This is a genomic window from Microbacterium sp. NPDC055665 (assembly GCF_053618035.1).
In genome coordinates, this window is the sequence record NZ_JBSHGY010000004.1 from 226,818 (window position 1) to 282,601 (window position 55,784).

Below are 55,784 nucleotides of genomic sequence, written 5' to 3' on the forward strand. Positions count from 1 at the left end.
GGCTCCACCGGTCGGCCGAAGGGGTGCGTCCTCACGCACAGCAACTTCGTCGAGCTGTCCCGCAACTCCGCCAAAGCGCTCGACGCCGTCGTGCAGACGCCGGGCGCCTCGACGCTCCTCTTCATCACCACGGCGCACGTGTTCGCTCGGTTCATCTCGATCCTCGACATCCACGCCGGCGTCCGCACCGGGCATCAGCCCGACACGCGTCAGCTCCTGCCGGCTCTCGGGTCGTTCAAGCCGACCTTCCTCCTCGCCGTGCCCCGCGTGTTCGAGAAGGTCTACAACTCGGCCGAGCAGAAGGCCGAGGCCGGAGGCAAGGGCAAGATCTTCCGCGCCGCCGCCGACGTCGCCATCGAGCACTCGAAGCTGCTCGAGGCAGGCAAGAAGATCCCCTTCGGGATGAAGCTCAAGTTCGCCCTCTTCAACAAGCTCGTCTACAGCAAGCTCCGCGAGGCGATGGGCGGCAACGTGATGTACGCCGTCTCGGGCTCCGCTCCCCTGGGCTCCCGCCTCGGACACTTCTTCCACAGCCTCGGCGTGGTCATCCTCGAGGGATACGGTCTCACCGAGACGACCGCACCGGCGACGGTGAATCTGGCGGACAAGTCGAAGATCGGGACCGTCGGACCTGCTCTCCCCGGCGTCGGCGTCCGTCTCGCCGACGACGGCGAGATCGAGGTCCGCGGCATCAACGTGTTCAAGGAGTACTGGAACAACCCCGAGGCGACAGCCGAGGCCTTCAGCGAGGGCGGCTGGTTCCACACCGGCGACATCGGCAGCTTCGACTCCGAGGGCTTCCTGACGATCACCGGTCGGAAGAAGGAGATCATCGTCACGGCCGGCGGCAAGAACGTCGCTCCCGCAGCGCTCGAGGACCCGATCCGCGCCAACCCGATCATCGGACAGGTCGTCGTCGTGGGCGACCAGCGTCCCTTCATCTCGGCGCTCGTCACCCTCGACCCCGAGATGCTCCCGACCTGGCTCGCGAACAACGGCCTCGACGCCAAGATGTCGCTCGCGGATGCGTCGAAGAACACCGCTGTCCGCACCGAGGTGCAGCGCGCGGTGGACATCGCGAACGCCCATGTCTCGCGCGCCGAGTCGATCCGGAAGTTCACGATCCTCGACTCGGAGTGGACGGAGGCATCCGGTCACCTGACGCCGAAGCTCTCGATCAAGCGCAACATCATCATGAACGACTTCGCCGACGAGATCGCCGCGATCTACGACGAGCCCGTGGCGACGACCAACGTGGCGATCGGCGGCTGACGCTCGCCCCCAACCACCCCTTCATGTACGAACCGGCCCCCTGTGCGCGTGCGCAGGGGGCCGGTTCGTTTGCAAGAGGGTGGTTCGGCGGTCAGAACCAGGCGCTCTCGCGCACCTCGCGCATGGCGACCTTGCGTGTCTCCGGATCGAGGCGCGTCAGGAAGAGCTTGCCGTCGAGGTGATCGGTCTCGTGCTGCAACGCCTGGGCGAGCAGACCCTCCCCCTCGAGCACCACCGGTTCGCCGTCGAGGTCGATGCCCTCGACCCGCGCCCACGGGTAGCGCTGGGCGTCGTGCCAGAGGCCAGGCACCGAGAGGCATCCCTCCCCCGTCGGCTGCGGCTCGCCGCGCACCTCGGTGAGGACGGGGTTGAGCACGTATCCGATATCGCCGTCGATGTTGTAGCTGAAGGCACGGAGCGCGACACCGATCTGCGGCGCGGCGACGCCGGCACGCCCGGGGAGCTCGACGGTGTCGACGAGGTCGGCCACGAGGGCCCGCACACCGTCGTCGATCTCCTCGATGGGTGCGCAGACGCTGCGCAGAACCGGGTCGCCGAAGATACGGATCTCACGCACCGACATCAGGCGGCCTTCGCCCGCAGGCCCTCGACCAGCAGTGCCGCCAACTCTCGGGCGGCGATCCGGGTCTCCGGGAGCAGGTTCGCGAACACGATCGTCCCTCCGCCGGCGATCTGCGGGTCATAGGGAACGCGGACGACGCTTCGCGCGCGGGTGGCGAAATGCGCCTGCAGTTCATTCAGTCGCACCAGCGGGGTTCCCGGTGTCGACTGGTTGAGGACCACGATCGCATCGCGCGCCTGCTCCGCGTAGCCGTTGGTCTCGAGCCAGGTGAGGGTCTCGGAGGCCAGCCGCGCCTCGTCGACGCTGAGTCCCGAGACGATGACGATCTGATCGGCGAGATCGAGGGTGGCCGACATCACCGAGTGGACGATGCCGGTCCCGGTGTCCGTCAGGACCAGGGAGTAGTAGTGCGCGGCGACGTCGGCGACATCGCGATAGTCGCTGTCGCTGAAGGCTTCGGCGATGCGCGGGTCGGAGTCGGAGGCGAGCACGTCGAGTCGTGTCGCATCCCTCGCGACGATGGCCGAGATGTCGTGATATCCCTTGACGTCGTCGTGGATCCGGACCAGATCGCGCACGGACTTGCTGTGGTGCGGACGCACGATGCGCTCCGCCAGCGTGCCCCGATCGGGGTTGGCGTCGACGGCGATCACCCGATCCTCACGGGCGTCGGCCAGGGCCATGCCGAGCAGGGCGGTGATCGTCGTCTTGCCGACGCCGCCCTTGCGCGAAAGCACGGGGACGAACCGCGCGCCGCCGGCGAGCGGAGCGGCGATCCTCGCCGACAACGCCTTGCGCTCACGTGCACGACGGCCGTCGCCGATGTTGATGCGCCGCCCCGAGACGGCGTAGAGGAAGTGGCTCCACGCTCCCTCCGGCTCGGGCTTCGAGACCCGGTGGGGGTCGAGCAGCCGGTCTGCGGTCAGGAGGTCGGCCGATTCCCTCGAGGAGTCGCCCAGATCATCCAGGCGCTTGGATGTGAGCGTGACGTCGACTCGCGGCGCGGAGCGCACGGGCTGAGACGCGACGGACTTCTGGTCATCGGGAGTGGACACGGATCTGTTCTCCTTCTGGACGGACGCTCGCGCGGGCGTCGGTGCAGCGACCTTCGGTGCAGCGGGCGCCGATGCAGCAGGCGCCGATGCGATGTCGGCCTTCGCTCTGGCGAGGAAGCGCTCGGCGGTAGCCGCCTCTTCGGACCGATCGCCGACGTCGTCCGGCGTATCGACCTGCGCGGTGGCGTCGGGCTCTTCGATGATCACGGCATCGATGATGTTCTCGGACCGCGGATGGACGAGCGGAGGGGAAGACACCGGGGCGTCGTCGATCGCGGTGGCATGGACGCCCGACGGCTCGACGACCTCGACTTCGGGCTCCTCGACCTCGGGCTCGGGCTCCTCGACAACCGGCGCCGAGCGCACGAGATCTTCGGTCGCGGCCTTCTTCGGGGCCGGGATCGCGCCCGCTGCCTTCTCCTTCTTCGGCTTCTTCGCAGCGGTCGCGCGCTCCATCGGAGCAGCGGTCTTGTGCGGGGAGGACTCCCCCGGTGCCAACGGCTTGACGGTGGATGCGGGGTGCGCCTCGGACTGTGCGGCGACGGGTGGGTCGATCACGAGATCGCCGACGACCTCGCCCTCGATGACCCCGTCGTCGGTGAGGTCGTCGTCCTCGTCCTTGGGCAACGTCACACTCACCTGCGCGGTCCCGCCGAGGATGCCGATGCCGGCCGTGTCGAGCGATGCGGCCTCATCCAGCATCCCCAGCGGGTTCTCCTCGGGGTCAGCAGTGTTCTTCGGTGTCACGATCTCGCTCCCAGCCTGCGCGGGCCTCGGGATGCGCACACAGTGCGCAGGCCTCGCCCGCACAAGATTAGTGCGCGGGGCGGATCACGACCAAAAGATCTCCCGCGTCCACCTGCTGCGTCTCGGCGATCGCATGGCGTTCGATGATGCCGTCGACGGGTGCGGTGATGGCCGCTTCCATCTTCATCGCCTCGATCGACGCGACGGGCTCGCCGGCTCGAACGGTCGCTCCGACCTCGGCCTTCAGGGTGACGACGCCCGAGAACGGAGCCGCGACCTGCCCGGGGACAGAGGTGTCCGCCTTCTCCACCTCGTGCGCATCGACGGCGATCGCGCGATCTCGCACGAACACGGGGCGAAGCTGGCCGTTGAGCGTCGTCATGACGGTCCGCATGCCCTTGTCGTCCGCCTCACCGATGGCTTCGATGCCGACGTAGAGCTGCACTCCGCGATCGATCTCGATCATGTGCTCCTGCCCGGCGACCAACCCGTAGAGGTAGTCGCTGGTGTCGAGCACCGAGAGATCGCCGAACAGCTCACGACGCTCCGCGAATTCCGCGCTCGGTCCGGGGAACAGCAGGGTGTTCAATCGTGTCCGTCGCTCGGCGCTGGTGCCGGCGAGTGCCGCCTCGTCCTCCGACGTGATCTCCGTGAGGCCGAGTCGCACCGAGCGTCCGGCGAGAACTTTGGTACGGAAGGGCTCCGGCCACCCGCCGGGAAGATCACCGAGCTCACCCGCCATGAAGCCGACGACCGAATCCGGCACGTCGTACTTCTCCGGGTTCGCCTCGAAATCGGCAGGATCCGCCTTCACGGCGGCGAGGTGGAGCGCCAGGTCGCCGACCACCTTCGACGAAGGGGTCACCTTCGGCACGCGGCCAAGGATCCGGTCGGCGGCCGCGTACATGTCCTCGATGAGCTCGAAGTCGTCCGCCAGGCCCAGCGCCTTCGCCTGCTGACGCAGGTTCGAGAGCTGACCGCCGGGGATCTCGTGGTGGTAGACGCGTCCGGTCGGCCCCGGAAGCCCCGACTCGAACGGCGCGTACGTCCGACGGACCGCTTCCCAGTAGGGCTCGAGATCGGACACTCCATCGAGCGGGATTCCGCTGTCCCGCTCGGTGTGCGCGAGAGCGGCGACGAGCGAAGACAGGGACGGCTGGCTCGTGGTTCCGGACAGAGGTGCCGACGCCGCGTCCACCGCATCGACGCCCACGGCGCTGGCTGCGAGGAGCGTGGCCAGCTGACCGCCCGGGGTGTCGTGCGTGTGCAGGTGCACCGGGAGGTCGAACCGCTCCCGCAGCGCCGCGACGAGCTTCGCGGCGGCCGCCGGGCGCAGCAGACCCGCCATGTCCTTGATCGCGATGATGTGCGCGCCCGCCTCGACGATCTGGTCGGCGAGCTTCAGGTAGTAGTCGAGCGTGTAGAGGTCTTCGGCGGGGTCGAGCAGATCGCCGGTGTAGCACAGTGTCACCTCGGCGACGGCCGTGCCGGTCTTGCGGACGGCTTCGATCGCCGGCCGCATCTGCTCGACGTCGTTGAGCGCGTCGAAGATGCGGAAGATGTCGACGCCACTGGCGGCCGCCTCCGCGACGAACGCCTCGGTGACCGCTGTCGGGTACGGCGTGTAGCCGACCGTGTTGCGCCCGCGCAGGAGCATCTGGATCGCCACGTTCGGCAAAGCGGCACGTAGCTTGTCGAGGCGTTCCCACGGGTCCTCGCCGAGGAACCGCAGGGCGACGTCGTAGGTCGCACCACCCCAGGCCTCGACGGACAGCAGGCCGGGGGTCAGCCGCGCCAGGTAGGGGGCAGCGGCGACGAGGTCTTTCGTGCGGACCCGGGTCGCCAGGAGGGACTGGTGCGCATCGCGGAAAGTGGTGTCGGTGATCGCCAGGGCGGTCTGCTCGCGGAGGCTCCGGGCGAAGCCCTCCGGCCCGAGTTCGAGGAGCCGCTGACGAGAGCCTGCCGGCGGCTCCGCGGTCAGATCGACCGTCGGCAGCTTCGACGAGGGGTCGATCACACCCGGGTGGGCGCCGTGCGGCTTGTTGACGGTGACGTCGACCAGCCAGTTCAAGTACTTCGTCCCGCGGTCCTTCGAGACCCGACCGCGCAGAAGCTCGGGACGCTCATCGATGAACGAGGTGCTCACATCGCCCGCGATGAACGCGTCATCCTCCAGCAGAGCCTGCAGGAAGGGGATGTTGGTGGAGACACCGCGGATGCGGAACTCCGCCAGCGCACGACGTGCTCGGGCGACGGCTGCGGGGAAGTCGCGACCACGGCAGGTCAGCTTCGCCAGCATGGAGTCGAAGTGCGGGCTGATCTGCGCGCCCTGGTGGACGGTTCCGCCGTCGAGACGGATGCCTGCACCGCCGGGCGAACGGTAGGTCGTGATCTTCCCGGTGTCGGGGCGGAAGCCCTGCGTCGGGTCCTCGGTCGTGATCCGGCACTGCAGCGCCGCGCCCCGCAGATGCAGGTTCTCCTGCTGCAGGCCGAGGTCCGCGAGGGTCTGACCGGACGCGATGCGCATCTGGCTCTGCACGAGGTCGACGTCGGTGACCTCCTCGGTGACCGTGTGCTCCACCTGGATGCGCGGGTTCATCTCGATGAAGACGACCTCGCCCGTGCGCTCCCCCGCCGTCTCGAGCAGGAACTCCACCGTGCCGGCGTTCTCGTAGCCGATGGACCGTGCGAACGCGACCGCATATCCGTGCAGCGCGGTGCGGACGCTGTCGTCGAGGTTCGGCGCCGGAGCGATCTCCACGACCTTCTGGTGACGCCGCTGCACCGAGCAGTCGCGCTCGAACAGGTGCACGGTCTCGCCGGTCTTGTCCGCGAGAATCTGCACCTCGATGTGCCGGGGGCGCACGACCGCTTGCTCGAGGAACATCCGGGCATCGCCGAAGGCGCTGGCCGCCTCGCGCATGGCCTCGGCCAGCGCGGGGGCGAGATCGCCGAAGGATTCGACTCGGCGCATGCCGCGTCCGCCACCACCCGCGACCGCCTTGGCGAACAGCGGGAATCCGATGTCCTCGGCCTGGGCGACGAGAGCATCGACGTCATCGGAGGCCTCGGTGGAGCGGAGGACGGGTACACCGGCTTCGATCGCGTGACGCTTGGCCTCGACCTTGTTCCCCGCCATCTCCAACACGTTGGACGGAGGTCCGATGAAGACGATGCCGTTGGCTGCGGCCTTCTCGGCCAGCTCAGGGTTCTCCGAGAGGAACCCGTACCCGGGGTAGATCGCATCCGCACCCGACTCGAGAGCGACACGGATGATCTCGTCGACGTTCAGGTACGCGCGGACAGGATGTCCGCGTTCACCGATCTCGTAGGCCTCATCGGCCTTGAGCCGGTGCACCGAGCCGCGGTCCTCATGCGGGAAGACCGCGACGGTGCGCGCCCCCACTTCGACTGCCGCACGGAATGCGCGGATCGCGATCTCGCCGCGATTCGCCACAAGGATCTTCTGGAACATGCACACCTCTGAAAGCTCGATGCGCAGCGTTTTCGATGCGCATGGGGCGGGGCTGAGTGTTCCCTCAGCCTAGGGGAAGGTAACGTGGTGTCCGTGCACGTACTCAGCGTCAGCTCTCTCAAGGGAGGCGTCGGCAAGACGACCGTGACACTCGGGCTGGCCTCAGCGGCTTTCGCTCGAGGAGTCCGGACTCTCGTCGTCGACCTCGATCCGCAGTCCGACGTCTCCACCGGGATGGACATCCAGGTGGCCGGACGACTCAACATCGCCGACGTCCTGGCGAATCCGAAGGAGAAGGTGGTCCGTCAGGCGATCACCTCCAGCGGCTGGGCGAAGGTCCACCCCGGCACCATCGACGTGCTGATCGGAAGCCCCTCCGCTATCAACTTCGACGGACCGCACCCGAGCGTGCGCGACGTCTGGAAGCTCGAGGAAGCGCTCGCCTCCGTCGAGGCCGACTACGACCTCGTGCTCGTCGACTGCGCGCCGTCGCTGAACGCCCTCACCCGCACGGCCTGGGCCGCGAGTGATCGCGTCATGGTCGTCACAGAACCCGGGCTCTTCTCGGTCGCCGCAGCCGACCGTGCGCTTCGCGCGATCGAGGAGATCCGTCGCGGCCTCTCTCCCCGGCTGCAGCCGCTCGGCATCGTCGTGAACCGCGTGCGCCCGCAGTCCATCGAGCACCAGTTCCGCATCAAAGAGCTGCGCGACATGTTCGGCCCCCTCGTGCTCTCCCCGCAGCTCCCGGAGCGCACCTCCCTGCAGCAGGCGCAGGGTGCCGCCAAGCCGCTGCACATCTGGCCCGGTGATTCCGCACAGGAGCTCGCCGCCGACTTCGATTCGCTGCTCGATCGCATCATCCGCACCGGACGGATCGCCGTTCCCGAGAGCGGTCCGCAGAGCTGACACCCGCCACGCGCACAGCGAAACGGCCATCCTCATCGAGGACGGCCGTTTTCTGTATGACGGGACGTGCGATCTAGGCGGAGCGCTTGGTCCGGCGGGCCGAGAGTTCGTCGACCGGATCCGGAGCGGTCGCGTCGAACGCGACGAGCGTCGACTCCACCTCGCGGAGGACCTTGCCGACCGCGATGCCGAAGACGCCCTGGCCTCGGCTCACGAGGTCGATGACCTCATCGTTCGAGGTGCACAGATAGACCGAAGCGCCATCGCTCATGAGGGTCGTGCCGGCGAGATCGCGGATACCCGCGCGTCGCAGCTCTTCCACGGCGGTGCGGATCTGCTGCAGAGAGATGCCCGTGTCGAGAAGGCTCTTCACGAGCTTGAGCACGAGGATGTCGCGGAATCCGTACAGGCGCTGCGAACCGGAACCGCTCGCTCCGCGAACGGTGGGTTCCACCAGCTCGGTGCGCGCCCAGTAGTCCAGCTGACGGTAGGTGATGCCGGCGGCACGAGCGGCGACCGCACCGCGGTAGCCGACCTCGTCGTCCATGGCCGGAAGACCGTCCGTGAAGAGGAGTTCGGGTACGAACCGCGGGTCTGCTGCGAGCTCATCCGCATTCATCTGAAATCCTCCCTGGAACGGTTATCTTCCACGGTAGAGCAGTGCCTGGGCACCGGCAATCACATCCGCGGGACCGCGAAGGTGTGTCGCAACCAGTTCGTTACGAAAGCACGCGCGACAGCGCGTCCTTCACGAAGAGCGAGCGCACTTCGTCGATCCGCGCGGCCAATTCCGGCGCCAATTCACTGGCCTTGGCCCGCGACGGCGCATCCGTCCGACGCAGCAGTGCGGACATCGCCGATTCGATGAGCGCGACCTCGCGGTCTGCTCCCTGACGCAGCGAGCGCAGGTGCCGGGGCTCGATGCCGTGGCGGTCGAGGGCGACGAGACCACGCAGCAGCGTGACCGTCGCCTCCGGGTAGCTCTCCTGCGCGACGATGACGCCGGTGCTGATCGCGTCGTTGAGCAGCTGCGGACCCGCGCCGGCCGCAGCCAGCAGCTCATCGCGTCGATATCGGCGTGGCGCCGGCGCGATGGAGGGCGGCGGAGCGAGCGGAGCGGCCTCCCCGCCGGCATCGACCTCGTCGAGCTGCTCGCGGATCACGCTCAACGGAAGGTAGTGGTCGCGCTGAAGAGTGAGTCCGAGACGCAGTCGCTCGATGTCCGCCGCGGAGAACTTGCGGTAGCCGGATTCCGTACGAGAGGGGCTGACGATGCCCTGCACCTCGAGGAAGCGCAGTTTGCTGGAGGTGAGGTCGGGGAACTCCGGTGTGAGCCGAGCGAGGACCTGGCCGATGCTCAGCAAGCCCGCGGACGCGGAACGTTCGCGGGCGGGAGTAGCCGCCATCAGTCGTTCGCCGCCGCGCGATCGCGAGGGGAGGCGAAGAAGTTCAGGCGGAACTTGCCGACCCGCAGTTCGGAGCCGTCGACCAGCGGGCTGCGGTCGACGCGCTCCCCGTTGACGTACGTTCCGTTGAGCGAGCGTTGGTCGATGATCTCGAACGTCGACCCGGTGCGGGTGATCTCCGCGTGACGACGGGACACGGTGACGTCGTCGAAGAAGATGTCGGCCTCGGGGTGACGGCCGACCGTGGTCACGTCGGTGTCGAGGAGGTAGCGGGCACCGGCGAGAGCGCCGGAACGGACCAGCAGCAACGCCGATCCTGCGGGCAGGGCGCTGATCGCACTCTGCTCCACGTCGGTGAGTTCCACTCCGAACGGCACGAAAGACAGGTCGGAATCGTGCCCGAACGTCTGCGTCACGTCGTGTCTCTGCTCACCGGAACGGTGGATCGCGGCTTCTCCGGCCGGTCGGCTGTCGCTGTCAGTCACAGTGCCCTCCTTGGTTTTCCAGACTAACGGATGCCGAGGCGCTCGCGGGAGGCAGCTTGCGTACTCAGCCATCACATACCGCGGATTCATAGGGTGGACTCGTGAAGATCAAAGCTCTGCGCCATCCGGCCGCCCCGATCACCCTCGCCGTGACACTGCTCGCTGCGTTCCTCGTTCTCTTCTCCCCGGTCTCCGCCTCCGCGCACGACGCGCTCGTATCGTCGTCTCCGGCCGCCGATGAGTCGGTCGACACCGTGCCGGAAGAGCTGACGCTCACCTTCAGCGCGAAGCTCATCGACGGCGAGGGCGCGACCGAGGTCGTCGTCACCGCCCCCGACGGCTCCTCTGTCTCCGATGGCGCAGCGACGGTCGACGGCGCGATCGTGACGCAGCCGCTGCGGGGCTCGGGTCCCGCCGGCGACTATCACGTCATCTGGAAGGTCGTCTCCAGCGACGGCCACCCCACCTCCGGCGAGTACTCCTTCACCGTGACCGTCGGAGACGACGCGACACCGACCGAGGAACCCACTGCCGCCCCCACCACCGCGGCGCCGACGGCCGAGCAGACCGCAGCCCCCGAGGCGACCACGACCCCGGCAGCGGATTCCGACGACACCACGGACGGATCGCCGTGGGTCTGGGTGCTTGCGATCGTCGCTGTCCTGGTGGTCGCCGGCGTGGTCATCTGGATCGTCCTGAGCCGTCGCCGTGGCGGTTCCGCGTCCGGTTCCGACGCCCCGACGGAGCGATAGGCTTAAGGCATGCCACACTACGACGTCGTCATCCTTGGTGCAGGTCCTGGCGGATACGTCGCTGCGGTTCGCAGCGCGCAGCTCGGTCTCTCCACCGCCATCATCGAGGAGAAGTACTGGGGCGGTGTCTGCCTCAACGTCGGCTGCATCCCCTCCAAGGCTCTTCTGAAGAACGCGGAGCTCGCACACACGCTCAACCACAAGGCCGAGTTCTTCGGCATCTCGGGTGAGTTCACGATCGACTACGGCAAGGCGTTCGACCGCAGCCGTGTCGTGGCCGACGGTCGCGTCAAGGGCATCCACTTCCTGATGAAGAAAAACAAGGTGACCGAGTACGACGGTCGCGGCACCTTCACCGGTCCGAAGGCGATCTCGGTCGCCAAGGCCGACGGCACCACCGAAGAGGTCACCTTCGACAACGCGATCATCGCGACCGGCTCCAAGGTCCGCCTGCTCCCCGGAGTGCAGCTCAGCGACAACGTCGTGACCTACGAGGAGCAGATCCTCAGCCGTGAGCTCCCGAAGTCCATCGTCATCGTCGGCGCCGGTGCCATCGGCATGGAGTTCGCCTACGTGATGACGAACTACGGCGTCAAGGTCACCATCATCGAGTTCCTCGACCGCGCGCTCCCCAACGAAGACGCCGATGTGTCGAAGGAGATCACGAAGCAGTACAAGAACTACGGCGTCGATATCCTCACCTCCACCAAGGTCGAGTCGGTCGTCGACAACGGCTCGTCCGTGACCGTCTCCTACACCGGCAAGGACGGGCAGCAGTCGTCGATCGAGGCCGACAAGGTGCTCATGTCGGTCGGCTTCGCCCCGAACATCGAGGGCTTCGGACTCGAGGCGACCGGTGTCAAGCTGACCGAGCGCGGCGCGATCGACATCGATGACCACATGCGCACCAACGTCGAAGGCATCTACGCCATCGGCGACGTGACCGCCAAGCTGCAGCTCGCCCACGTGGCCGAGGCGCAGGGCGTGGTCGCGGCCGAGACCATCGGCGGCGCCGAGACGCAGACGCTGGGCGACTACCGGATGATGCCGCGCGCGACGTTCTGCTCGCCGCAGGTCGCCTCGTTCGGTCTCACCGAGCAGCAGGCCAAGGATGAGGGACGCGAGATCAAGGTCGCGACGTTCCCGTTCATGGCGAACGGCAAGGCGCACGGCCTGGGCGAGCCGGTCGGCTTCGTCAAGCTGATCGCCGACGCCGAGCACCTCGAGCTCATCGGCGCCCACATGATCGGCCCGGACGTGTCCGAGCTGCTGCCGGAGCTCACGCTGGCCCAGAAGTGGGACCTCACGGCGCTCGAACTGGCCCGCAACGTGCACACGCACCCGACGCTGTCGGAGGCGCTGCAGGAGGGCTTCCACGGCCTCGCAGGCCACATGATCAACTTCTGATCCACCCTCTCGAAGGCCCGGTCCCGCGCAATGCGGACCGGGCCTTCGTGCGTCAGCGGCACGAGCGTCAGAGGCCGTGCGTCAGAGGCCGTGCGTCAGAGTCCGCGCATCGTGAGGAGCCCGGCCGTCCAGCCCCGGACCGGCGGCGCGCCGAGCGCGCGCATCAGCAGCTCCCTGCCGCGGACCACGGGCATCGGCGCCAGAGCACCCATCGACATGTAGAACGCCGAGCGACGCTGTGCGCGCGAGGCGGAGCGCAGCACGTGCCACTCGAATCTCGCCAGCTCCGGCATCCGATGGGGCAGCGACCGCACGAGCTCGGACGCGAGACGTCGGGCGTCCACCCAGCCCAGGTTCATCCCCTGCCCGCCGATCGGACTGATCTCATGCGCGGCATCCCCGAGGAGCACGACCCGGCCCCTGGTCAGCCGTGTCGCTCGGTGCTGCGCGGCGACGAAGGAGGTCGGCTCCGCGTCGGGCGGGAGCTCGATGCCGAGCCCGGTGCGCGCCTCGATCGTCCTACGGAAGGCATCGGCGTGGTGCAGGTCCTCTCCCACGCCGTGGCGGACCACCCACCGCCTGCGTCCGCCGGGAAGCGGAAACGACTCGACGAGACCTGCGGGTTCGCAGTGCAGCACCGCACGGTCCCCCGCTCCGGGGTCGTCGATGTCGATCATCGAGTACGAGGCACGCCCGGCACGACGTCGCCACCCGACGTCGAGATCCCCGCGGAGACGGCTCCGCACGCCATCGGCGACGACCACCATCGACGCCGTGTACTCGCGGGGGCCTCCAGCGGTCTCCCCCGCCACCAGCACGGCATCCGCGTCCTGCCGGAGAGTCCGCACGGTGCATCCGGAGATCAACGCATCCGGCGAGAGTGCCTGCACGCGGGCTCGGAGCAGCGCGCTCGTCCGCGGCTGCGGGAGGATCAGGACGGGACGGTCCGGCGCGAAGGTCAGCGTCGCGAGTGTCCGTCGGCGGCTGCGTACCTCTCCACCGTCGAGCCGCAGCGCTTCGGACCGGACGTCCGTGCCGATGCCGACCGCATCGAGAGCATCCAGCCCCGGCCGATGGATGCCGATCGCTCTGGTCCGAGCGTCGGCATCCGTCTGCCGCTCGCAGACCACCACGCGCAACCCGTCCTGCAGCAGCAGACACGCCAGGAGCAGACCAACGGGGCCTGCTCCCACGATCAGCACGTCATGATCGGGCACTGCCTTCCTCCCACCGCAGCTCCAGTCGCGAGGGCAGTCCCCCGCGGACGGTCCACCCGGTCGGAGCGATCGCCGTCAGCTCGGCGGCCGTGTACGAGCGACGGATGCTGATGAGTCCGTCCTCGCGGATGAACGAATCGGCGAGGAGGGTGCGCGAGATCGGCCAGGTCGCGGCAGCGAACAGCACGTGAGCGGTCCGGCTCCGGGCGATGTCGTGGTGGGACACCAGCCCGTTCGGCGCGACGAGTCGCACCGAGTCGCTGAGCATCGTCTGAAGCTCGTCTGCGTCCAGGTGGTGCAGCACGTGGTTCGACAGCACGACGTCGTAGGTGTCGCCCGCGTCGACCAGCTCGGAGGTCAGCGCGCGTCGGTAGTGGATGCCGGCCCCGCGGTCGTGCGCCGAGGCCCATCGGATCGCGCGCTCGTCGGCGTCGAGAGCGGTGATCTCGGCGTCGAGCCCGTCGCGACGCAGCCGCCCGGCGAGCAGGCGGCAGAGGTCTCCCCCGCCGGCACCGACATCGAGGATGCGCAGTCGCCCCGACCGCTCCGCGCGCGGCCGGATGTCGCGACGATAGAGCGTGCCAGGACGGGAGACCAGCGCATTCACGAAGCCGAAACGTCCGTAGGTCCGTGCGAGCATCCGTGCATCGGCGTGCGGGTCGTCCATCAGCTCAGGGGTGTCGACGTCCCTGACCGCCAGGACTGGACTCATGAGGTCGAAGGGGCGACGACGGTGAACAGCGCGCTCTCGGCCGTCAACCCCGGGCCGAAGGCCATCGCGGCGACGCGTTCCCCCGCTGCAGCCTCTTCCTCCTCCAGGATGCGCTTGAGCACGAAGAGCACGGTCGCACTGGACATGTTGCCGTTCTCGCGCAGGACTTCGCGGGCGGGGTGCAGCTGCGCATCGCTGAGATGCATCCGCTCCTGCACTCGGTCCAGGATGCTGCGGCCGCCGGGGTGGATCGCCCAGTGCTCGACCTTCTCCCCCACCCGCCCCGCCTCGAAGGCCTCGGCCATCTCCGCATCAGCGGAGTACAGCGGCCGGAGGGCGCCGATGATGGTCTCCCCGATGATCTGCGGAACGGCGGTGGAGAGGATCATCTCGAAACCGCTGTCGCCGATCGTCCAGGCCATGTCCTTCTCGCCCTCCGGCGCGATGGCCGTGTGGAAGCGGTCCAACCGCAGGGCGGGTGAGGCCGACGCAAGGTCCCGGGCCGTGACGATGCCGGCCGCGGCGCCGTCGGCGAACAGGGAGGAGGCGACGATCGTGTCGGGGTTCTCCGAGGAGCGCAGATGCAGAGTGCAGAGTTCGACGCTGACGACCAGGACCACCGCGTTCTCGTCGGCGATGCAGAACTGACTCGCCGCCCGCAGCGCCGGCATGGACGCGTAACAGCCCATGAACCCGAGATGGAACCGCTGAACGGCGTCGGACAGCCCGAGTGCGCGCACGATCTCGTACTCCGGGCCGGGAGCGTGGAACCCGGTGCAGGACACCGTGATGACGTGCGTCACATCCTCCGGGCCGATCTCGGGGTCGGCATCCAGGGCTTTCCGTGCGACGTCGACGAAGAGCTTCGCAGCCTCGCGGGTGTAGATGTCGTTGCGTGCCTTGGTGCCCGGGGCCAGCAGCTCTCCGGAACGCCGGTCGAAGAAGACGGGCTCGGCCACGTCGGATTCGAGCGACAGCTCGTCGATCACGGTGTGGCGGCGGTCGATGCCCGAGACGTTGAACGACGTCGTGACGATCCGCTGTGCCAAACGCCCGAGGTCGGGCTGCTGGGCGAAGACGTCGCGCACCTGCTCCTGGACGAGAACGGTGTCGGGGACGATCGTCTGCAGCGATCGGAGCACAGGCGGTCGACTCATGCTGTCACTCAAGCATGCGGTGTCGCCCCGGGGGAAGGGGTTGCGTTCGGCCCTGCGTCTGACTAGAAGCCGAGGGCGCGGGCGAGCTTGGAACCGGATGCCGATTCCCGGCCTCCCGCGGCCAGGACGGCACGCTCCACGGCATCGAAGAAGGCGGCGCGCGCGCCGTCGTCGGCCGGAGCTGCGGGACCGAGTTCCATCTCCCACTCCCGCCATTCGCGCTGCACATCGCCCCGGAGATCCGTCGCCTGCACCCGGTCGTCGACGAACTCGGCCACGACCCCGGCTGGGCCCGTGAGGAGGTAGGCGGTGCGGTCGTTCCGGATGCGGGCGAGCGGGGTGAGCGGAGCGGTCGTCCATGCGGACACGGTCTCGGCCACGGCCGCGGGCAGCGCATCGCCCTCACCGAGCGGCCAGCCGAGTTCGAGACGGCCGTCGCCCTGTCGCGGTCCCTTCACGTGCCAGCCCTCGTCCGGACCGCCGGTGCGACGGCGCAGCGCCACCCCGGCACGGGCGAGATCTCCGTCGGCGGTGTCGAAGTACTGCGCGTCGAGCGCCCGGGCCTCCCCGGCGGTGACGGCGTCGACCCCGGGAATCGCTTCCCAGACCGGCAGCGGGGTCTCACCGTCGACGTCGTACTTGCGCTCGACCTCGACCGTGCGGGACGGTTCAGTCATCGTCGTTGAGAGTGAGATCCTCGAGAGACTCTTCGAACCAGTAGTCGACCTCGGTCGGCCCATCGGTCGGGCCGGTGTTCTGCGGTTCGCTGCGGCGGTTGTACACCACCTGCGTCTCGCTGTAGGGGACGATCAGCTTGTCGTCCGCGTCGCCGAGGGGGATGATCTGCCCGTCGAGCGGGCCGCCGTGAAGCCGTGCAAGTGCCATGTGCTTCAGGGTAGCCCCGACATCGGACTATCCGTGCGAGACCCGGCGGATTCAGCCCAGGACGACACCGAGGAGAGCACCCGCGATCATCCACGGGCCGAAGGCGATGCGGGTGGCACCGTGCGCTCGGCGCAGGAGGATGAGCACGAGTGCGTACAGCGCCCCGAGCACGAAGGCCGAGGCGGCGCCGATCGCGAGCGACTGCCAGCCGTGCCAGCCCAGCGCGAACCCGATGACCGCGGCGAGCTTCACGTCGCCGCCGCCCATCCCGGCACGGCTGATCCCGCGCAGCACGGCGTAGAAGCCACCCAGGATCACCATGCCGAGGAGGGCGCGGAGGAACGCGGTGCCCTGCCCCGTGACCAGCGCGTCGAGGGCTGCGAGCAGGATCAGCACGGCGAGCGTCGGCAGCACGATGCGATTCGGGAGGCGGTGGGTGCGCGCGTCGATCACGATCAGCCATGCGCCGACGCCCGCCAGCATGACGTGCACGAGTGAGATGAGTGCGAGTCGCGGGTCCATAGGCGCAGGTTAGGAGATCCGCGGTCCAGACGCCGGTGGCCTGTGGAGAACTCCTGCCGATGTCCGATGTACGAACTATCGTCATCCACACGACTTGGTATATTAGAATATATCTTCGAGAAAGGATGCAGGGTGATCGGTCTCGATGCACTGGCCTCGCTCTCACCGGCGAGCGACTCCCGCGCGGGAGAAGTGCTGCGACTGCGCCGTGAGATCAGCCGGATGCAGCGCCGGCGCAGCGAGCATACGCTGATCCCCCTCGACCCCGCCTTCTCCGCACTCCTTCCCGAGGAAGGGCTGCAGACCGGAACCTCTTACACCGTCTCCCCCTCGCCGAGCCTGGTGCTCGCACTGCTCAGTGCCGCGTCCCAGAAGGGGCACTGGTGCGCCGTCGTCGGCATGCCGACCCTCGGCGTCGAAGCGGCAGCCGCATTCGGCATCGATCTCGCCCGGCTGATCCTCGTCCCCGACCCGGGAGAGCGCTGGCTCGCGGCGACCTCCGCGCTGGCCGAGGTCGTGCCCCTGATCGTCGTGAACCCCGCCACGCGGGCACGGGATGCCGACGTCTCCCGCTTGAGCGCCCGCCTGCGCGATCGCGGGTGCACACTCCTGGTCACCGAGACACCCGGCACCGGACGCTGGCCGCAGAGCGAGGGGACGATACGCCTTCACGACCCGCACTGGCACGGTCTCGGCGCCGGATGGGGGCTGCTCTCCGACTGCACCGTGACCGTGACCGCGCAGACCCGGCACACCTCTCGCCCGTCGAGCGTCCACGTGCGACTGCCGGGAGGCCACGGCGCCGTCGAGACGGTCGCGACCGAGCTCACCGCGCTGCCCTCCCTCTCCCCTGACATCGCCGGGCAGGGAGAGGCCGCACCCCCGGAGCTCCTGCGATGGGCGGAAGCCGGATGAACAGTCCGCTCCGCGTGCTCGTGCTGTGGTTTCCCGACTGGCCCCTGCGGGCCGCGCTCGGCAGCCCGCCTCCGCACCCGCCCACCGCTCTGGTGCAGGCGAACACGATCGTCGCCTGCACCGCCTCCGCCCGGGAGCACGGCGTGCGCACCGGTCAGCGCCGCCGCGTCGCCCAGGGCCACCTCTCCTCGCTGCGTGTGCTCCCCCACGACCCCGACCGCGACGAGCGCGCCTTCCTCCCCGTGCTGCACCTCATCGAGAAGCAGGCGCCAGGGGTCACCCTGCTGCGGCCCGGACTCGCGATCGTCCGCGCCCGGGGCATCTCCCGCTACCACGGCGGAGAGGCGGAAGCAGCCGAGGCGCTCACCGCCGTCCTCACGGAGGCCGGCTTCCCCGAGGTGCGCATCGGCGTCGCGGACGGCCCGTTCACCGCCGAGATCGCCGCGCGGGGGCCCACACCCTGCACGGTCGTGCCGCCCGGCGGATCCCGCGAGTTCCTCGCTCCCTTCCCCGTGCAGGTGCTGCGCGACGAGCAGATCGCCGGTCTCCTCGTCCGCCTCGGAGTGCGCACCCTCGGCGAGTTCACCGCGCTCGCCCCGCTCGATGTGCGCGACCGCTTCGGCGAACACGGTGCGCGCCTGCACGCGCTCGCCGCCGGCGCCGACTCCCGCCCGCTGACACCGCGTCCCCCCGACCCGGAACTCGTTCGGAACATCGAGTTCGACTCGCCGTTGGGTGGAGCGGATCAGGTCGCCTTCGCGGTGCGGCAGACGGCGGATGCGGTCATGCTCGCGCTCGGTGACGCCTCGGTCGTGTGCACGGAGGTGCGCATCGATCTGACCGACGACAACGGCGTGGTCTTCTCCCGGTCCTGGTTGCATCCGACCTGCTTCGATGCCTCCGACCTCGTGGATCGGGTGCGCTGGCAGCTGGAGGCCCTGGCCGCGCAGTCGGCGAAGGAACCGGTCGATGAGGCACGGGCGTTCGGCGGCATCATGGCGGTGCGCATCGTCCCCACCGCCGTGGACGACGCCGCCCATCACCAGCCGGGCCTCTTCGGATCCGGCACCGACGAGCGCCTGCACCACGCGGTCTCCCGCGTGCAGACCATGCTGGGGCATCAGGGCGTGCTCACGGCCGCGATATCCGGCGGCCGGTGGCTCGCCGATCGCCAGGTGCTGACGCCCTGGGGTGAGCGCACGGTCGCCCCTCGCGACCCGGAATCGCCCTGGCCGGGGAGCCTGCCCGATCCGCTCCCGGCAGAGGTGTTCCGCCCCCCGCGTCCGATCGGGGTGCTGGCGGCGGACGAGACCACCATCACCATCGACGAGCGCGGGGCGCTCTCGAGCGATCCCGCCCGCATCGACGGGGCGACCGTGCAGGCGTGGGCCGGTCCCTGGCCCGTCCACGAGCGCCGCTGGGCATCCGGCGGCGGCAAACGTGGGCACCGGCTGCAGATCGTCGACGATCACGACCGTGCCTGGCTGGTCTTCCACACCGGCGAGCGCTGGTGGGTCGAGGGGAGGTATCGCTGATGGGCTGGCACAATCCGCCCCTCTCCTGGAACGACCTGGAGCGCACCCTCAGCGGCGAGGAGTCGCCCCCGGCACCTCTCGGCGCCGAACCGCGCGGCCAGCGGACGGACCCAGGACCGGTGAGTCGGCGCCGCAAGCGCACTCCTCCCACCGCCACCGCGCGCCCCGAGGACGCGGTCCCCTATGCCGAGCTGCACGCCCACTCCTCGTACTCGTTCCTCGACGGCGCCTCCTCCCCCGAGGATCTCCTCGCCGAGGCCGACCGCCTCGGCCTGACCGCGCTCGCTCTCACCGACCACGACGGCTTCTACGGCGCCGCACGGTTCGCCGAGGTGGCAGACCTCATGGAGAGCCCGCTGCAGACCGTGTTCGGCGCCGAGCTGTCACTCGACCTGCCCGCACCGCAACGGGGTTCCGCCGATCCTGCCGGTGAGCACCTGCTCGTTCTCGCCCGCGGGATGGAGGGCTACCACCGGCTCTCGGGCGCGATCTCCGCGGCGCAGCTTCGTGGCGGAGAGAAAGGGCGCCCGGTATACGACCTCGACGACCTCGCCGCACGCGCGGGCGGGCACTGGACGATCCTGACCGGATGCCGCAAGGGTGCGGTGCGCCGCGGGCTCGAGGCCGGAGACGCGGCCACTCCGCTGCGCTCCCTCGTCGACCTGTTCGGAGCCGACCACGTCGCCGTCGAGCTCTTCGACCACGGAGACCCGCTGGACACCCGCCGCAACGACGCCCTCGCCGACCACGCCCGTCGGATGCGGCTGCCGGTGGTCGCGACCAACAACGTGCACTACGCCACCCCCGCACAGGCACCGCTCGCCGAAGCCGTGGCCGCGGTCCGCGCGGTGCGCAGCATGGATGAGCTCGACGGCTGGCTACCTGCACACGGCGGCGCGCATCTGCGCAGCGGAGCCGAGATGTCCGCGCGCTTCCAGCGCTATCCCGGAGCGATCTCCTACGGGCTCGAACTGGCGGCGGCATCCGCCTTCCCGCTGCGCCTCGCCCGACCGGCGCTCCCCCAGCAGGAGGTCCCGGAGGGGCACACGCCGATGAGCTGGCTGCGTCACCTGGTCTGGGAGGCCGTGCCGTCGAAGTACCCCCGGCTGGACGACGCCGGCCACCGTCGGATCGAACGCGAGCTGGATGTGATCGAGGAGAAGGACTTCCCGGGGTACTTCCTGATCGTGCACGGCATCGTCGCCGAGGCGCGCAGACGCGGCATCCTCTGCCAGGGTCGGGGATCGGCCGCGGCGAGCGCGGTCTGCTACCTGCTCGGGATCACCGCGGTCGACCCGATCCTCTACCGCCTCCCCTTCGAGAGGTTCCTGGCGACGACACGGACGGAGGAGCCGGACATCGACGTGGACTTCGACTCCGACCGCCGTGAGGAGATCATCCAGTGGGTGTACCGGGAGTACGGGAGGGAGCGCGCGGCCCAGGTGGCGAACGTCATCCAGTACCGGCCGAAGAACGCGGTGCGCGACATGGCGAGGGCGCTCGGTCATTCCCCCGGACAGCAGGATGCCTGGTCCCGCCAGGTCGACGGCTGGGGCGTGGGGCTCGAGCCCGTCGAGGGTCACGACATCCCGGAGAACGTGCTCGCCTACGCAGGTGAGCTGCTGAAGGCACCCCGCCACCTCGGCATCCACTCCGGCGGCATGGTGCTCACCGCGCGCCCGGTCGGCGAAGTCGTGCCGGTGGAGCATGCCCGCATGGAGAACCGCACCGTCATCCAGTGGGACAAGGACGACTCCGCCTTCATGGGCCTGGTGAAGTTCGACCTGCTGGGCCTCGGGATGCTCGCCGCCCTGCAGCACTGCTTCGACCTGATCCGGGAGAACACCGGCGAGGAGTGGACGCTGGAGCGCATCCCCAAGGAGGAGCCGGGGGTGTACGACATGCTCTGCCGAGCGGATTCGATCGGGGTCTTCCAGGTGGAGTCCCGCGCGCAGATCGGCCTGCTCCCCCGCCTGCAGCCCCGCTGCTTCTACGACCTCGCCATCCAGATCGCGCTCATCCGTCCCGGCCCCATCCAGGGAGGGGCCGTGCACCCCTTCGTGCGACGCAAGATGGCGAAGGATCGTGTCGACGAGGAGAACCGGAAGCGCCTGGCCCGGGGCGAGGAGCCCGTGGACTTCACGATCCCCTACCCGCACAGCGATCTGGAGGACATCCTCAAGCGCACGCTGGGCATCCCGATCTTCCAGGAGCAGCTCATCCAGATGGCGACGGCCATCGGCGACTGCACGGCCGATGAGGCCGACCTGCTGCGCCGGGCGATGGGGTCGAAACGCGGTCTGGAGAAGATCGAGAAGGTCAGGGACAAGCTCTACGCCGGCATGGCCAGGCGCGGGCTCACCGACGAGGCGGCCGATCGCATCTACGCCCAGATCCAGGCATTCTCGAACTTCGGCTTCGCGGAGTCGCACTCCCTGTCGTTCGCCCTGCTCGTCTACGCCAGCTCCTGGCTGAAGCTGCACTACCCCGCAGCGTTCCTCGCCGGCCTGCTGCGCTCGCAGCCGATGGGCTTCTACTCCGCGGCGACCCTCACCGCGGATGCCCGACGGCACGGGGTGGAGGTCCGCCGCCCCGATCTGCACGTCTCGGGGGCGACGGAGATGCTGGAGCCTCTCGACCAAGGCGCGTCCGCGCACGGGCCGACCGGCCGGGAGGACTGCCTCGACGATCCGCAACCGCCCACCCTCCGCTTCGACAGGGAAGCTCCAGACGAGTCCGCGGCACATCGGCGGGACGGCGGATCCGCGGTGCGACTGGGCCTCAGCGGCATCCGCGGGATCGGGGTGCCGATGGCGGAGAGGATCGTCGCCGAGCGCGAGGCGCACGGGCGGTACCGTGACCTGCACGATCTGGTGCGTCGGACGGATGCCACCGCCGCACAGCTGGAGGCACTCGCCACCGCCGGTGCCTTCGACTGCCTGGGGCTGGAGCGCCGAGAGGCCATCTGGCTCGCCGGCGCCGCGGCGGACGACCGCTCCCGCTTCCTTCCGGGGACCACCGTCGCCGTGCAACCGCCCCTGTTCGCCGATCAGACCAGCTACGAGCGGCTCTCGGCGGATCTCTGGGCGACCGGGGTGTCGACCGATGATCATCCGATGGCGCACTTCCGGGAGGCGCTGCGCACCCGCGGGGTGCTCACCGCCGCCGATCTGCAGGGCCACGAGGCCGGTCGCCGTATCGAGGTCGCCGGCCTCGTGACCCATCGCCAGCGGCCGGCGACCGCGTCAGGGATCACCTTCGTGAACCTCGAGGACGAGAGCGGACTGGTGAACATCGTCTGCTCGGCCGGAGTCTGGAACCGTTACCGCCGCGTCGCCCGGGAATCACCGGCGCTCATCATCCGCGGCATCCTGGAGCGGTCGGCCGAGGGAGTGGTCAATGTGCTCGCCGACGGTTTCGAGGATCTGCGCACCGGGCTCACGCACCGGTCCAGGGACTTCCGCTGACGGCGGCACTTCTCGGCTCGCCGCCCCCGACTCACCAGAAGCGCTCGGGCTCCTCCACCGGGGGCCGATCGGCGCCACTCCATCGGTCGGCTTTCGCCTTCGCGGCGTCGGCGGCCGCGTCGGCCCCGCGGAGGGCACGTTTGGCGCCCGTCGCTCCGGGCCCGATGGGGTCGACCAGCAGGGTGGTGTGCGCTCGGGGTCCTCCGATGGTCACCGTGCACTCCAGCACCCGGCCGATCCAGCGCGAGACGTCACCGCTCGGCTCCTCTGCGCGGCGGTACCGGACGCCGGTGTCGAGGTCGACGAGAGCGAGGACCACGGGTTCATCGGTGAGCGGATCGACCTGCTCGGTCACCTCGAGCCGGTGGCCGTGGGCGATGGCGACCTGAGCGGTGAGAACGAGCAGTCTGTCCATGAGTCCACCCTAAACATCGCCGACAGGAAGACAACAGGAGACCGGAATGCGCAACACTCGTAAATTTCTTTGTCCCCCAAATGGCGGACAAGGCGATTAAGCGGTACTCTGCTCACGTAGCGGGGGCTACAGGCTGAGATCTGGGGAGATCAGCCGAGAGCGCAGCGAGATCTTCGCCGCCTCCCCAACCGTCCGGGAAGGACGGTCAGCCCTCTCGACGGTACCGTCTGGGGCGGATCGTTCGGGAGGGCATACCCCCGTCGAGCCGCCGATCCGGCGCACGCTCAGTCGAGCGGGATCACCTCGAGGGTGTTCGACCGCACCGGCTCCTGTCCCATCTCGGGGGCGTAGGGGCTCAGGGTGTACTTGGCGAGGTACTCGGCATCGATGGCCGCGTTCGTCGCCTCATCGGTCACGCGCTCGAAGCGGACGTCCTTCGTGACACCACCGGCCGACACCCGACCGCGCAGACTGGCGAGTGCCGGGGCGTACCACTTGCCTTCCAGTCCCGTGTAGGAGCGCACGAACAGGCGACCGTCCACGGCGACCGCCCAGATCCCCACGGTCTTCGGCATCGTCCCGTCGTCGAGCTGCGCGGAGAGATCGAACATCTCCGGCGCGGCGATCGCGGCCAACTCGTCGGCGTTCCACATCGTCATCTGCCCACTCCTCCTGAGTCCCGTCGAGGCGCGACTCGCAAGATCGCGGATCGGCCGTGTCGTGGTGCGGCCGACGAGCGCCTCCGATGGCGTCAACCCCGAGCCCACCGTCGGCTATTCCCCGTCGCCGGAGCGGGGGTCACTCCTCGCGACGCTCTTCGTCGAGAGGCACCTCGGTCCGTTGGTCCACGGCGTCCGCTGAATCGGCGTCGGCCAGATCGACGTCCAGCGGACCAGGACCCGGCGCGGCCACCGCGACTTCCGGGTCTTCCGGCTCCTCGACCTCGGGGCGGGATTGCTCGTGCAGGTTGGCGTCCGGCTTCACCGCGTCGATCGGATCATGATTCAGAGACATACGATGCCCTTCTTCTCCAGAGATCCGTCCAGCATGCGACGCGTAGGTGCCCGAGCCAAGGGCCTTGACCTGCGCGATCGAATCGAGGCTGCCGGGCGGCTCCGTCGGTCCGAGCTAGCTCTGATCCCCCACGTGCCCCGGCGCGGTGAGGGAGAGCACCCGCTCGACGAACGCGGCGTACTCGTTCATGTAGTGCTGGAGGAAATCCCGCGTGCCGGCATCCTTCACCTCGCCGTCCGCGCCGAAGACCTCGGGATCGAACGTGATGTACGCCTCCGGGGCATTGAGCTGCGGAGCGTTGAGGAAGCTCAGCACGCTGCGCATCGACGACTGCATGACGGCGGTGCCGATGGCTCCGGTGGAAGCGCCGATGATGCCGGTGGGCTTACGGGCGAAGGAGTTGTGGCCCCAGGGACGGGATCCCCAGTCGATCGCGTTCTTCAACGCTCCGGGGATGGAGCGGTTGTACTCGGGCGACACCAGCAGCAGCCCCTCGGATCCCTCGATGGCACGCTTGAACTCGGTCACCGCGGCGACCGGATCGAGCTCGTCGTCGCGGTTGTAGAGCGGGAGATCGCGGATCGGGATCTCGACAAGTTCGAGGCTGTGCGGCGCCAGCCCCACGAGCGCTTTCGCGAGGACACGGTTGATCGAGTCGTGCGCGAGGCTTCCGATGACATAGCCGATGCGATGCGTCATGGTGTGCTCCGCAGGGAGGGCGTCCGGTCGGATGCGTCAGCGTGATCCCCGCGTCCTTCCATTTCCAGGATATCTCCGGGATGGGGGCTTGCCGCAAGGCCCCCTCCATGCGGCAGAATCGACCCTCGCTCGCGCGATCCGGCCCTCGCGTGTGAAGGAGACCCATGCCTTTCGACCCCTTCGACCTGCCCGAGAATCTGCACGCGAAAGCCACCCCTGCCCTCCTCGACGCCGACCGCGCGCATCTCCGACGGATCGCCGACACCCTGGAGGAGCAGCGCGCCGAGGTCACTCGCCGCCTCACCGAGGTGCGCCGCCAGCGTGCCGGCTTCGGGGACACCGCCGTGGACCGCGACCTGGAGATCCGCAGGCTGAGCGGGAGGCTCCGGATCCTGGAGCGCTTCGGCATCGACATCTGCCTGGGCAGGATGACGCCGACCGAGGGCGACCCGATCTACATCGGCCGCACGGGTCTGGCTGCGGCGGACGGCACCCGGCTGCTCGTCGACTGGCGGACTCCGGCGGCGGAACCGTACTTCGCCGCGACCATGGAGGACCCTCGCGGCATCGTCTCGCGTCGACGGTACCGGTGGACGGACGCTCGTATCCGCGACTACTGGGACGAGGCGCTCACCCCGGCGGGGTTCGATGGCGCGGCCTCCCTCGATGACCAGTCCGCCTTCATCGCCAGCCTCGGCACGCACCGCACGTCACGGATGCGCGACGTGCTCGCGACGATCCAGGCCGACCAGGATGCGATCATCCGCACTCCCTCCCCCGGCACTCTCGTCGTCGACGGTGGCCCCGGCACCGGAAAGACGGTCGTCGCGCTGCACCGGGCCGCGCACCTCCTGTATGCGGAGCCGCGACTGACCCAGAGCGCCGGGGGCATGCTGCTCGTCGGGCCGAACGCGCACTATCTCGCCTACGTCGAAGACGTGCTGCCGAGTCTCGGCGAGGACACGGTGCGGCTGTGCACCCTGCGCGACCTCGTGCCCGAAGGCGCGACCGCCGTCGAGGAGCCGGATCCACGAGTCGCCGCGGTGAAAGCCTCGCTTTCTCCTGACGCGATGCTGGACGCCGTAGCCCGGACCTTCGAGCGCCCTCCGCAGCACGCCATGCGTCTGGAATCGCCCTGGGCCGATCTCTGGCTGAGCCGCGAGGAGTGGGCCGAGGTGTTCACCGGCGCCGACCCCGCGGCGTCGCACAACGAGGCTCGCGACGAGGTCTGGGAGGAGATCGTGGAACTCCTCGTCGAACAGGTGGACGATCACGAGGTGCCGCCGCACGCGATCCGGCGTTGGCTGCGTCAGGACGACGACCTCACCGGGACGTTCGTGCGCGCCTGGCCGCTGCTGTCCCCGACCACCGTCGTGGGGCGGATGTGGAGCTCGCCCGATCTGCTGCGGAGGTGCGCTCCTCAGCTCTCCGCGGACGACATCGCGCTGCTGAAAAGGGACGAATCGGCGCCGTGGACCACGGCGGACCTTCCGTTCCTGGATGCCGCCAGGCGCCGCATCGGCGACCCGGAGTCCGTGCGCGAGGAACACCGTCGCCAGGCGGTGATCGCCTCCGCGCAGGAACAGATCTCCCACGTCATCGACCACCTGATCGAAGACGACGACAGCGAGATGAAGGTGATGTCGATCCTGCGCGGTCAGGACGCGCGGAACGTGCTGGTCGGCGTCGATGCTCCCCCGGCGGTCACGCCCGACGAGCTGGCCGGCCCCTTCGGGCACATCGTCGTCGACGAAGCACAGGAACTGACGGATGCGGAATGGCGGATGCTCGTCGCCCGCTGTCCCTCGCGCAGCTTCACCGTCGTCGGCGACCGCGCACAGGCTCGGCACGGATTCACCGAGACCTGGGAGGAGAGGCTCACGCGCATCGGTCTGCGCGACGTGCGGATCACCCACCTCGGCGTGAACTATCGGACACCCGCGGAGGTGATGGCGACGGCGGCGCCCCTCGTCCTCGCGGCGATCCCGGACGCGAACGTGCCGACGTCGGTGCGCGAGAGCGGGATCCCCGTCCGCTTCGGCGAGGCCGCAACGCTTCCGGACGTGCTCGGCGCCTGGCTCGACGCGCATCCCGACGGCGTGGCCTGTGTGATCGGCGACCCCGACTTCGCACCGACCGAAAGGGTGCGGTCGTTGACCCCCGAGGGTGCGAAGGGGCTCGAGTTCGACCTCGTCGCCCTCATGCAGCCGGAGCAGTTCGGCGACGACGTGACGGGCGCGGTCGACCGCTATGTCGCCATGACCAGGACGACACGCGAGCTGGTCATCCTGCGGTGAAATGAGCAGGTCTTGCCGCAGTCGGTGCAACGACTCCGGACCTGCGCAGACTCAGCGGGGCTTCGGATGAGCTTCAGCGGCCCATGCGCCCGCGGCGACGACGCACGCTCAGTGCACGAGCGCCTTGAGCACCACGAACACGAGCCCGAAGGACGCCGTCCCCAGGGCTCCGAGAATACGCACGAGAAGCGAGCTCCCCCGCCGGAGGAAGGCGACGTACCCGAGGAAGGCGAGGATGACGACGCCCGACCAGAGAGCGAGATCGTTCGCGAGGCCGTCCGGCATGATGCGGGTCGTGCCCGCCAGCAGGAACACCGCAGGCACCGTCGCCGAGCTGAGCATGCCCAGGGAGTGCTTCACCGATGCCGCGAACGCCGCACGGACGCCCACGCGCTCACCCTGTTCCCGTTCATCGCGATCGCTGACCCGCGCCACAGTGCCGGCATAGACATGCGCGCCCCAGAAAACCAGCACGGTGACGGCGACCGTGAAGAGCACCGCCAGCGAGGTCTCCCCGTGCGCCGAGGACACGGCCACCAAACCGCTGACCAGGATCGTGCCGTAGACGGCGGCCTCGGTTCCGAACCCCGAACGCAAGGCCCGGTGCACGCGCAGGATCCCGTCGTCCGCCGCCGCTCGCTGCCCATTCATACCCGCTACGGCTCCTGTTCGGTCGTGCCAGCGCTACATCGAGCTCCCATCATCTCCCGACGCGCAGCGGAACCTTCACGTCGCCACCCGCCTCCTCGGTGATCCGCGCACCCATCTGCACGAACGTCGGCTCGGCGACGAACCCGCCGGCGAACAGCGCCTGTCCCTGCACGAACTGCGCGGATCGCCGGATCGCCTCCTCCGAGGCGAAGCCGAACACATCGGCGAGCTCGGCGAGATCCCGCGGGGCGTTCACCCGCATCAACGCCAGGTTGTCGCACTGGGAGAGGACGTTGGGGTGGATCTTCGTCGGCCGCTGAGTCGACAGCAGCAGCCAGAGACCGAACTTGCGTCCCTCGGCGGCGATCTGCACCAGCTGCTCCGTGAGAGCCCGTTCGACCGCGGTCTCCGGATTCGGCGGGCAGAGGTTGTGCGCCTCATCGATGACGATCAGCACGGGACGCCGCTCTTCGCGTCGCGCCCAGAGATGTTCGAGCACCGCGAGAGCGGCGACCTTCGGCTCCGCCGGATGCTCGAAGCCGCCGAGGTCGAGGACCGTCACGCGGGGCCGCTCATCGATGACGTCCACGACGGATGCCGAACCGCGCGACCACAGCTCCCACTCGAGCACCTGCAGGTTCTCCATCCGGTTCGCGAGCCCCACCCGCGCGGGGTCCATCGACGCACGCAGGTCGGGGAGCATGTCGCGCGCATCGAAGCTCTCGGCCTCCTGCTCGACATGGATCAGGGCGTTGTACTCCTCGGCGTCGGCGATGGGATCCATCCGCAGCACGGCCGCCTTCGATGCGGGCACCAGATCGACGTAGCGCACGTGCAGCCGATCCCCGTCGCCCGCCCCCGAGCCGGAACGGAACACCCGGATGTCGGCTTCGGCGAGCCGCGACGCCTCCGCATCCTTGGCCGTGACCCTGGTCTCGCGCATCCGGGTGAAGTCACCGTTCGGGTCGAGGATGAGCATCGGCAGCTCGGTCTCCAGCAGCAGCTGCTCCAGCACCACGCCCAGCGCGTAGGTCTTGCCGCTCCCGCTCTGACCGACCCAGAAGGTGTGGCGGTTGAAGCGCCGCGCGTCGAGGTGGACGTGGGCTTCCGGGTCGCCGAGTGCAGTCCCGATCGTGAGGTTCGTCATCCTGGTGTGCGCCCTTTCGAGGTGTCGGTGCGATGATCGACATCTTCCTCGATCCCGTGCGGGGGCGCCAGCGTCGTCTCAGGCCGTCAGCCGGGGCCGTCGCTCGCCGCGGCGAGAAGCACGCCCACCATGTCGCTGATCGGCGTCGGGATGTCGTGCGCTCGGGCGAGCCGCGAGATGACACCGTTGCGGATGTCCCATTCCAGCGGACGGCCGCCTTCGCGATCCGCGAGGATCGAGGTTCCCAGGTCTTCCGGAGCCGACTGGAACTTCGCGAGGATCTCTTCCGGCACCTCGTCGCCGAGGAGCGCCCCCTCCGCACGAGCGACAGCGAGGCACTCTCGAAGGTACGCGACAGTCAGCCGAGCGACATCGGGGCGGCGAAAGATGCCGGAGCGCCGACCGGTGACTGCCATGAGTCCGGCCGCGGCGTTCTGCATCAGCTTGCGCCAGGCGACGGAGGCGAATTCCGGGGACAGGTCGACCGAGCACCGGGTTCCGCGCAACGCGTCGGCCACGCGCCGCGCCGCATCCACGTCGGGCACGGTCAGGCGCGCGGGTGCACGCAACCAGACCGCGCCATCCGGCTGTGCCTGGGCGGGGAACCACACCACCGCCGGCAGCACCTGTGCCCCGTTCGCGAACGGGGCGACGCTCGACACCTGTTCGACGCCGTTCTGCAGCACGCACACGATCGTGCCCGGCCCGCACAGGGCCGCCAACCACGGCGCGGCGTCCGCGATCTGCGTCGCCTTCACCGCGAGGAAGACGAGGTCGACTCGATCCGTGACGAGCTCGGGGTCCGTCAGGACCGGCCCGGGCACGATGATGCGGTCGCCGTCCGCGATCAGCGCGAGGTCCTCCTTGGCGGTGCGGCCGCAGAGCTGCGGTACGAGGCCGCGCTCGTGCAATGCCGCTGCCACGACGGTGCCGATCGCGCCGGGGCCGACGACCGCGACGGTCAGTGGCGGGGATACGTCGGACACGACCTCAGGCACCCATCGTTCGGGGTGCCTGGTTACCCGGTCCGGTACGTCGATCGCCTTCTCCTGCCGTGATCTGCCCTGCGGACGCACGAGGCCCGAACATCGAGCCGCTGGTAGGCCCACGCCGTCGGGCGGGCCGGAACACCATCAATTGTGTCACCGCTACCGACCGCTTCCGTGCCGTGTCATCGCGGCGGCACGAATCGCAGCCGTGTCGCAGGGGCAGGAGGGTTTTCCCTCCTCCGGTTCGAGGGGTTTCCCTGAAGACGCCGTCTCGCGAGTTCACCAGAGTGGAGTCGTGAACACCAAGTCTCTTCTCTACACCTGGTTCGGCTGTCTGATCGGTTGTCTGCCGCTCCTCGCCCTGTTCCTCGTTCCGCAACTCATGCGCAGCCGGGCCGGCGACGAGCGACTCCTGCTCGCGGGCACGACATTGCTGTTGCTCCTGCTCGTGAGCGCCTTCGCGCTCGCCCCGGTGATGTCGTCGTGGTTCAGCCCGATCAAGCCGATCTGGGAGCCTCGGACCGCACTTCGTTCGGCCCGAACCGTCTGGCGTCGATCCACGCGTGGTGCCGTCGGTGCGCTCGCGGTCGGCATCGCCGTCTACGCGGCAGGACAGGCGGTCGGTTACGTGATCGGCGCGATCGTCCCCTACGTGAGCGATAACCCCGCGCACATCAACGACCCGACCCAGTCGCCGTGGCTGATCCACTATCCCGAATACGCGCTCCAGGCGAGCTTTCTCTATGTGATGACGGCTTTCGCCGTCGCGGTCTACAGCTGGCGCATCCGGGCGTTGCGCCAACGGAGCTGAGCGGCGCCACTCGCCTCAGCGGCGGGGGGCCGCGGTGGAGGCGCGGACGATCAATTCGGAGGAGAGAGGTGGGATGTCTCCGAGAACCGTGCCCGAGAGCGTCTTCAGGAGAAGGTCGACCGCCAGCGCGCCGCAGCGTTCGATGGGCATGCGCACGGTGGTCAGCCCGGGGGTGACCGCTCCGGCGAGATCGATGTCGTCGATACCGACGATGCTGATGTCCGACGGACAGTGCCGTCCCAGTTCGGACATCCCCGCTTCGACGCCGAGGGCGACGAGGTCGTTGTAGGCGATCACCGCCGTGGCACCGCTGGCGGCGGCGAGAGCGGCAGCGGCCCGGCCGCCCTGGATCGAAGCCGCTTGATGGCTCAGACGGGTCAGCCGGGTCCCATGGCGTTCACAGGCCGCAGCGATCGTCTCGAAACGGCGCGCGTCGGCCCACGAGCCGCGCGGCCCCGAGGCGTACGCGATGTGCTCGTGCCCGAGCGCGACGAGGTGTTCGATCGCCTGGGCGGGCCCGTGCTCGGTGTCCATGAGCACGCAGGCGATGCCGTCGATCTGGCGGTTGACGACCACCACGGGAGCGTCGCCGACCAGGTCGAGCACGTCGGCGTCGGGCAGTCGCGGGGAGCACAGCAGCATCCCGTCGAGTTTGCGGGCCTGCTCGATCTGCTCGTGTTCCCGACGTCGGTCTTCGTCGGCATCGAAGAGCACGATGCGGTGGCGTCCATGCCACGCCTGCCCCTGGATGGCTTTGAGCAGCATGCCGTACACGGGGTTGGCGACATCGGGGACGACGACGCCGAACGTGCGGGTGGCGGTCCCCGTCTGCGTGTTGGCGTAGCCCAGTTCGACGGCGGCCTCGAGCACGCGCTCGCGCGTCGTCGGCGCGAGCCTGTCGGGCTCACCGAATGCGCGGGATGCCGTGGCGATGGAGACGCCGGCGCGCCTTGCCACGTCCGTCAGTGTCGCTGCCACGTCGCCCTCCCGTTCGTCAGCAATCCTAGATCATCACCCCCGACCATGTAACGACTTGACAAGTTTGTACAAACCATTCACACTGCTTTACATGACGATCAACGCCGATCTCCGGATCCTGAGCCGAGCTGCCTCCACGGCCACCGTTCCGATGGTCTCCCCCAGCGGCGCCGGCATGCTCCACCTCGGCCTCGGCAGCTTCCACCGCGCACACCAGGCGGTCTACACCGCCGCCGCACTCCAGGCCACGGGCGGCGACTGGGGCATCATCGGCGTCGCGTCGCGTTCCCGCTCGATCGTCGATGCCCTGCACGCCCAGGACTTCCTCTACTCGGTCGCGACCATCGCGCCCGGCAGCACCTCGCTCACGATCCCGGGAGTGCACACCGACGCGTTCGTCGGCGCCGAGCAGCCCGAGCGCGTGATCGCCCACATCGCCGACCCCGGCATCCGCATCGTGACCCTCACGGTCACCGAGAACGGCTACAGCTACTCCCCCGCGACGCAGCACCTCGACCTCGATGACGACACCGTTCGCGCCGACCTCCGAGGCGGGGCGGCCCGCTCGACGATCGGCCAGCTCGCCCGCGGACTCCAGGCCCGCGCCGCCGCCGGAGGAGCGCCGATCTCCATCCTCAGCTGCGACAACCTCTCCGCCAACGGCGCCCACACCGAGAAGCTCGTGCGCGAGTTCCTGCAGGAGCTTCCGGGCTCCGAGAGTGCGGACGCCCTCGCGTTCCTCGACCGTGCGGTGACGTTCCCCTCCAGCATGGTCGACCGCATCGTCCCGGCGACCACCACAGAGCTGCGCACTCGAGTCAGCACCCTGCTCGGCGCTCGCGACGACATCCCCGTGCCTGCCGAGCCCTTCACGATGTGGGCGATCGAAGACCGGTTCGCCGGCGGTCGGCCCGCCTGGGAGGCGGGCGGAGCCGTGTTCACGGACGAGGTCGGGCGCTACGAGCAGATGAAGGTGCGGCTGCTCAACGGCACGCACTCCCTCATCGCCTACCTCGGCGCCCTCAGCGGCGTCGGAACGATCCCGGAGGCCATCGGGCTCGACGGCATCGAGAGCGCCGCGCGCGCCGTGCTGCGCGACGAGTACGAGCCGTCGATCGAGGTTCCCTCCGGCGTCGACATCCGCGCCTACGAGAGCGAGTTGTTCGAGCGCTGGGCCAACAGCGCGCTCGGCCACCGCACGAGCCAGGTCGGCACCGACGGCTCGGTCAAGCTGCGCCAGCGCATCCCGGAACCCGCACTGCGCGTTCTGCGCGACGGAGGGATGCCGCACCTGATCGCCTTGACCGTCGCCGGCTACCTGTCGTGCATCGCTCCGCTGCCCGGATTCGATCCCGGCCTGCACGCCGCCGCCATGACCGACGGCGCCCGCGAGCGTCTCGCCGGATTCGCGGCGACCGCCCGCAACGGACGCGAACTCGCGCAGCGCGTGATCGGCGAGCTGCACCTGTTCGGTGATGGACTCGGATCGCAGGATGCGTTCATCGCGCGCGTCGGCGAGCTCGTCGACGTCATCCGGCGTCGGGGAGTCGATGCCGCGATCGCCGACGCCCTCTCGGCATCCCAGACCGCGACATCATCGTTCATCAGCGCAGAGGAGATGCAGCCATGAAGGCTCTCGCCATCCACGGCAAGGAAGACATCCGCTGGGAAGACCGCGAGGTTCCGCCCCCCGGCGACGGAGAGGTCCGACTCCGCGTCAGCTACGTGGGCATCTGCGGGTCCGACCTGCACTACTACTTCCACGGCGCCAACGGCGAGTACACGATCCGAGAGCCTCTCACCCCCGGTCACGAGCTCTCGGGCGTCGTCGACCTCGACCCGTCGGGCCGGCTGGCGCCCGGCACTCCCGTCACCGTGCACCCCGCCCGTTACGGAGCCGAGGCCCCCGGCCTCGAGGATCACCCGCACCTGCGCCCCGGCGGCGACTACTTCGGCAGCGCGGCCGCGGATCCGCACCGTCAGGGCGGAGCATCCGAGCTGCTGATCGTCGAAGACCACATGGTCCGCGTGCTCCCGGCCTCCCTGCCGCTCGAGCGGGCGGCCCTCGCCGAACCGCTGGCCGTCGCGATCCACGCCGTGAGCCTCGCCGGAGACATCGCCGGCAAGCGGGTGCTCGTGATCGGCGCCGGCCCCATCGGCCTGCTCGTGGTCGCCGCTGCGCTCAATGCCGGCGCCGCGGTCGTGGGCGCCAGCGATGTGCGCGAAGAGCCCCTCAGCCGCGCTCAGGCACTCGGCGCATCCGAGGTCTCGCTCGTCGGCCGCGACACGATCGAGAACGAGTCGTATGACATCGTCCTCGAGTGCTCCGGCGTCGGCGTCGCACTCACTCAGGCGGTGCGCGCAGCCCGCCGCGTCGGAACGATCGTTCAGGTCGGGATGCTCCCGAACGCCGAGATCGGAGTGAACCTCGCCCCGATGCTCGCCAAAGAGCTGACCATCCGCGGCGCCTTCCGCTTCTCCACCGAGATCGACGACGCGGTCGCCCTGCTGGCCGAGTCCGACGCCCTCGACTCCGTCATCTCCCACGTGCTCCCGGCATCCGATGCCGTCCAGGCGTTCGAGCTCGCCCGCGACTCGTCCGCCTCGGCCAAGGTCCTCCTGGCCCTCTAGCGAATCACCCCCACCCGGCGGCCCCGCCGCACCGATACACCCACCCTGTTCCTGGTCCGAAGGAGTACCTCCCATGTCCGAACCGCAGACGACCGCCACGGTCGCCGACCCCGCCGCGAAGAGGTCGGTACGCGACCTCGTGCGCGCCGCCATCTCGGGGTGGCTCGGCACCGCCCTCGAGTTCATGGACTACCAGCTCTACTCGCTGGCCGCCGCGCTCGTCTTCGCCGACCTGTTCTTCTCCTCCGAGAACCCGGCCGTCGCCGTCGTCGCCGCGATGGCCACCTACGGCGTCGGCTACGTCGCCCGCCCGGTGGGTGCGTTCTTCTTCGCACGACTCGGTGACAAGACCGGTCGCACGAAGGTGCTGTTCTACACGATCCTCCTGATGGGTCTCGCGACCACCCTCATCGGCTTCCTGCCGACGTACTCGCAGGTGGGCGTGCTCGCGCCGATCCTCCTCGTGCTGCTTCGCATCGCGCAGGGCTTCGGTGCCGGAGCCGAGATCTCGGGTGCCGGCGTCATGCTCGCCGAGTACGCGCCGGCCAAGCGTCGCGGCATCATCGCCTCGCTCGTCGCGCTCGGCACGAACTGCGGCACGCTGCTCGCCTCGGGCATCTGGGCCATCCTGCTCGTCGCGTACAGCGAAGACGAGGTCATCGCCTGGGCCTGGCGCATCCCCTTCATCGCGAGCGCCGTGATCATGCTCTTCGCGATCTGGGTGCGCTTCAACCTCAAGGAGACCCCGGTCTTCGAGGAGCGCGACGATGTCGTCGACGGCAAGGCCCTGTCCCGCGACGAGGCGATCCAGCTCGCCACCGAGACCGGCGACATCCGCACCCTCGAGGCGATGCAGCGCAAGCCCTGGAAGGCGTTCTCGATCGCGCTCCTGCTGCGCTTCGGCCAGGCCGGCAACTCCGGAATGATCCAGACCTACCTGATCAGCTACATCACCGTCGTGCTGCTGCTGGACCGCTCGATCGGCGTGAACGCCGTGATCGTCTCGTCGCTCGTCGCCTTCATCACGGTGCCGCTCTCCGGCTGGCTCGGCGACCGCTTCGGCCGCAAGCGCATGTACATGGTCTGGGCGATCATCGCGCTCATCATCATCGTCCCGACGATGCTGATGATCAGCAGCAAGGACACCGTGCAGGTCTTCGTCGGCTACGTCGTGCTGCACAACCTCGCCGTGATGAGCTTCGCGTCGCTCGAGAACCTCACGCTCCCGGAGCTCTTCGGATCGCGCAACCGCTACACGTTCACCGCCATGGCACGCGAGATCGCCGCCATCGTCGCGACCGGCGCGGGCCCCGTCATCGCCGCGGCATGGGTGTCGGCCGTCACCGGCTCGTTCATCCCGATCATCATCATGCTCTTCATCTTCACGCTGTGCGCCCTCATCGCCTCGATCTGGATGCCGGAGGTCGCCGGTCGCGACCTCACGGATCCGCGCGACGCGATCTGATCGCCCTGCCCGTAACGACCAGGGGTGCGGACGCCCGAACGTCCGCACCCCGCACCTCGCCCCGCATCTTCAGGAGAACGACATGACCATCGAGATCGTCGACGTCAACATCACCAGCCCCGGACGCAACTTCGTCACGCTCAAGATCACGACCTCCGACGGCATCGTCGGCCTGGGCGACGCCACCCTCAACGGACGTGAGCTCGCCGTGGCGTCGTACCTCTCCGATCACGTCGCCTCGATGCTCGTCGGCCGCGATGAGGACCGCATCGAAGACACCTGGCAGTACCTCTACCGCGGCCCGTACTGGCGCCGCGGACCGGTGACCATGGCGGCGATCGCCGCGGTCGACATGGCCCTCTGGGACATCAAGGCCAAGAAGGCCGGGATGCCGCTGTACCAGCTGCTCGGCGGCGCGAGCCGCGATGGCGTCCGCGTCTACGCGCACGCCTCCGGCACCGACTACGCCGCCCTCAAGAACGCGATCACCGGATACGAGGAGCTCGGCTACACCGCCGTGCGCGTGCAGACCGGAGTGCCCGGCCTCGGCCAGATCTACGGCGTCTCGGCTACCGGCCCCGGTGTGCGCTACGACTACGAGCCCGCCAAGCGCTCGGGTGACCGCCCCAGCGAAGAGACGTGGGACACCCGCAACTACCTGAACCACATGCCCGGGATCTTCTCGCAGATCCGCGAGGACTTCGGGACCGACCTGCGCATCCTCCACGACGGACACCACCGGATGTCGCCGATCGAGGCCGCACGCTTCGCGAAGGACATCGAGCCCTACGACCTGTTCTGGCTCGAGGACTGCACCCCGGGTGAGGACCAGAGCGCGCTGCGCCTCGTGCGCCAGCACTCGACGACACCGCTCGCGATCGGCGAGGTCTTCAACTCGGTCTACGACTACCAGACCCTCATCACCGAGCGCCTGATCGACTACGTGCGCTCGGCCGTCACCCACACCGGAGGCATCACCGCGATGAAGAAGCTGCTCGACTTCGCGGCGATCTACGGCATCCGCTCCGGCATCCACGGCCCGACCGACATCTCCCCCGTCGGCATGGCGGCAGCTCTGCACCTCGACCTCGCGATCCACAACTTCGGCATCCAGGAGTACATGCCCCACAACGCGCAGACGCTCGAGGTGTTCCAGACCTCCTTCACCTTCGACAAGGGCTTCCTGCACCCCGGCGACAAGCCCGGTCTGGGCGTCGACCTCGACGAGGACGCCGCCGCCGGCCACGAGTACACCAAGGCCTACCTGCCGGTGAACCGTCTGCTCGACGGGACCGTCCATGACTGGTGAGGCTCTGACTGGTGAGGCCATGACTGGTGAGGTCCGCCGGGTCGCCCTCCCGCAGCGCACGGTCGACTCGCGCCTGGTCGTCGTCGCCCGCGCTAAGCGGGCCGAGGACTACGACGCCGTGCTCGATGTGCTGGTGGACGCGGGTATCCGCAGCGTCGAGCTGACGCTGACCACGCCGGGGACGTTCGAGCACTTCCCGCAGCTGCGCGCACGGTTCGGCGACGCGATCGACCTCGGTGTCGGCACCGTGACGAACGCCCTCGACCTCTCCCGGGCGGTCGAGGTGGGCGCGACGTATCTCGTGACCCCGATCACCTCGGCCGATTTCGTCACCCAGGCGACGGATGCCGGAGTGCCGATCGTTCCGGGCGGCCTGACCCCGACCGAGCTGTTCGCGTCGTGGTCGGCGGGCGCCTCGGCCGTGAAGATCTTCCCCGCGGGGCAGGTCGGTCCCGGCTACCTCAAGGACCTGCGGGGCCCCTTCCCCGATCTCGTCGCGGTCCCGTCGGGCGGGGTTGATCTCGCAGGTGCCTCAGCCTGGCTGCAGGCCGGCGCTGCGGCGGTGAGTGTGGGCGGTCCACTTCTCGGCGATGCCTTTTCCGGCGGAGACCTGAGCGCTCTGCGTGACCGGGCGATGGCCTTCGTCGAGGTCTGTGCACGCTGAGTTCGCCGAGAGATCGGGTCAGCCGATGACCTTGCCCGGGTTGAGGATGCCGGCGGGGTCGAGGGCGGCCTTGATCGCTCGATGCATGTCGAGGACGGCGGGAGCGAGCTCGGACACGAGGCCCTTGCGTTTGAGCAGGCCCACGCCGTGCTCGCCCGTGACCGTGCCCCCGAGCGCGAGCGCGGCGTCGATGATCTCGCTGAATGCCTGCTCCGCGCGAGCGCGAGCCGCGTCGTCGCCGGCGGGGACGACCAGGAGCGGATGCAGGTTCCCGTCGCCCGCATGAGCGATGTTGGCGATGAGCACGTCGTTCGCGAGCCCGATGGCCTCGATGCGGCCGAGCATCTCCGGGACCGCGCCTTTCGGGACGCACACGTCCTCCGTCAGCACGGGTCCGAGGCGTTCCAAGGCCGGATAGGCCAGGCGTCGGGCGGCGAAGAGAGCCTCCCCCTCGGCCTCGTCCGTGCTCCGGTCGGCCCAGGTGGCACCACCGCGCTCGAACGCCGCCAGCAGTGCTGCCGCCTCCTCTTCGCCGGCGGCGCCCGGGGTGTCCACGCGCCCGAGCAGGACGACCGCGGCATCGGCGGAGAGCCCCATGTTCTTCCAGTCGTCGACCGCGCGCAGACAGTTGCGGTCGATCAGCTCCAGCGCCGACGGCGTGAGTCCGGCCGCCGCGACCTCGCGCACGGCCTCCCCCGCGGCGGTGAGCGAGTCGAAGAACCCGGCGATGGTCTGCTCGGGCGGGCGCGCCGGCCGCAGTCGCACCGTGATCTCGGTGACGATGCCGAGTGTCCCCTCGGAACCGACGAGAAGTCCGGTGAGGTCGTACCCTGCGACGCCCTTCGCGGTGCGGCGGCCCAGCCGGACGAGCTCTCCGGCGCCGGTCACGACCTGCATCCCGAGCACGTAGTCCCGGGTGACGCCGTACTTCACGCAGCACACCCCACCCGCGTTGGTCGCGACGTTGCCGCCGATGGTCGACCACGGCGAGCTGGCCGGATCGGGCGGATACCAGAGGCCGTTCTCGGCGACGCGTGCCCGGAGGTCGTCGTTGACCACCCCGGGCTGCACGACGGCGAGTCGCTCGAGTTCGTCCACTTCGAGCACAGCGTTCATCCGCTCCAGAGAGATCACGACGCTGCCGGCGAGCGCGTTGGCGCCGCCGGAGAGCCCGGTGCCCGCCCCGCGGGCGACGACCGCCGTTTCATGGCGCAGACACGCGCGCACCACCGCCTGCACCTCTTCGGGGGTGCGCGGCCGCACGAGGCAGGCCGGCAGCAACCACTCCGCCCACTCGGCGTCATCGTGCGCGTAGCCCTCCAGCACATCCGGGTCCGTCGTGAGACGGTCGGCGGGCAGGAGCGCGGCGAGATCGGCGAGGAGCGCGGACTCACTCACGGTCGTCGTCGCCGGCAGCGGATGCCGAGCGCGTGTGGCAGGTCTTCAGATAGCTCAGGAACGATGCCTGCAGCCCCGTGAGATGGGTCTCGTGCAGCATGGCCTTCGAGATCCCTTCGGAGCGCCCTTGGGCATGCAGCTCTTCGATGACCGTGAGCAGATTGCGTCCGATCTCCCGATAGATCGGGATCGCTCCGAGCAGCTCGGCTTCGTTGAGTGTGACGTGCAGCTGCTGCAGGGAAGAGACGGGGTCGCGCTGCGGAAGCGCGGCGATCAGGGGGAACACCTGGCTGTCCGTGGCCGCGACGCCCGGGCTGCCGGCGCCGAACGTCGCGAACGGAGGCGTCTCACGCAGCCAGGCGTACAGGGCGAAGAGGCCGCCGTAGGAATAGCCGAAGAGGCCGTGGCCGGTCTCGCTGACGCGGACCTTCGACTGCAGGAGGGGGTGAAGCTCCTCCGTCAGGAACTCGAGGAAGACGTCGGCATGGGTGTCGGCCAGCTGGGCGAGATAGGCGTCCACGTGTTCCGGCGTCATCGCCCCGGAATCGCGGGCGGCCGCGAGCGTCCTCCGCATCTCGTCGCCCACGGGTTCTCCCGGCGGTACGAGATCGCGGTTGCGGAGCTGTGCCCACTGCGCGGCCTCTTCACCGGCGTAGCCGACGCTGACCTGGATGTAGGGGGCGATTGAGAGGTACGGGTCGGCCTGGGTCACGATGAGCGGCGCGGTCAGCCCGACGGACCAGTTGCCGTCCACGACATAGATCAGGGGCAGGGAGTCGGTGGACTCCGCATAGCCCGGGGGCGTGGTCACCCACACGGCGTAGCGGTGTCCCGACCGTGCCGTGACCTCCAGGTACTCCGTGTCGGCCAAGCAGCCGTTCAGCATCGCGCTCACTGGGTGTCTCCCTTCATGATGCGGCCGGCCTTCACGACGAAGGCGGCCATGTCCGGATCCGCGAAGACGCGGGCGTCGTCGAGCGGGTTCCGCTGCCAGGCGACCATGTCGGCCGCCATCCCCACGCGGAGCATCCCGACGGTGTCGCCGATGCCGAGGATGCCGGCGTTAACGCTGGTGGCGGAGACGAGCGCCTGCATGGGCGACTCCAGCTCGGCACGCAGTCGCAGCTCCTCGCCTCGGCGGTACTGCTCGGGGCCGAGGAGGTCGGAGCCGAGCCCGATCCGCACGCCCGCTGCGCGGGAGATCTCGAGCGCGTTCGCCATGCGGCGACGGGCGCCGGCCAACCGATCGCGGGTCGACGGGTCCACGTCGAGGCTCCCCGGGTCCATGATCTGCTCGACCACGGCGAACGTCGGGACGAGCGCCACATCGTGCTCCCGCATCAGCTGCGCGGTCGGCTCGTCGATGTCGGTGCCGTGCTCCACACAGCGCACACCCGCCAGGACGGCGTTGCGGATGCCGGCGTTGTTGTGCGCGTGCACGGTCACGTAGGTGCCGCGCGCGGCGGCCTCCTCCACCGCGACCGCGATCTCGGCCGACGTGAACTGCGTGTCGTCGAGGCGGTCGTGGCCCCCGACGACACCTCCCGTGACGCACAGTTTCAGGAAGGTTGCACCGCGGCGGAACGACTCCCGGACGTTGCGTCGCAGTTCATCGGCGTTGCCCGACATGAGGGAGAGGGCGGCGAGGCCGGGGATGTGGTGCGTCTCCCACAGCTCGGTGGGCTCCCACGCGGCGCCGTAGTAGCCGTGTCCGCCGGTCTGGCACTGCACGGGGCCGCACGACAGCACCCGCGGGCCACGCACCTTGCCGTTCGCGATGACCTCGACCACTCCCCGGTCGATGCCACCGGTATCGCGCACCGTGGTGAAACCCGCGTCGAGGGTGCGGCTCGCCGTGAGGAAGATGTCGGCGGCGATCTCGGCGGCGGAAAGCTGGAACCCGAACTGCGCGCGGATCGGGCTCGAGAGTCCGAAATGCACGTGTGCGTCGATCAGGCCGGGCGTCAGCAACATGCCGTCGAGGTCGACGGTGGCCGCTCCCGCCGGGGCGGTTCCGATCCGGGTGATCACTCCGTCCGCGACGCACACGGCCGCGGGCGAAGGCTCGGCACCGGACCCATCGGCGACGATCCCGCCGGCGAACCAGATCTCGGTCATGACGCCTCTTCCGAGAACGACTGCGTCCTCAACAGTGGTGAATTGGTTGTGCGCTAACGTACTCAACAGTGGTGAAGATGTCAACGGAGGCAACATGCGAGCACCGGTGGGCGAAGGAAAAGCGCGGCTCCTGCAGGCGCTGTTCGACGAGTTCGGCGAGAACGGGCCCAGCCCGAACCTGTCCATGCGACAGGTGGCCGAGCGTCTCGGCGTGCACCACACGCTGCTGACCTACCACTTCGGTTCGCGGCCGGGGCTGCTCAGCTCGGTGCTCTCCGAGGCGCGCCGCCGCGACAATCTCATGATCGCGGCGACGAGCGAGGGCCTCGGGTTCGTCGAGCTGTTCCGGGCGATCTGGGGCTTCTATTCGAGCCCGGCGCAGGAGGAGCGGACCCGTGCGTTCTTCCACCTGATCGGACTGGCCGTGTACGAACGCGGCGCCTATGCCGAGTTCGTCGCCGACCTCGACGACCTGACGCACCTCCTCGAAGCGGCTGCCCGTCGCGATGGACTCACAGCACCGGATGCCGCGCAGTCGAGCCTCGTCGCGGTCGCGGGTATGCGCGGACTGCTGCTGCAGCGACTGCTCAGCCCCTCCGCGGAGGTGGATGCCGCCGCGGACCGTTTCATCGCATCGTTCACGAAGGAGTCGACAGCATGACCCAGGGCTACTCTCACATCGTCATCGGCGCCGGAGCCATCGGATCCGCGGCCGCCTACTGGTTGACACAGGCCGGGGCAGAACGCGTCCTCGTGCTCGAGCAGTTCGAGCTCGGCCATTCCTTCGGCTCGTCCGGTGACCACTCCCGGATCATCCGTCGGGCGTACCACCGCGAGGAGTACACGCGACTCACCGACGCGATGTTCGCCGCCTGGGCTCACGTCGAGGAGCGTTCCGGCCTGCAGATCTACACGAAGACCGGCGGGATCGACCTCGCCGCCGAGGGTAGCGCCGGTGCGGAGGAGATCGACGGGTACCGACGGGCGATGGATGCCGCGGGCATCCGCTACGACGAGCTGACGATCGACGACATCCGCACGCAGTACCCGCAGTGGAACGTGACGGATGACACGATCGGGGTCCATCAGGCGGACGGCGGCATCCTCGACATCCGCCGGTCGGTGTCCGCCCATGTGTCGCTCGCCCGAGCCGCCGGGGTCGAGTTCCGCTCGGGCGTGGTCGTGACCGGTGTGCGGGTCACCCCGGACGGAGTCACGGTCACGACGTCGGAGGGTTCGTTCGACGGCGGCCACCTCGTCGTCGCCGCCGGCTCGTGGCTGGGCGACCTCATGCCCGACCTCGGCCTCTCCTTCGATCTCACCCTGAGTCAGGAGCAGGTCGGCTACTTCTCCTCCGCGAACCTGGCGGACTTCACCCCTGACAGGTTCCCCATCTGGATCCATCACGCCGACGAGGTGCACTACGGGTTCCCGGTCTACGGTGAAGCGGCGGTCAAGATCGCCCGGGACATGCGCGGTCGCTTCATCTCGTCCGCCGAGCGGACGTTCGTCCCCGACGACACGGAGCCGCTGCTGCTCCACGACTTCCTCCGGGCGCACCTTCCGGCCGCCGCCGGTCCGCTGCTGATGAGCAAGACCTGCGTGTACGACATGCCGGCCGACCGGGACTTCGTACTCGACACCGTGCCCGGCCATCCCCACGTCGCGGTGTTCAACGGCGCCGGCCACGCTGGCAAGTTCGCGAGCCTGATGGGGCGGATCCTCGCCGACCTGCTGACCGTCGGCCGCACGGAACACGACATCTCCGCGTTCAGTCTGCGACGTCCGGCGATCGTCGACCCCGACTTCGTACCCGTCTTCCGGCTGGGGACGGGCGACGGGGCGGTGGGTGTGAGACCGGGCGGGGCGTGATTGCGGGGAGGATGAAGGCAGACGCGACGCCGCCAGGCCTCAACGGCGCGGCGACCCCCAGCGCCACCTGACCGGCTGACAGCGCTCGGGGCCCAGAAGAGAGAACGCCAACGGCCCAGCCTTCTCGCCGTCGCAGCATGGCGACTTGACCTGGAGCGCACTCCAGGAACGAGACTGATGTCATGACGACACCAAGGATGGCACTAGGGACGATGTACTTCGGCACCACGGTGGATGAACGAGCGGCGTTCTCGATCCTCGATCGGTACGCCGAACTGGGCGGATCGTTCGTCGACACCTCCGACAACTACAGCTTCTGGACCTCCGAGACCGGCTTCGGTGGCCAGAGCGAGGCGCTGCTCGGCCGATGGCTCGCGTCGAACCCCGGAGTCGGCGTTCGCCTCAGCACCAAAGTCGGAGCGCAGCCCACCCGACTCGGCGGCTTTCCCGACCATGTCGAAGGGCTGCACGAGGACGCCGTGAGAGAAGCCTTGGCGAAAAGCCTGGACCGCCTGGGTGTGGACGGCGTGGATCTGTATTGGGCGCACGTCGAGGACCCGAGTGTGCCCCTGCAGACGCTGGTCGGCACGTTCGCCGGCCTGGTCAGCGAGGGCCTGACCTCGCGCTGGGGCGTTTCCAACCACCCGTCCTGGCTACTCGAACGGATCCGCGCCACCGCAGAACAAGCCGGCCTCCCGCAACCGAGCGCCTACCAGGAGCGCTACTCGTACATCCAGCCCGCGGGGGGCATGGATGTGGCTGGCCAGCCGATCCCGCTGGGGATGCTGTCGCCGGACGGCCTCGACTTCCTGCAACGCAACCCTTCGTTCGACGGGTGGGTCTACACGGCCACGCTCCAGGGCCGGTATGACCGCAGAGACCGCCCGTTCGAGATCGAGTACCAGCACCCCGGCACCGAGCGCCGGCTCGCAGCGCTCGCACGAGTCGCCGATGCACGTGGAATCCGACCGGGCCAGGTCGTGCTCGCATGGTTGACCTCCGGACGCCCGGCGTTGACGCCGATCGTCGGCGTCAGCAGCGTCGAACAGCTCGAGCAGGCCGTGAAAGGAGCATCCATCGAGCTCACCCACGACGAGCTATCGGCGCTCGACACCGCATAGACGACGCACACTCAGCTCCGATGCCGCTGCTCGGTACTCGTCCGTGTGCGCCGTCCCGGCGGAGCCGTTCCCGCTAACGGTGGGGAGGAGCATCGCCGCCCATCAGCAGGTCCGCAGAAGCGCGGACAACGTGCGACATCGCAAGTGGAAGCGGTGTGTGGTCCAAGCGTGTTAACGTCAAAAGTCCCGGAAACCCTTGAGTTTCCGGGACTTTCTGGTCGGGCTGACAGGATTTGAACCTGCGACCCCTTGACCCCCAGTCAAGTGCGCTACCAAGCTGCGCCACAGCCCGTTGTTCTGCACTCTCGCGCAGGCAACTCCCCTATCTTAGCCGCATCTCGACCCCCTCCGCGAACCGAGCCGTTGCGGGTTGTCGGATGCCGCGCGTAGCCTCCCGTGCATGGTGACGATCACGACCGAGGTGGCGACGACGGCTCGTTGGGACGATGTGCAGCATGCTCTCACCGGAGGTGGCGACGGCGCGAGCTGCCAATGCATCTGGCCAGTGCTGAGCAACAAGGACTGGAACACGACCACGACTCCGCAGCGCACCGAGATGTTCCGCGCCGAGATCGACGAAGGGCCACCGCCCGGGATCATCGCCTACGTCGACGGCGATGCCGCCGGCTGGATCCGGATCGGGCCGCGCACCCGCCAGGCGCGCATCCCGCGAACGCGCATCATCGCCGCGGCGACCACCGAGCCGTTCGATGACGAGTCGGTCTGGGCGGTCACGTGCTTCGTCGTGCGGCGCGAGCACCGCGGTGCCGGGCTGAACCGGGCCCTCCTGGAAGCCGCCGTCGACTACGCCCGCGAATCCGGAGCGCGACTGATCGAGGGGTACCCGGTCGATACCCGCGGCGAGAAGCAGCGATCCAACGATCTGTTCCATGGCACGCTCGGCACGTTCCTCGCAGCCGGCTTCATCGAGAAGACCGAGCTCAAGCCGGGGCGCACCCTCGTCGCCCTCGAACTGGCCCCATGATCGGGCCACGCCCCCGAGCCGCTAGCGTGAAGGCATGAGCGACGCGAGCCCGACCATCGACGATCCCGAACTCGGCACCTTCACCCGCGCCACATCCGAGCTCACCGACGGCTCGGTGCTCACGCACGACTGGTTCGTCGGCACGGTCTCGGTCGAGGGAGCGGAGATCGAGCTCATGCTCGAGGGCCAGACTCCCGACGACGTGGCGCCGCTGCTCCCCCGCATGCGCGACGTCGTCAAGCGGTTGCACATGCTGCGGCGGATCGCGACCGACGCCGTCGTCGCGAACTTCAACACCGGCGAACCCGAGCGGCAGGACCTCGACGACGCCGCCTCCGATCTCGCCCTCGAAGCGATCGAGGTGACCCCCGACGGCACCGTCGTCCTGCACCTGACCGACACCTGCGGCGAGCACTTCCCCGAGGGGTACTGGCCGGCCGTGCACCTGGGCATCGACGACGCCGTCCAGCAGGTCACCGTCGAATCCTGACCCCGCGTATGCCTCACCCGACAGCGCCGGCGATCGGCCGACCCTACGATGGGGAGATGCAGCGCCGCGCCTCGTCCTCGCTCCTGGCCTGGGCCTTCCTCCCCTACGTCGCGGTCTCCGTTCTCCACGTCGTGCTGCTCGCCGTCGGAAGCCCGCTCGCCGGACCGACGAAGCTTCTGTTGATGCCGCTGCTTGCCATCCCCGTCCTCGCCGCCGCGCGGTGGCTCAAGCCCCCGATGACCCTCATCCTGCTCCTCGCAGCACTGCTCTTCTCATGGCTCGGCGACGGCGCCGGCGCGTTCTTCCCCGCGGCGCCGGAGCTCCCCCTGATGCTGCTGTTCTTCGGCATCGCCCATGTGGCATACATCCTGCTTTTCGCCCGCCATCTGAGAGTGCGGCGGATGCCGTGGTGGGCGCTGATCTACGCGCTCTGGTGGGCGACGATGATCGCCCTCCTCGGGCCGCACACCGGTGGCCTGCTGGTCGCGGTGGCGGTCTACGGCGTCGTGCTCGGCGGCACGGCGGCGTTCTCTGCACGATGCCACCCGCTGGTCGCGATCGGCGGCGCGTTCTTCCTCGCCAGCGACACGCTGCTGGCGTTTCGACTCTTCCTTCCCGACGGTCTTCCGGCGTGGAGCAGCCCGGCTGTGATGCTCACGTACACGCTCGGCCAAGGTCTCATCATCGCGGGCGCGCTGGTCACCCTGCGAAAGCGGACTGCCTGATGGATGCGGCACGCGTCGACAGCTGGCTCTGGGCGATCCGCGTCTACAAGACCCGGTCGGCGGCGACCACCGCATGCCGCGCCGGGCATGTACGCGTGAACGGCGACAAGGTGAAGGCCGCGCAGCAGGTGCGGGTGGGCGACGAGCTGCGCATCCGGATCGCCGGATTCGACCGGATCCTGATCGTGCGGCAGCTCCTCGTCAAGCGAGTCGGCGCCCCGGTGGCGGCGCTCGCCTACGAGGACAAGACGCCGGCGCGGGAACCGCAGGCCGCGTTGGGTCTCCGTGATCGTGGAGCCGGACGTCCGACCAAGCGCGAGCGCCGCGACATCGACAAGCTCCGCGGGCGGAACCACGACCCAGAGGATTGATATTCCGTCATCCTCCCCGCATTCTTTCGAAGCTTTGTTCTAGAATAGGGGTATGGCAACTCGGACCGACAGCGACCTCGAACTCGCGGAGCGACGCCGCGTACTCGAGGCCTGGGTCGAGAAACGACGGCGCATCGCCGCGCTCGAAGCCGAGGCCGCCGACCTGTTGGTCGAGCAGATCGTCCTCCACGACGCCGAGGTGTCCGCGAGCCCGTTCCACCGCGACGCGATCCACCGCTCCATGATCGCGGAGTTCTCCGCCGCGGGTCACGTGTCCCGCGGGTCGATGGACTTCGCGTTCGCCGACGCACAGGCGCTTCACGACCACCTCCCCGCAGTCCGTGCCGCATTCGCCGCGGGTTCCCTGAGCGCTGGCCACGTCCGCGAGATCGCCCGCGTGAGCGCGCTCGTCGCCGAAGCCATCCGCAACAAGAAGGTCGAGGCCGGCGTCATGGCGCTGTTCGAGACGGCGGTCCTCGTCGTCGCCGAGCAAGACACGGCTGCCCGCACCCGCGCGCACGCCAGGCAGGTCGCCAGCGCACTCATCGGCGAAAGCATCGGGGAACGGCATCGGCGAGCGGCCAAGGAACGCTGCGTGACCGTGAAGTCGCTCGACGACGGCCTCGCCCTGCTCACGGCAGTGCTTCCGGAATGGATCGCGACCGCCATCTCCGACAGGCTGAGCCGGATGACCCGGGAACTCGTGCGCGCGCGCCAGGATTCGGTACCCGAGTTCCTGCCCTGGTGGTCGGACGAAGACATCGATGCCCTGCATCCCGAAGACTTCGCGCTCGACGACCCGGCCTTCGACGCCTACGCCCCCGCGGCCAACGCCGACCCTGCTGACGCTGACGCTCACGCCGACGGGAGGATCTTCAGCGCCGACGGAGAAACGTTCGCGACCGATCCCGAGATCGAGCACATCCCTGCCGATGCGCGCACGTGGGCGCAGATCCAGGCCGACCTCTTCACCGACCTCCTCCTCGCCGGCGACCCGAGCCGCGCGCACGGCGACGGCCTCGGACGCATCCAAGGACGCGTCCAGGTGACGGTCGCCGCGACCACGCTCGCCGGCATCGACGATCAGCCGGCCGAGCTCGACGGGCACGGCCCGTTGGACCCCGACGTCGCCCGCGCTCTCGCGGGAGGGAACAACGGATGGACCCGACTGTTCCTCGACGCCGCCGGGATGCTCGTCGAAACGGATACGTACACGCCGACCGAGGGTATGCGGCGGTTCCTCCGTGCTCGTGACCAGCACTGCCGCTTTCCCGGTTGCCGCATGCCCGTGCACCGCTGCGAGATCGACCACCAGCACGATCATGCCAAGGGCGGGAAGACGCGCCTCGACAACCTCGGCCACCTCTGCCGGACACACCACACTCTCAAGCATCCCGACATCCCCGACCCGCATCGGTGGGCGGCGCAGCAGGAACGAGACGGCAGCATCACCTGGCACAGCCCGCTCGGCCGCGCCTACTCCGATCCCCCACCCCGACGGGTCATGTTCGTCTGACGCCGGTTCGGCGGACGAGCCTTGGCCCGCGGTGAGACGCCGAGATCAGTGATCGATCAGATCGCGCAACCATCCGGCCGATCGCACATGCTCGGCACCCGCGTGCTCGACCCGCTCTCGCAGTCCTCGGTCGCTGGTCACCGCGACCACGGTGCGCTTCGCGGCCACCAGACGCTCGACTTCGGTGACGATCGCGTCATCGCCCGCGGCATCGGCGCGGATGACGGACACATCACTTGCATCGGAGTCGACACCGCGCGCCTGTCCCTCGACCACCATCGACACCTCCGGGAACCACGCGGAGCCCTCGAGTTCCAGGTCGGCGGCAGGCACGGTCAAACCCTCCAGCCGTCCGCGCAGCCGCCGGGCCGCCCCCGCGCGGTCCTTCCACCACCCGTCCGGCACCGATCCGACGACGTTCGCCGCGTCGACGACGACCACCGGCCGCACCTCGAGCAGCGCGCGCAGTGCCGGCCACGACGCGCCGAAGCCCGGATGCAGCGGCCGCGCATCGACCTGGTCGACCGGCACCCACTCGAGCGCCACGCTCTCGGGGTCGCTGATCACCGGGTCGAACGGCACCTGCACGTCGGCGATCACGGTCGTGTACGACCAGATGCCCAGATCGAGGACGCTCGTGAACCGCGGCCGCACCGCGCCGTCCGGCACACCCGCTTCCTCCTGCGCCTCTCGGATCGCACCGACGATCGCACGCTCGCCCTCATGCAGCGCCCCGCCGGGGAGACCCCAGGTGCCACCGAAGTGGCTCCACGCCACACGATGCTGCAGCAGGATGCCACGAGCGGGATCGTACGCCAGCAGACCGGCAGCACCGAAGCGCCCCCAGTACTTCTCCCCGGACTCGGCCACGACCCACGCATCACCCGGATCCCGCGGCCCCTCGGGGCGACGCGGTTCACCAGCGGCAGGAGGTACGACAGTCACCCCCTCAGCCTTTCACAGCATCGGGGCATCGGCACCACGGCGCGACATGCGCCGGAACAGATCAGCGCTGGCGCTTCTCGCGCACGCGCATGTTGATCACGATCGGCGTGCCCTCGAACGAGTAGAGCTCGCGCAGACGCCGCTGGATGAACCGTCGGTATCCGGGATCGAGGAATCCGGTCGTGAACAGCACGAACGTCGGCGGACGCGTCGACGCCTGCGTGCCGAACAGGATGCGCGGCTGCTTGCCACCGCGCAGCGGGTGCGGGTGCTCGGCGACGAGCTCCGCGAGGAACGCGTTGAACTTGCCGGTCGGGATACGACGGTCCCAGTTCTCCAGCGCCGTCTCCAGCGCGGGAACCAGCTTGTCGAGGTGACGACCGGTCTTGGCCGAGATGTTCACGCGCGGAGCCCAGGCGACGTGCGCCAGGTCCTGCTCGATCTCACGCTCGAGGTAGCGACGACGGTCGGCGTTCTCCAGGTCGTCGTCGTTCAGACGGTCCCACTTGTTGAACGCGAGCACGAGCGCGCGACCCGACTCCAGCACGAGGTCGATGATGCGCACGTCCTGCTCGCTGATCGTCTCGGAGACGTCGAGCACGACGACGGCGACTTCGGCCTTCTCCAGCGCCGCAGAGGTCCGGAGCGAGGCGTAGAAGTCCGCACCCTGCGCCATGTGCACGCGACGACGGATGCCGGCCGTGTCGACCAGACGCCACATCTTGCCGCCGAGCTCGACGACCTCGTCCACCGGGTCGCGGGTGGTGCCGGCCAGGTCGTTCACGACCACGCGCTCCTCGCCGGCCGCCTTGTTCAGCAGCGACGACTTGCCCACGTTCGGGCGACCGAGGATGGCGACACGACGCGGTCCACCGATCTCCTGCTTCGCGACGGCAGAGACCTCGGGAAGCTTCTTCAGCACCGCGTCCAGCAGGTCGGCGACGCCGCGTCCGTGGATGGCCGACACCGGCCAGGGCTCGCCCAGGCCCAGGCTCCACAGGCCCGCCGTCTCCGGCTCCTGGCGGGCGTCATCGATCTTGTTGGCGACGAGGAACACCGGCTTGCCGCTCTTGCGCAGCAGCTTCACGACGTGCTCGTCGGTCGAGGTGGCGCCGACCATCGCGTCGACCACGAACAGCACCATGTCGGCGAGGTCGATCGCGACCTCGGCCTGCATCGCGACCGAACGGTCGATGCCGCGGGCGTCGGGCTCCCAGCCACCGGTGTCGACGAGGGAGAACCGCCGGTCGGCCCACTCGGCCTTGTACGTCACGCGGTCGCGGGTCACACCGGGAGTGTCCTCCACGACGGCCTCGCGGCGGCCGAGGATGCGGTTGACGAGTGCGGACTTGCCCACGTTCGGCCGCCCCACGATCGCCACCACCGGAAGCGCCGGGCTGTAGTGGATGCCGTCCTCGCCGAGCGTGATGCCCGCGAGAAGCTCTGCGTCCTCATCGTCCAGCTCGTAGTCGGCGAGACCGGCGCGCAGGGTCTCCGCGCGCTGCTCGGCCAGATGCTCGTCGATGTTCTCCATCTTCTCGGCGAGCTGGTCGGGGCCGCCTTCGTATTCGTCGTCAGCCACGGTGTGCTCCTTGGATTCGTTCGATCACCGTGAGGACGGCGTCGATGGTCTGGGGGAAATCGAGTTCCGTCGAATCGACGACCTCGACGCCTTCTGCGGCGTTCAGGAAGTCGACGACGGCGCTGTCTGAGGCGTCGCGCTTGTGCAGCGCCGCGGCGACAGCTGCCGCGTTCTCACCGGCGAGTTCACCGGCGCGTCGGGCGGCCCGTACTTCGGGGGCCGCGGTGAGGAGGATCCGCACGGGGGCGTCCGGTGCGACGACGGTGGTGATGTCGCGACCTTCGACCACGACGGCCGGGTACGACGAATCGGCGACGAGCGTGCGGAACAGCTCGTTCACCTGGGCACGCACCGCGGGCACGCGCGCCACGCCGCTCACGGCACCGGAGACCCGCGGGTCCCGGATGGCCTCGGTGACATCGGCATCGCCGACGCGCACGGTGCGGTCATCGGGGTCTAGCCCCAGCTGCACCGGGAAATCGGATGCGGCGGCGAGGACCGCGTCAGCATCGGAGGTGTCGGCTCCACGGTCCAGCACGTGCCAGGCGAGCGCGCGGTATGCGGAACCCGTGTCGAGGTAGCCGAGACCGAGCGTGCGGGCCACGGCCTTCGACACGCTCGACTTGCCGGAGCCGGCCGGCCCGTCGATGGCGATGAACTTCGTCGCGTCGGTGCCGTGTGCCGGTGCCGAGGACGGGGTGGTGGTATCAGTCATTGGTGTTCCCCGCGATCCGCCAGCCGCGTTCCTGGAGTCCGGTGATCGCCCCGTGCAGTGCGGCGGGGTCGACGCTGATCTCCGCCAGGCCGAACTGCGCCCCGGGCGAATGCTCGAGTCGGAGGTCCTCGACGTTCACGCCGAGTTCCCCGAGCTCGCCGAACAGGCGTCCCAGTTGGCCGGCGGTGTCATCGACCATGACGATGAGCGACTCGAAGCGCTGGTTCTGCCCGTGCTTCCCGGGAAGTCGGTCAACGCCGTCGTTGCCCTGACGGATCGTCTCGGCGACGATGCGTCGTGCGCCCGGAGCGCTCGGCTCACGCAGCGCGGACGCGACCTCGGCGAGATCGCCCGCGAGGGCATCGAGGATCTCGACGACGGGACCGGCGTTGGCACCGAGGATCTGAACCCAGAGCTCGGGGGCCGAGGCGGCGATGCGCGTGGTGTCGCGCACGCCCTGTCCTGCCAGACGAAGCGCGCCCTCCTCGGCGTCGGCGAGACGGCCGGCGAGCAGGCTCGCGACCACCTGCGGCACGTGCGAGGTGAGCGCGACAGAGCGGTCGTGCTCCTCCGGGGTCATCTCGAGCGGCATCGCGCCCACGTCGAGCGCGAGGGCTTCGACCAGCGCGAGGTCGGCGGCCTTCGTGTCTTCGTCGCGGCACACGACCCAGGGACGACCGACGAAGAGGTCGGCGCGTGCCGAGATCGCTCCGCCGCGCTCGCGACCGGCGAGCGGGTGGGAGCCGATGTAGCGGGTGAGGTCGACGCCACGCGCCTGCAGCGTGCGGAACGGCTCGAGCTTCACGCTGGCGACGTCTGTGACGACGGCCTCCGGGAACCTCTCGAGCTCGGCCTGGATCACGTCGGCGGTGACGTCGGGCGGCACGGCCACCACGATCAGGGCGGGCGTGTCATCGTCGGCGGCGAGGCGACCGGCGCCGTAGTCGACCGCGAGACGCAGCTGGGCGGGCGAGGCATCCGTCAGGACGACGTCGATGCCCTTCGACCGGAGCGCATGCCCGACGCTCGCGCCGAGCAGACCGGCACCGACGACGCGAACGGTGCCGGAGAGGCGCGGCGCGACAACGCCTGCCCTCCGCGCCGTGGGCGCACTCGTCGTATCGGTCATTCGTTCTCCTGCTCGCCTGGCGCCTCGGCGACACCGGAATCACGGCGCGACAGAGTGAGAAGCGCGCCGAGTTCGATTTTAGTCAGTTCCCGCGTCTTCCCCGCCGGGAGGGTTCCCAGGTGGAGCGGTCCGAACTGCCGACGCACCAGTTCGGTGACCGGATGCCCGACGGCGGCGAGCATCCGGCGCACGATGCGGTTGCGTCCGGAGTGCAGCGTCAACTCGACCAGGCTCGACCCGCGCGAGGTGTCCAGCAGACGCGCCTTGTCGGCGGCGATCGGACCGTCTTCGAGCTCGATGCCCTTCGTGAGCTTCGAGATCGTCTGCGGCAGCACCGTGCCCTCGACCTTGGCGATGTAGACCTTGGTCACGCCGAACGACGGGTGCGCGAGCACGTGCGCGAGCGCGCCGTCGTTGGTGAGGATCAGCAGACCGCTGGTCTCCGCGTCGAGGCGGCCGACGTTGTAGAGGCGCTCCTCGTAGTCGTCGGTGAAGCGACGGAGGTCGGGGCGACCGCTCTCGTCCTTCATGCTGCTGACGACGCCGGTGGGCTTGTTGAGCATGACGTAGCGCTTGGAGACGTCCAGCTGCACGGCGGTGCCGTCGACGTCGACGAGGTCGTGCTCCGGGTCGATGCGCCGGCCGAGCTCGGAGACGACGATGCCGTTGACGCGGATACGCCCCTCGGTGATGTACTGCTCGACGACGCGGCGCGAAGCCACCCCGGCGCCGGCGAGCACCTTCTGCAGACGGATGCCCTCGGGCGCGCCCTCGGAGTCGGTGGAGGCGTCGAAGCCGGTCATCGGATGGTCCCTTCGTCGAAACCGTCTGCACCGTCGTCGAGCAGAGGGGAGATCGGGGGCAGCTCGTCGAGCGAGTTGATGCCCAGGTGCTGCAGGAGAGCGTCGGTCGTGCCGTAGTTGATCGCGCCGGTCTCGGAGTCGGCGAACAGCTCCGTGATCAGACCGCGGGCGAGGAGGGTGCGCACGACGGAATCGACGTTCACCGCACGGATGGAGGCGACCTGACTTCGGGTCACCGGCTGCTTGTAGGCGATGACCGCCAGCGTCTCGAGCGCCGCCTGCGAGAGCCGCGCCGGAGCCTGCCCGCCCACGAACTCCGCGACCAGCGAATCGAGATCCTCGCGCACGTACAGACGCCAGCCACCGCCGACCTCGCGGAGCTCGAAGCCACGGCGAGGGCCCTTGCCCTTCCCGTCGTAGTCGTCGACCAGCGTCTCGAGCGTCTGCCGCACGGCGGGCACCGGGGAGCCCACCGCGGCGGCCAGCGCCACGAGTCCGAGCGGCTCGTCGACGATGAGGAGGATGGCCTCGATGCGCTCGGACAGCGGGATCTCGGTAGCGTCTGTCGCCTCGTCCGAGGTCGCCTCGTCGGAGGCCGGCTCCGCCACCTCGTCGACGGTCTCGGTCAGGTCATCGGTCATAGTCGGCCCCCAGGGTCGCAAGAGTCTCGTCCGACCAGGAGTCGGCTGCCCAGCGCAGCGTGAGCTCGCCGAGCGGTTCCAGTTGTTCGAAGGACAGCGCCGCGTGGCGGTAGAGCTCCAGCACCGAGATGAAGCGTGCGACGACGATGCCGGGCTCGCTCACCCCCGAGACGAGCTCGCGGAAGCTCAACGACTCCGTGCCGCGGAGCAGTGTGACGACGATCGCGGCCTGCTCCCGGATGCTGACCAGCGGCGCGTGGAGGTGGTCGAGTCCGACGTGCGGGATCTCCTTGGGCGCGAAGGCCAGGAGCGCGAGCGCGGCGAAGTCGTCGGCAGTGAGCGACCACACGAGCTCGGGTGTCTGCTTGCGGTGCTTCTCGTCGAGTCGTGCCGCACGGACGTGCCGACGGTCTTCGCGCTGCAGACAGCGGCCGAACCACGCCGAGACCTCCTTGAAGGCTCGGTACTGCAGCAGGCGTGCGAACAACAGGTCGCGCGCCTCGAGCAGCGCGACGGCTTCGGCATCCACCAGTTCGCCCTGCGGGAGGAGTCCGGCCACCTTCATGTCGAGGAGTGTGGCTGCGACCACGAGGAACTCGGATGCCTGGTCCAGCTCCTCATCGTTCTCGAGCTGACCGAGGTACGCGATGAACTCGTTCGTGACCGCGCTCAGTGAGACCTCGGTGATGTCCATCTCATGCTTCGAGATGAGGTTCAGGAGCAGGTCGAACGGGCCGTCGAAGTTGGACAGCGAGACCCGGAAGCCCGGATCGGTCGCAACCGTATCGCCCGCGCTCTCCACGAGCGTCGCGTCGACGGACTCCTCGCTAGGCGACAGCGCCACGGGCGACCAGCTCCCGCGCCAGCCGCAGGTATGCCTGAGCGGCCGCGTGCTCGGGGGCGAACTCGGTGATGGGCACACCCGACACCGAGGCGTCGGGGAACTTCACGGTGCGGCCGATCACGGTCTCCAGCACGTCGTCGCCGAAGGCCTCGACCACGCGCTCGAGGACCTCGCGGGAGTGCAGCGTGCGCGGGTCGTACATGGTCGCCAGCAGACCGTCCATCGTGATGGAGGGGTTCAGCCGGTCGCGCACCTTGTCGATCGTCTCAATGAGCAGCGCCACACCGCGCAGCGCGAAGAACTCGCACTCGAGCGGGATGATCACGCCGTGTGCGGCGGTGAGGGCGTTGACCGTGAGGATGCCGAGCGAGGGCTGGCAGTCGATGAGGATGACGTCGTACTCCCCCGCGACCTGGCGCAGGACTCGGGCGAGGATCGTCTCACGGGCGACCTCGTTGACGAGGTGCACCTCGGCGGCCGACAGGTCGATGTTCGCGGGCATCACGTCGAGACCCTCGACGCTGGAGTGCACGATCGCGTCGTGGGCGTCGCGCTTCGTGTCGAGCAGGAGGTCGTAGATCGTCGGCACGTCGTGCGTCGGGATGCCGAGACCGGCGGACAGTGCGCCCTGCGGGTCGAAGTCGACGGCGAGCACCTTCCGGCCGTACTCGGCGAGAGCTGCGGCCAGGTTGATGGAGGTCGTCGTCTTGCCGACGCCGCCCTTCTGGTTGCACAGCGCGATGATGCGTGCAGGACCGTGGGACTTCAACGGTTCCGGGATCGCGAACCCGTGATACGGACGGCCGGTGGGTCCCATGGGGGTCTCGTCGGCCTTCTGCGCCTTCGCCCTGGACTTCGCCACTTTCTCAGCCACCGATTCTCCTGCTCCTTCGTGCTTGGTCGATTGTACCGGTCGGGCCGTTCCTCAGCCGCCTCGGCACGCGGCACGGCGCCTCTCCCG

Annotated in this window: 53 protein-coding genes and 1 tRNA gene (1 of these 54 only partly in view); 22 read left to right on the top strand and 32 right to left on the bottom strand. The window is 69.1% G+C overall.

All coding sequences use genetic code 11. The features are described from left to right. Positions 1-1,272: the 3' portion of an AMP-dependent synthetase/ligase gene (locus ACWGO6_RS12765; RefSeq protein ID WP_452326881.1), read on the top strand. The gene continues 561 nt to the left of window position 1, outside the view; 1,272 of the gene's 1,833 nt are visible here — the last part of the coding sequence; its start codon lies beyond the left edge, outside the window; it ends in the stop codon at positions 1,270-1,272. 91 nt (positions 1,273-1,363) lie between these two features. Here the strand turns inward: ACWGO6_RS12765 and def are convergent, their stop codons facing one another. The 3 genes from def to ACWGO6_RS12780 all read right to left on the bottom strand — a co-directional run bounded on the left by def (position 1,364) and on the right by ACWGO6_RS12780 (position 7,132). Then, positions 1,364-1,855 (bottom strand): peptide deformylase, encoded by a 492-nt coding sequence (gene def / locus ACWGO6_RS12770; RefSeq protein WP_136042191.1) that lies wholly within the window; start codon positions 1,853-1,855, stop codon positions 1,364-1,366. After that, on the bottom strand, positions 1,855-3,657 hold the full coding sequence (locus ACWGO6_RS12775) for a MinD/ParA family ATP-binding protein (protein ID WP_452326882.1): 1,803 nt from the start codon (positions 3,655-3,657) through the stop codon (positions 1,855-1,857). Before ACWGO6_RS12775 ends, def begins: the two co-directional genes overlap by 1 nt. Before the next feature lie 67 nt (positions 3,658-3,724). Further along, positions 3,725-7,132 carry a pyruvate carboxylase gene (locus ACWGO6_RS12780; protein ID WP_452326883.1) on the bottom strand — a complete coding sequence of 1,136 codons (3,408 nt, stop codon included), beginning with the start codon at positions 7,130-7,132 and terminating at the stop codon, positions 3,725-3,727. Between the two features lie 93 nt (positions 7,133-7,225). Between ACWGO6_RS12780 and ACWGO6_RS12785 the strand changes: the two genes are divergently transcribed. Then, a complete protein-coding gene (locus ACWGO6_RS12785) occupies positions 7,226-8,038 on the top strand; it encodes a ParA family protein (protein WP_029261541.1) in 813 nt (270 codons plus the stop codon). Positions 8,039-8,111: 73 nt separating this feature from the next. On the opposite strand, the gene ACWGO6_RS12790 is transcribed toward ACWGO6_RS12785, so the two are convergent. The 3 genes from ACWGO6_RS12790 to ACWGO6_RS12800 all read right to left on the bottom strand — a co-directional run bounded on the left by ACWGO6_RS12790 (position 8,112) and on the right by ACWGO6_RS12800 (position 9,929). Next, a complete protein-coding gene (locus tag ACWGO6_RS12790; protein ID WP_136042194.1) occupies positions 8,112-8,657 on the bottom strand; it encodes a MerR family transcriptional regulator in 546 nt (181 codons plus the stop codon). 100 nt (positions 8,658-8,757) lie between these two features. Further along, positions 8,758-9,444, bottom strand: coding sequence for a transcriptional regulator FtsR (gene ftsR / locus ACWGO6_RS12795; RefSeq protein ID WP_136042195.1), 687 nt, complete (start codon positions 9,442-9,444; stop codon positions 8,758-8,760). Then, complete coding sequence (locus ACWGO6_RS12800) at positions 9,444-9,929, bottom strand: FHA domain-containing protein (RefSeq protein WP_029261538.1); 486 nt, start codon at positions 9,927-9,929, stop codon at positions 9,444-9,446. Before ACWGO6_RS12800 ends, ftsR begins: the two co-directional genes overlap by 1 nt. Positions 9,930-10,030: 101 nt before the next feature. Here ACWGO6_RS12800 and ACWGO6_RS12805 point away from each other — a divergent pair, with 101 nt between their 5' ends. Beyond that, complete coding sequence (locus tag ACWGO6_RS12805; RefSeq protein ID WP_452326884.1) at positions 10,031-10,681, top strand: copper resistance CopC family protein; 651 nt, start codon at positions 10,031-10,033, stop codon at positions 10,679-10,681. 9 nt (positions 10,682-10,690) lie between these two features. Next, positions 10,691-12,088, top strand: coding sequence for a dihydrolipoyl dehydrogenase (gene lpdA / locus ACWGO6_RS12810; protein WP_376106872.1), 1,398 nt, complete (start codon positions 10,691-10,693; stop codon positions 12,086-12,088). A gap of 95 nt (positions 12,089-12,183) precedes the next feature. Here the strand turns inward: lpdA and ACWGO6_RS12815 are convergent, their stop codons facing one another. The 6 genes from ACWGO6_RS12815 to ACWGO6_RS12840 all read right to left on the bottom strand — a co-directional run bounded on the left by ACWGO6_RS12815 (position 12,184) and on the right by ACWGO6_RS12840 (position 16,581). Continuing rightward, a complete protein-coding gene (locus ACWGO6_RS12815) occupies positions 12,184-13,305 on the bottom strand; it encodes an FAD-dependent oxidoreductase (protein ID WP_452326885.1) in 1,122 nt (373 codons plus the stop codon). Then, positions 13,292-14,017: a methyltransferase domain-containing protein gene (locus tag ACWGO6_RS12820; RefSeq protein WP_452326886.1), complete on the bottom strand. Its 726-nt coding sequence runs from the start codon at positions 14,015-14,017 to the stop codon at positions 13,292-13,294. The genes ACWGO6_RS12815 and ACWGO6_RS12820 overlap by 14 nt, the downstream gene beginning before the upstream one ends. Beyond that, complete coding sequence (locus ACWGO6_RS12825; RefSeq protein ID WP_452326887.1) at positions 14,014-15,174, bottom strand: type III polyketide synthase; 1,161 nt, start codon at positions 15,172-15,174, stop codon at positions 14,014-14,016. The genes ACWGO6_RS12820 and ACWGO6_RS12825 overlap by 4 nt, the downstream gene beginning before the upstream one ends. Positions 15,175-15,236: 62 nt before the next feature. Next, a complete protein-coding gene (locus ACWGO6_RS12830; RefSeq protein WP_452326888.1) occupies positions 15,237-15,851 on the bottom strand; it encodes a CYTH domain-containing protein in 615 nt (204 codons plus the stop codon). Beyond that, positions 15,844-16,059 (bottom strand): response regulator, encoded by a 216-nt coding sequence (locus ACWGO6_RS12835; RefSeq protein ID WP_136042202.1) that lies wholly within the window; start codon positions 16,057-16,059, stop codon positions 15,844-15,846. Before ACWGO6_RS12835 ends, ACWGO6_RS12830 begins: the two co-directional genes overlap by 8 nt. Positions 16,060-16,110: 51 nt before the next feature. Beyond that, positions 16,111-16,581 carry a prepilin peptidase gene (locus ACWGO6_RS12840; RefSeq protein WP_452326889.1) on the bottom strand — a complete coding sequence of 157 codons (471 nt, stop codon included), beginning with the start codon at positions 16,579-16,581 and terminating at the stop codon, positions 16,111-16,113. A gap of 132 nt (positions 16,582-16,713) precedes the next feature. Here ACWGO6_RS12840 and ACWGO6_RS12845 point away from each other — a divergent pair, with 132 nt between their 5' ends. From ACWGO6_RS12845 to ACWGO6_RS12855, 3 genes are read left to right on the top strand one after another with little or no spacing between them, the layout of a single operon-like run. Further along, entirely contained in the window at positions 16,714-17,496 is a 783-nt protein-coding gene (locus ACWGO6_RS12845; protein WP_452326890.1) for a hypothetical protein, read from the top strand. Then, the gene (locus tag ACWGO6_RS12850; RefSeq protein WP_452326891.1) at positions 17,493-19,031 is read left to right on the top strand and encodes a DNA polymerase Y family protein; all 1,539 of its coding nucleotides are present in this window, start codon (positions 17,493-17,495) and stop codon (positions 19,029-19,031) included. The genes ACWGO6_RS12845 and ACWGO6_RS12850 overlap by 4 nt, the downstream gene beginning before the upstream one ends. After that, positions 19,031-22,498, top strand: a complete 3,468-nt coding sequence (locus ACWGO6_RS12855; protein ID WP_452326892.1) for an error-prone DNA polymerase — start codon at positions 19,031-19,033, stop codon at positions 22,496-22,498. The genes ACWGO6_RS12850 and ACWGO6_RS12855 overlap by 1 nt, the downstream gene beginning before the upstream one ends. Positions 22,499-22,529: 31 nt before the next feature. Here the strand turns inward: ACWGO6_RS12855 and ACWGO6_RS12860 are convergent, their stop codons facing one another. The 4 genes from ACWGO6_RS12860 to ACWGO6_RS12875 all read right to left on the bottom strand — a co-directional run bounded on the left by ACWGO6_RS12860 (position 22,530) and on the right by ACWGO6_RS12875 (position 24,626). Then, positions 22,530-22,913, bottom strand: coding sequence for a hypothetical protein (locus ACWGO6_RS12860; protein ID WP_452326893.1), 384 nt, complete (start codon positions 22,911-22,913; stop codon positions 22,530-22,532). A 284-nt stretch (positions 22,914-23,197) separates the two neighbouring features. Further along, positions 23,198-23,572, bottom strand: coding sequence for a DUF2255 family protein (locus ACWGO6_RS12865; protein WP_452326894.1), 375 nt, complete (start codon positions 23,570-23,572; stop codon positions 23,198-23,200). 139 nt (positions 23,573-23,711) lie between these two features. After that, a complete protein-coding gene (locus ACWGO6_RS12870; RefSeq protein ID WP_452326895.1) occupies positions 23,712-23,927 on the bottom strand; it encodes a hypothetical protein in 216 nt (71 codons plus the stop codon). 114 nt (positions 23,928-24,041) lie between these two features. Beyond that, complete coding sequence (locus ACWGO6_RS12875; RefSeq protein ID WP_452326896.1) at positions 24,042-24,626, bottom strand: NADPH-dependent FMN reductase; 585 nt, start codon at positions 24,624-24,626, stop codon at positions 24,042-24,044. A 164-nt stretch (positions 24,627-24,790) separates the two neighbouring features. Between ACWGO6_RS12875 and helR the strand changes: the two genes are divergently transcribed. Continuing rightward, positions 24,791-26,923 (top strand): RNA polymerase recycling motor ATPase HelR, encoded by a 2,133-nt coding sequence (gene helR / locus ACWGO6_RS12880; protein ID WP_452326897.1) that lies wholly within the window; start codon positions 24,791-24,793, stop codon positions 26,921-26,923. 108 nt (positions 26,924-27,031) lie between these two features. On the opposite strand, the gene ACWGO6_RS12885 is transcribed toward helR, so the two are convergent. The 3 genes from ACWGO6_RS12885 to ACWGO6_RS12895 all read right to left on the bottom strand — a co-directional run bounded on the left by ACWGO6_RS12885 (position 27,032) and on the right by ACWGO6_RS12895 (position 29,707). Continuing rightward, positions 27,032-27,574, bottom strand: a complete 543-nt coding sequence (locus ACWGO6_RS12885) for a hypothetical protein (RefSeq protein ID WP_136042212.1) — start codon at positions 27,572-27,574, stop codon at positions 27,032-27,034. Positions 27,575-27,623: 49 nt separating this feature from the next. Then, a complete protein-coding gene (locus ACWGO6_RS12890) occupies positions 27,624-28,721 on the bottom strand; it encodes an ATP-binding protein (protein ID WP_136057617.1) in 1,098 nt (365 codons plus the stop codon). An 86-nt stretch (positions 28,722-28,807) separates the two neighbouring features. Then, on the bottom strand, positions 28,808-29,707 hold the full coding sequence (locus tag ACWGO6_RS12895; protein ID WP_452326898.1) for an oxidoreductase: 900 nt from the start codon (positions 29,705-29,707) through the stop codon (positions 28,808-28,810). A 298-nt stretch (positions 29,708-30,005) separates the two neighbouring features. On the opposite strand from ACWGO6_RS12895, the gene ACWGO6_RS12900 reads away from it, so the two are divergent. Then, positions 30,006-30,521: a hypothetical protein gene (locus tag ACWGO6_RS12900; protein WP_452326899.1), complete on the top strand. Its 516-nt coding sequence runs from the start codon at positions 30,006-30,008 to the stop codon at positions 30,519-30,521. A gap of 15 nt (positions 30,522-30,536) precedes the next feature. Here ACWGO6_RS12900 and ACWGO6_RS12905 read toward each other — a convergent pair whose 3' ends face one another. Next, on the bottom strand, positions 30,537-31,478 hold the full coding sequence (locus ACWGO6_RS12905; protein WP_452326900.1) for a LacI family DNA-binding transcriptional regulator: 942 nt from the start codon (positions 31,476-31,478) through the stop codon (positions 30,537-30,539). 112 nt (positions 31,479-31,590) lie between these two features. Between ACWGO6_RS12905 and ACWGO6_RS12910 the strand changes: the two genes are divergently transcribed. The 5 genes from ACWGO6_RS12910 (at position 31,591) to ACWGO6_RS12930 (ending at position 37,568) form a co-directional block, all read left to right on the top strand. After that, a complete protein-coding gene (locus ACWGO6_RS12910) occupies positions 31,591-33,129 on the top strand; it encodes a mannitol dehydrogenase family protein (RefSeq protein ID WP_240745089.1) in 1,539 nt (512 codons plus the stop codon). After that, complete coding sequence (locus tag ACWGO6_RS12915; RefSeq protein WP_452326901.1) at positions 33,126-34,130, top strand: L-idonate 5-dehydrogenase; 1,005 nt, start codon at positions 33,126-33,128, stop codon at positions 34,128-34,130. Before ACWGO6_RS12910 ends, ACWGO6_RS12915 begins: the two co-directional genes overlap by 4 nt. Positions 34,131-34,203: 73 nt before the next feature. Next, positions 34,204-35,595 carry an MFS transporter gene (locus ACWGO6_RS12920; protein ID WP_136042217.1) on the top strand — a complete coding sequence of 464 codons (1,392 nt, stop codon included), beginning with the start codon at positions 34,204-34,206 and terminating at the stop codon, positions 35,593-35,595. 82 nt (positions 35,596-35,677) lie between these two features. After that, positions 35,678-36,904 (top strand): D-mannonate dehydratase ManD, encoded by a 1,227-nt coding sequence (manD, locus tag ACWGO6_RS12925; RefSeq protein WP_136042218.1) that lies wholly within the window; start codon positions 35,678-35,680, stop codon positions 36,902-36,904. 19 nt (positions 36,905-36,923) lie between these two features. Further along, the gene (locus ACWGO6_RS12930) at positions 36,924-37,568 is read left to right on the top strand and encodes a bifunctional 4-hydroxy-2-oxoglutarate aldolase/2-dehydro-3-deoxy-phosphogluconate aldolase (protein WP_452326902.1); all 645 of its coding nucleotides are present in this window, start codon (positions 36,924-36,926) and stop codon (positions 37,566-37,568) included. 18 nt (positions 37,569-37,586) lie between these two features. On the opposite strand, the gene ACWGO6_RS12935 is transcribed toward ACWGO6_RS12930, so the two are convergent. From ACWGO6_RS12935 to ACWGO6_RS12945, 3 genes are read right to left on the bottom strand one after another with little or no spacing between them, the layout of a single operon-like run. Continuing rightward, positions 37,587-38,966: an FAD-binding oxidoreductase gene (locus ACWGO6_RS12935; RefSeq protein WP_452326903.1), complete on the bottom strand. Its 1,380-nt coding sequence runs from the start codon at positions 38,964-38,966 to the stop codon at positions 37,587-37,589. Continuing rightward, positions 38,959-39,852 carry an alpha/beta hydrolase gene (locus ACWGO6_RS12940; RefSeq protein ID WP_240745094.1) on the bottom strand — a complete coding sequence of 298 codons (894 nt, stop codon included), beginning with the start codon at positions 39,850-39,852 and terminating at the stop codon, positions 38,959-38,961. The genes ACWGO6_RS12935 and ACWGO6_RS12940 overlap by 8 nt, the downstream gene beginning before the upstream one ends. 5 nt (positions 39,853-39,857) lie before the next feature. Further along, a complete protein-coding gene (locus ACWGO6_RS12945) occupies positions 39,858-41,084 on the bottom strand; it encodes an amidohydrolase family protein (RefSeq protein ID WP_452326904.1) in 1,227 nt (408 codons plus the stop codon). Positions 41,085-41,178: 94 nt separating this feature from the next. On the opposite strand from ACWGO6_RS12945, the gene ACWGO6_RS12950 reads away from it, so the two are divergent. From ACWGO6_RS12950 to ACWGO6_RS12960, 3 genes are all read left to right on the top strand, one after another. Beyond that, entirely contained in the window at positions 41,179-41,745 is a 567-nt protein-coding gene (locus tag ACWGO6_RS12950) for a TetR/AcrR family transcriptional regulator (RefSeq protein ID WP_452326905.1), read from the top strand. Next, positions 41,742-42,956 (top strand): N-methyl-L-tryptophan oxidase, encoded by a 1,215-nt coding sequence (solA, locus tag ACWGO6_RS12955; RefSeq protein WP_452326906.1) that lies wholly within the window; start codon positions 41,742-41,744, stop codon positions 42,954-42,956. Before ACWGO6_RS12950 ends, solA begins: the two co-directional genes overlap by 4 nt. Positions 42,957-43,138: 182 nt before the next feature. After that, a complete protein-coding gene (locus tag ACWGO6_RS12960) occupies positions 43,139-44,077 on the top strand; it encodes an aldo/keto reductase (RefSeq protein WP_136042228.1) in 939 nt (312 codons plus the stop codon). Between the two features lie 215 nt (positions 44,078-44,292). On the opposite strand, the gene ACWGO6_RS12965 is transcribed toward ACWGO6_RS12960, so the two are convergent. Continuing rightward, positions 44,293-44,369, bottom strand: a tRNA-Pro gene (locus ACWGO6_RS12965). 108 nt (positions 44,370-44,477) lie between these two features. Here ACWGO6_RS12965 and ACWGO6_RS12970 point away from each other — a divergent pair. From ACWGO6_RS12970 to ACWGO6_RS12990, 5 genes are read left to right on the top strand one after another with little or no spacing between them, the layout of a single operon-like run. After that, on the top strand, positions 44,478-45,062 hold the full coding sequence (locus ACWGO6_RS12970; protein ID WP_452326907.1) for a GNAT family N-acetyltransferase: 585 nt from the start codon (positions 44,478-44,480) through the stop codon (positions 45,060-45,062). A gap of 34 nt (positions 45,063-45,096) precedes the next feature. Next, complete coding sequence (locus tag ACWGO6_RS12975; RefSeq protein ID WP_452326908.1) at positions 45,097-45,552, top strand: hypothetical protein; 456 nt, start codon at positions 45,097-45,099, stop codon at positions 45,550-45,552. Between the two features lie 56 nt (positions 45,553-45,608). Then, complete coding sequence (locus ACWGO6_RS12980; RefSeq protein ID WP_452326909.1) at positions 45,609-46,277, top strand: lysoplasmalogenase family protein; 669 nt, start codon at positions 45,609-45,611, stop codon at positions 46,275-46,277. Further along, positions 46,277-46,648: an RNA-binding S4 domain-containing protein gene (locus tag ACWGO6_RS12985; protein ID WP_376106993.1), complete on the top strand. Its 372-nt coding sequence runs from the start codon at positions 46,277-46,279 to the stop codon at positions 46,646-46,648. Before ACWGO6_RS12980 ends, ACWGO6_RS12985 begins: the two co-directional genes overlap by 1 nt. A gap of 52 nt (positions 46,649-46,700) precedes the next feature. Further along, positions 46,701-48,164 carry a DUF222 domain-containing protein gene (locus ACWGO6_RS12990; protein ID WP_452326910.1) on the top strand — a complete coding sequence of 488 codons (1,464 nt, stop codon included), beginning with the start codon at positions 46,701-46,703 and terminating at the stop codon, positions 48,162-48,164. 45 nt (positions 48,165-48,209) lie between these two features. Here ACWGO6_RS12990 and ACWGO6_RS12995 read toward each other — a convergent pair whose 3' ends face one another. From ACWGO6_RS12995 to ACWGO6_RS13030, 8 genes are all read right to left on the bottom strand, one after another. After that, positions 48,210-49,109, bottom strand: coding sequence for an NUDIX domain-containing protein (locus ACWGO6_RS12995; RefSeq protein ID WP_136042270.1), 900 nt, complete (start codon positions 49,107-49,109; stop codon positions 48,210-48,212). Between the two features lie 61 nt (positions 49,110-49,170). Further along, the gene (der, locus tag ACWGO6_RS13000; RefSeq protein WP_240745095.1) at positions 49,171-50,643 is read right to left on the bottom strand and encodes a ribosome biogenesis GTPase Der; all 1,473 of its coding nucleotides are present in this window, start codon (positions 50,641-50,643) and stop codon (positions 49,171-49,173) included. Positions 50,644-50,683: 40 nt separating this feature from the next. After that, positions 50,684-51,406 (bottom strand): (d)CMP kinase, encoded by a 723-nt coding sequence (gene cmk, locus ACWGO6_RS13005; protein WP_452326911.1) that lies wholly within the window; start codon positions 51,404-51,406, stop codon positions 50,684-50,686. Next, on the bottom strand, positions 51,399-52,535 hold the full coding sequence (locus ACWGO6_RS13010) for a prephenate dehydrogenase (RefSeq protein WP_452326912.1): 1,137 nt from the start codon (positions 52,533-52,535) through the stop codon (positions 51,399-51,401). The genes cmk and ACWGO6_RS13010 overlap by 8 nt, the downstream gene beginning before the upstream one ends. Then, on the bottom strand, positions 52,532-53,338 hold the full coding sequence (locus tag ACWGO6_RS13015) for a pseudouridine synthase (RefSeq protein ID WP_452326913.1): 807 nt from the start codon (positions 53,336-53,338) through the stop codon (positions 52,532-52,534). The genes ACWGO6_RS13010 and ACWGO6_RS13015 overlap by 4 nt, the downstream gene beginning before the upstream one ends. Next, on the bottom strand, positions 53,335-53,979 hold the full coding sequence (gene scpB, locus ACWGO6_RS13020) for an SMC-Scp complex subunit ScpB (protein ID WP_452326914.1): 645 nt from the start codon (positions 53,977-53,979) through the stop codon (positions 53,335-53,337). The genes ACWGO6_RS13015 and scpB overlap by 4 nt, the downstream gene beginning before the upstream one ends. After that, on the bottom strand, positions 53,969-54,823 hold the full coding sequence (locus ACWGO6_RS13025) for a segregation and condensation protein A (protein ID WP_452326915.1): 855 nt from the start codon (positions 54,821-54,823) through the stop codon (positions 53,969-53,971). Before ACWGO6_RS13025 ends, scpB begins: the two co-directional genes overlap by 11 nt. Further along, a complete protein-coding gene (locus tag ACWGO6_RS13030; RefSeq protein ID WP_167381670.1) occupies positions 54,807-55,640 on the bottom strand; it encodes a ParA family protein in 834 nt (277 codons plus the stop codon). Before ACWGO6_RS13030 ends, ACWGO6_RS13025 begins: the two co-directional genes overlap by 17 nt. Positions 55,641-55,784: the final 144 nt, after the last annotated feature.

Bases quoted from the DNA above. Each gene is read 5' to 3' on its own strand.
- ACWGO6_RS12945 (WP_452326904.1), bottom strand. From the start codon at position 41,084: ATGACCGAGATCTGGTTCGCCGGCGGGATCGTCGCCGATGGGTCCGGT.
- ACWGO6_RS12930 (WP_452326902.1), top strand. From the start codon at position 36,924: ATGACTGGTGAGGTCCGCCGGGTCGCCCTCCCGCAGCGCACGGTCGAC.
- ACWGO6_RS12920 (WP_136042217.1), top strand. From the start codon at position 34,204: ATGTCCGAACCGCAGACGACCGCCACGGTCGCCGACCCCGCCGCGAAG.
- ACWGO6_RS12870 (WP_452326895.1), bottom strand. From the start codon at position 23,927: ATGTCTCTGAATCATGATCCGATCGACGCGGTGAAGCCGGACGCCAAC.
- ACWGO6_RS12820 (WP_452326886.1), bottom strand. From the start codon at position 14,017: ATGAGTCCAGTCCTGGCGGTCAGGGACGTCGACACCCCTGAGCTGATG.
- ACWGO6_RS12940 (WP_240745094.1), bottom strand. From the start codon at position 39,852: ATGCTGAACGGCTGCTTGGCCGACACGGAGTACCTGGAGGTCACGGCA.
- ACWGO6_RS12875 (WP_452326896.1), bottom strand. From the start codon at position 24,626: ATGACGCATCGCATCGGCTATGTCATCGGAAGCCTCGCGCACGACTCG.
- helR (WP_452326897.1), top strand. From the start codon at position 24,791: ATGCCTTTCGACCCCTTCGACCTGCCCGAGAATCTGCACGCGAAAGCC.
- cmk (WP_452326911.1), bottom strand. From the start codon at position 51,406: ATGACTGATACCACCACCCCGTCCTCGGCACCGGCACACGGCACCGAC.
- def (WP_136042191.1), bottom strand. From the start codon at position 1,855: ATGTCGGTGCGTGAGATCCGTATCTTCGGCGACCCGGTTCTGCGCAGC.
- ACWGO6_RS12910 (WP_240745089.1), top strand. From the start codon at position 31,591: ATGACGATCAACGCCGATCTCCGGATCCTGAGCCGAGCTGCCTCCACG.
- ACWGO6_RS12960 (WP_136042228.1), top strand. From the start codon at position 43,139: ATGACGACACCAAGGATGGCACTAGGGACGATGTACTTCGGCACCACG.
- ACWGO6_RS12790 (WP_136042194.1), bottom strand. From the start codon at position 8,657: ATGAATGCGGATGAGCTCGCAGCAGACCCGCGGTTCGTACCCGAACTC.
- der (WP_240745095.1), bottom strand. From the start codon at position 50,643: ATGGAGAACATCGACGAGCATCTGGCCGAGCAGCGCGCGGAGACCCTG.
- ACWGO6_RS12830 (WP_452326888.1), bottom strand. From the start codon at position 15,851: ATGACTGAACCGTCCCGCACGGTCGAGGTCGAGCGCAAGTACGACGTC.
- ACWGO6_RS12915 (WP_452326901.1), top strand. From the start codon at position 33,126: ATGAAGGCTCTCGCCATCCACGGCAAGGAAGACATCCGCTGGGAAGAC.
- ACWGO6_RS12855 (WP_452326892.1), top strand. From the start codon at position 19,031: ATGGGCTGGCACAATCCGCCCCTCTCCTGGAACGACCTGGAGCGCACC.
- ACWGO6_RS12980 (WP_452326909.1), top strand. From the start codon at position 45,609: ATGCAGCGCCGCGCCTCGTCCTCGCTCCTGGCCTGGGCCTTCCTCCCC.
- ACWGO6_RS12780 (WP_452326883.1), bottom strand. From the start codon at position 7,132: ATGTTCCAGAAGATCCTTGTGGCGAATCGCGGCGAGATCGCGATCCGC.
- ACWGO6_RS12885 (WP_136042212.1), bottom strand. From the start codon at position 27,574: ATGAATGGGCAGCGAGCGGCGGCGGACGACGGGATCCTGCGCGTGCAC.
- ACWGO6_RS12860 (WP_452326893.1), bottom strand. From the start codon at position 22,913: ATGGACAGACTGCTCGTTCTCACCGCTCAGGTCGCCATCGCCCACGGC.
- ACWGO6_RS12990 (WP_452326910.1), top strand. From the start codon at position 46,701: ATGGCAACTCGGACCGACAGCGACCTCGAACTCGCGGAGCGACGCCGC.
- ftsR (WP_136042195.1), bottom strand. From the start codon at position 9,444: ATGGCGGCTACTCCCGCCCGCGAACGTTCCGCGTCCGCGGGCTTGCTG.
- ACWGO6_RS12850 (WP_452326891.1), top strand. From the start codon at position 17,493: ATGAACAGTCCGCTCCGCGTGCTCGTGCTGTGGTTTCCCGACTGGCCC.
- ACWGO6_RS12890 (WP_136057617.1), bottom strand. From the start codon at position 28,721: ATGACGAACCTCACGATCGGGACTGCACTCGGCGACCCGGAAGCCCAC.
- ACWGO6_RS12865 (WP_452326894.1), bottom strand. From the start codon at position 23,572: ATGACGATGTGGAACGCCGACGAGTTGGCCGCGATCGCCGCGCCGGAG.
- ACWGO6_RS12975 (WP_452326908.1), top strand. From the start codon at position 45,097: ATGAGCGACGCGAGCCCGACCATCGACGATCCCGAACTCGGCACCTTC.
- ACWGO6_RS13030 (WP_167381670.1), bottom strand. From the start codon at position 55,640: ATGGGACCCACCGGCCGTCCGTATCACGGGTTCGCGATCCCGGAACCG.
- ACWGO6_RS12825 (WP_452326887.1), bottom strand. From the start codon at position 15,174: ATGAGTCGACCGCCTGTGCTCCGATCGCTGCAGACGATCGTCCCCGAC.
- ACWGO6_RS12835 (WP_136042202.1), bottom strand. From the start codon at position 16,059: ATGGCACTTGCACGGCTTCACGGCGGCCCGCTCGACGGGCAGATCATC.
- ACWGO6_RS13010 (WP_452326912.1), bottom strand. From the start codon at position 52,535: ATGACCGATACGACGAGTGCGCCCACGGCGCGGAGGGCAGGCGTTGTC.
- ACWGO6_RS12950 (WP_452326905.1), top strand. From the start codon at position 41,179: ATGCGAGCACCGGTGGGCGAAGGAAAAGCGCGGCTCCTGCAGGCGCTG.
- ACWGO6_RS13015 (WP_452326913.1), bottom strand. From the start codon at position 53,338: ATGACCGGCTTCGACGCCTCCACCGACTCCGAGGGCGCGCCCGAGGGC.
- ACWGO6_RS12840 (WP_452326889.1), bottom strand. From the start codon at position 16,581: ATGGACCCGCGACTCGCACTCATCTCACTCGTGCACGTCATGCTGGCG.
- ACWGO6_RS12970 (WP_452326907.1), top strand. From the start codon at position 44,478: ATGGTGACGATCACGACCGAGGTGGCGACGACGGCTCGTTGGGACGAT.
- scpB (WP_452326914.1), bottom strand. From the start codon at position 53,979: ATGACCGATGACCTGACCGAGACCGTCGACGAGGTGGCGGAGCCGGCC.
- ACWGO6_RS12985 (WP_376106993.1), top strand. From the start codon at position 46,277: ATGGATGCGGCACGCGTCGACAGCTGGCTCTGGGCGATCCGCGTCTAC.
- solA (WP_452326906.1), top strand. From the start codon at position 41,742: ATGACCCAGGGCTACTCTCACATCGTCATCGGCGCCGGAGCCATCGGA.
- manD (WP_136042218.1), top strand. From the start codon at position 35,678: ATGACCATCGAGATCGTCGACGTCAACATCACCAGCCCCGGACGCAAC.
- lpdA (WP_376106872.1), top strand. From the start codon at position 10,691: ATGCCACACTACGACGTCGTCATCCTTGGTGCAGGTCCTGGCGGATAC.